This is a genomic window from Flavobacterium anhuiense, assembly GCF_004151235.1.
In the GTDB taxonomy this organism is placed as follows: Bacteria; Bacteroidota; Bacteroidia; order Flavobacteriales; family Flavobacteriaceae; genus Flavobacterium; species Flavobacterium anhuiense_A.
The window spans coordinates 1-57671 of sequence record NZ_JUIV01000023.1; the positions used below are offsets into that span (position 1 = coordinate 1).

General features: G+C 34.1%; 52 protein-coding genes and 2 tRNA genes (1 of these 54 running past the window's edge). 41 read left to right on the forward strand and 13 right to left on the reverse strand.

Translation table 11 applies throughout. The features are described from left to right. Nucleotides 1-163: 163 nt before the first annotated feature. Nucleotides 164-3073, reverse strand: a complete 2910-nt coding sequence (locus NU08_RS20005) for an FAD-binding and (Fe-S)-binding domain-containing protein (RefSeq protein ID WP_129748832.1) — start codon at nt 3071-3073, stop codon at nt 164-166. A 319-nt stretch (nt 3074-3392) separates the two neighbouring features. Here NU08_RS20005 and NU08_RS20010 point away from each other — a divergent pair, with 319 nt between their 5' ends. Further along, on the forward strand, nt 3393-3863 hold the full coding sequence (locus NU08_RS20010; protein ID WP_129748833.1) for a hypothetical protein: 471 nt from the start codon (nt 3393-3395) through the stop codon (nt 3861-3863). Here NU08_RS20010 and NU08_RS20015 read toward each other — a convergent pair. Further along, entirely contained in the window at nt 3860-4300 is a 441-nt protein-coding gene (locus tag NU08_RS20015) for a DUF6896 domain-containing protein (protein ID WP_129748834.1), read from the reverse strand. The genes NU08_RS20010 and NU08_RS20015 overlap by 4 nt on opposite strands. A 70-nt stretch (nt 4301-4370) precedes the next feature. On the opposite strand from NU08_RS20015, the gene NU08_RS20020 reads away from it, so the two are divergent. Next, complete coding sequence (locus NU08_RS20020) at nt 4371-5267, forward strand: hypothetical protein (RefSeq protein ID WP_129748835.1); 897 nt, start codon at nt 4371-4373, stop codon at nt 5265-5267. Between the two features lie 146 nt (nt 5268-5413). Next, the gene (locus NU08_RS20025; protein WP_129748836.1) at nt 5414-5647 is read left to right on the forward strand and encodes a hypothetical protein; all 234 of its coding nucleotides are present in this window, start codon (nt 5414-5416) and stop codon (nt 5645-5647) included. Between the two features lie 51 nt (nt 5648-5698). On the opposite strand, the gene NU08_RS20030 is transcribed toward NU08_RS20025, so the two are convergent. Then, nucleotides 5699-6010 (reverse strand): hypothetical protein, encoded by a 312-nt coding sequence (locus NU08_RS20030; protein WP_129748837.1) that lies wholly within the window; start codon nt 6008-6010, stop codon nt 5699-5701. 176 nt (nt 6011-6186) lie between these two features. Between NU08_RS20030 and NU08_RS20035 the strand changes: the two genes are divergently transcribed. The 19 genes from NU08_RS20035 to NU08_RS20125 all read left to right on the forward strand — a co-directional run bounded on the left by NU08_RS20035 (nt 6187) and on the right by NU08_RS20125 (nt 26466). Further along, complete coding sequence (locus NU08_RS20035) at nt 6187-7395, forward strand: anhydro-N-acetylmuramic acid kinase (RefSeq protein WP_129748838.1); 1209 nt, start codon at nt 6187-6189, stop codon at nt 7393-7395. Nucleotides 7396-7607: 212 nt separating this feature from the next. Further along, entirely contained in the window at nt 7608-9182 is a 1575-nt protein-coding gene (locus tag NU08_RS20040; RefSeq protein WP_129748839.1) for a glycoside hydrolase family 10 protein, read from the forward strand. Further along, complete coding sequence (locus NU08_RS20045) at nt 9169-10440, forward strand: MFS transporter (protein ID WP_129748840.1); 1272 nt, start codon at nt 9169-9171, stop codon at nt 10438-10440. Before NU08_RS20040 ends, NU08_RS20045 begins: the two co-directional genes overlap by 14 nt. A 21-nt stretch (nt 10441-10461) precedes the next feature. Continuing rightward, complete coding sequence (locus tag NU08_RS20050) at nt 10462-10803, forward strand: hypothetical protein (protein ID WP_091131146.1); 342 nt, start codon at nt 10462-10464, stop codon at nt 10801-10803. A gap of 98 nt (nt 10804-10901) precedes the next feature. After that, the gene (locus NU08_RS20055; RefSeq protein WP_129748841.1) at nt 10902-11351 is read left to right on the forward strand and encodes a GNAT family N-acetyltransferase; all 450 of its coding nucleotides are present in this window, start codon (nt 10902-10904) and stop codon (nt 11349-11351) included. A 2-nt stretch (nt 11352-11353) separates the two neighbouring features. Beyond that, a complete protein-coding gene (locus NU08_RS20060) occupies nt 11354-12967 on the forward strand; it encodes a glycoside hydrolase family 3 protein (protein WP_129748842.1) in 1614 nt (537 codons plus the stop codon). Between the two features lie 123 nt (nt 12968-13090). Continuing rightward, nucleotides 13091-13729 (forward strand): peroxiredoxin, encoded by a 639-nt coding sequence (locus NU08_RS20065; RefSeq protein ID WP_012024184.1) that lies wholly within the window; start codon nt 13091-13093, stop codon nt 13727-13729. Nucleotides 13730-13951: 222 nt separating this feature from the next. Then, the gene (locus tag NU08_RS20070; protein WP_007805605.1) at nt 13952-14260 is read left to right on the forward strand and encodes a thioredoxin family protein; all 309 of its coding nucleotides are present in this window, start codon (nt 13952-13954) and stop codon (nt 14258-14260) included. Nucleotides 14261-14367: 107 nt separating this feature from the next. Continuing rightward, nucleotides 14368-14625, forward strand: a complete 258-nt coding sequence (locus NU08_RS20075; RefSeq protein WP_008462029.1) for a DUF6952 family protein — start codon at nt 14368-14370, stop codon at nt 14623-14625. Nucleotides 14626-15001: 376 nt separating this feature from the next. Beyond that, nucleotides 15002-15499 (forward strand): thiol peroxidase, encoded by a 498-nt coding sequence (tpx, locus tag NU08_RS20080; protein ID WP_129748843.1) that lies wholly within the window; start codon nt 15002-15004, stop codon nt 15497-15499. A 13-nt stretch (nt 15500-15512) separates the two neighbouring features. Beyond that, nucleotides 15513-15887: a diacylglycerol kinase family protein gene (locus NU08_RS20085; protein ID WP_129748844.1), complete on the forward strand. Its 375-nt coding sequence runs from the start codon at nt 15513-15515 to the stop codon at nt 15885-15887. An 18-nt stretch (nt 15888-15905) separates the two neighbouring features. Next, nucleotides 15906-18365: a DNA translocase FtsK gene (locus NU08_RS20090; protein ID WP_129748845.1), complete on the forward strand. Its 2460-nt coding sequence runs from the start codon at nt 15906-15908 to the stop codon at nt 18363-18365. A gap of 7 nt (nt 18366-18372) precedes the next feature. Then, nucleotides 18373-19065 (forward strand): LolA family protein, encoded by a 693-nt coding sequence (locus NU08_RS20095; RefSeq protein ID WP_111377989.1) that lies wholly within the window; start codon nt 18373-18375, stop codon nt 19063-19065. 8 nt (nt 19066-19073) lie between these two features. Continuing rightward, on the forward strand, nt 19074-20528 hold the full coding sequence (locus NU08_RS20100; RefSeq protein ID WP_129748846.1) for an LptF/LptG family permease: 1455 nt from the start codon (nt 19074-19076) through the stop codon (nt 20526-20528). A 2-nt stretch (nt 20529-20530) separates the two neighbouring features. Beyond that, entirely contained in the window at nt 20531-21664 is a 1134-nt protein-coding gene (gene ribB, locus NU08_RS20105; RefSeq protein WP_165352491.1) for a 3,4-dihydroxy-2-butanone-4-phosphate synthase, read from the forward strand. A 1-nt stretch (nt 21665) separates the two neighbouring features. Next, a complete protein-coding gene (locus NU08_RS20110) occupies nt 21666-22064 on the forward strand; it encodes an acyl-CoA thioesterase (protein ID WP_095931760.1) in 399 nt (132 codons plus the stop codon). 151 nt (nt 22065-22215) lie between these two features. Continuing rightward, a tRNA-Ser gene (locus NU08_RS20115) sits at nt 22216-22300 on the forward strand. 535 nt (nt 22301-22835) lie between these two features. Further along, nucleotides 22836-25283, forward strand: coding sequence for a TonB-dependent receptor (locus tag NU08_RS20120; RefSeq protein WP_129748848.1), 2448 nt, complete (start codon nt 22836-22838; stop codon nt 25281-25283). A gap of 43 nt (nt 25284-25326) precedes the next feature. Continuing rightward, nucleotides 25327-26466, forward strand: coding sequence for a PepSY-associated TM helix domain-containing protein (locus tag NU08_RS20125; protein ID WP_129748849.1), 1140 nt, complete (start codon nt 25327-25329; stop codon nt 26464-26466). Here NU08_RS20125 and NU08_RS20130 read toward each other — a convergent pair. Continuing rightward, complete coding sequence (locus NU08_RS20130; protein ID WP_129748850.1) at nt 26435-27460, reverse strand: hypothetical protein; 1026 nt, start codon at nt 27458-27460, stop codon at nt 26435-26437. The two genes, NU08_RS20125 and NU08_RS20130, sit on opposite strands and share 32 nt — an antisense overlap. A 197-nt stretch (nt 27461-27657) precedes the next feature. Here NU08_RS20130 and NU08_RS20135 point away from each other — a divergent pair, with 197 nt between their 5' ends. The 10 genes from NU08_RS20135 to NU08_RS20180 all read left to right on the forward strand — a co-directional run bounded on the left by NU08_RS20135 (nt 27658) and on the right by NU08_RS20180 (nt 35361). Beyond that, nucleotides 27658-28173, forward strand: coding sequence for an RNA polymerase sigma factor (locus NU08_RS20135; protein WP_129748851.1), 516 nt, complete (start codon nt 27658-27660; stop codon nt 28171-28173). Between the two features lie 50 nt (nt 28174-28223). Then, nucleotides 28224-29123: a FecR family protein gene (locus tag NU08_RS20140; protein WP_129748852.1), complete on the forward strand. Its 900-nt coding sequence runs from the start codon at nt 28224-28226 to the stop codon at nt 29121-29123. A gap of 84 nt (nt 29124-29207) precedes the next feature. Further along, the gene (locus NU08_RS20145; protein ID WP_242502609.1) at nt 29208-31658 is read left to right on the forward strand and encodes a TonB-dependent receptor; all 2451 of its coding nucleotides are present in this window, start codon (nt 29208-29210) and stop codon (nt 31656-31658) included. A gap of 142 nt (nt 31659-31800) precedes the next feature. Beyond that, the gene (locus NU08_RS20150; protein WP_129748854.1) at nt 31801-32211 is read left to right on the forward strand and encodes a winged helix-turn-helix transcriptional regulator; all 411 of its coding nucleotides are present in this window, start codon (nt 31801-31803) and stop codon (nt 32209-32211) included. Further along, nucleotides 32180-32626: an OB-fold putative lipoprotein gene (locus NU08_RS20155; RefSeq protein WP_242502610.1), complete on the forward strand. Its 447-nt coding sequence runs from the start codon at nt 32180-32182 to the stop codon at nt 32624-32626. Before NU08_RS20150 ends, NU08_RS20155 begins: the two co-directional genes overlap by 32 nt. A 23-nt stretch (nt 32627-32649) precedes the next feature. Beyond that, the gene (locus NU08_RS20160) at nt 32650-33492 is read left to right on the forward strand and encodes a DUF5777 family beta-barrel protein (protein ID WP_129748855.1); all 843 of its coding nucleotides are present in this window, start codon (nt 32650-32652) and stop codon (nt 33490-33492) included. A gap of 19 nt (nt 33493-33511) precedes the next feature. After that, nucleotides 33512-33916, forward strand: coding sequence for a cytochrome c (locus NU08_RS20165; RefSeq protein WP_129748856.1), 405 nt, complete (start codon nt 33512-33514; stop codon nt 33914-33916). A 5-nt stretch (nt 33917-33921) separates the two neighbouring features. Further along, nucleotides 33922-34476, forward strand: coding sequence for a YceI family protein (locus NU08_RS20170; RefSeq protein ID WP_129748857.1), 555 nt, complete (start codon nt 33922-33924; stop codon nt 34474-34476). A gap of 113 nt (nt 34477-34589) precedes the next feature. Further along, nucleotides 34590-34985: a hypothetical protein gene (locus NU08_RS20175; RefSeq protein WP_129748858.1), complete on the forward strand. Its 396-nt coding sequence runs from the start codon at nt 34590-34592 to the stop codon at nt 34983-34985. A 288-nt stretch (nt 34986-35273) separates the two neighbouring features. Beyond that, nucleotides 35274-35361: transfer RNA gene (locus tag NU08_RS20180), tRNA-Ser, on the forward strand. 147 nt (nt 35362-35508) lie between these two features. Here NU08_RS20180 and NU08_RS20185 read toward each other — a convergent pair. The 9 genes from NU08_RS20185 to NU08_RS20225 all read right to left on the reverse strand — a co-directional run bounded on the left by NU08_RS20185 (nt 35509) and on the right by NU08_RS20225 (nt 52134). Further along, nucleotides 35509-36408 carry an ROK family protein gene (locus NU08_RS20185; protein ID WP_129748859.1) on the reverse strand — a complete coding sequence of 300 codons (900 nt, stop codon included), beginning with the start codon at nt 36406-36408 and terminating at the stop codon, nt 35509-35511. 22 nt (nt 36409-36430) lie between these two features. Continuing rightward, nucleotides 36431-37894 carry a glycoside hydrolase family 125 protein gene (locus tag NU08_RS20190; RefSeq protein WP_129748860.1) on the reverse strand — a complete coding sequence of 488 codons (1464 nt, stop codon included), beginning with the start codon at nt 37892-37894 and terminating at the stop codon, nt 36431-36433. 6 nt (nt 37895-37900) lie between these two features. Then, complete coding sequence (locus NU08_RS20195; RefSeq protein WP_129748861.1) at nt 37901-40186, reverse strand: GH92 family glycosyl hydrolase; 2286 nt, start codon at nt 40184-40186, stop codon at nt 37901-37903. 196 nt (nt 40187-40382) lie between these two features. Continuing rightward, nucleotides 40383-42644, reverse strand: a complete 2262-nt coding sequence (locus NU08_RS20200; RefSeq protein ID WP_129748862.1) for a GH92 family glycosyl hydrolase — start codon at nt 42642-42644, stop codon at nt 40383-40385. Nucleotides 42645-42736: 92 nt separating this feature from the next. Then, nucleotides 42737-44725 (reverse strand): beta-mannosidase, encoded by a 1989-nt coding sequence (locus tag NU08_RS20205; RefSeq protein ID WP_242502611.1) that lies wholly within the window; start codon nt 44723-44725, stop codon nt 42737-42739. Nucleotides 44726-45154: 429 nt separating this feature from the next. Then, the gene (locus NU08_RS20210) at nt 45155-46669 is read right to left on the reverse strand and encodes a SusD/RagB family nutrient-binding outer membrane lipoprotein (RefSeq protein WP_129748863.1); all 1515 of its coding nucleotides are present in this window, start codon (nt 46667-46669) and stop codon (nt 45155-45157) included. A gap of 11 nt (nt 46670-46680) precedes the next feature. Then, on the reverse strand, nt 46681-49773 hold the full coding sequence (locus NU08_RS20215) for a SusC/RagA family TonB-linked outer membrane protein (protein ID WP_129748864.1): 3093 nt from the start codon (nt 49771-49773) through the stop codon (nt 46681-46683). A gap of 249 nt (nt 49774-50022) precedes the next feature. Next, a complete protein-coding gene (locus NU08_RS20220) occupies nt 50023-51033 on the reverse strand; it encodes a LacI family DNA-binding transcriptional regulator (protein WP_129748865.1) in 1011 nt (336 codons plus the stop codon). 417 nt (nt 51034-51450) lie between these two features. Further along, nucleotides 51451-52134, reverse strand: coding sequence for a helix-turn-helix transcriptional regulator (locus tag NU08_RS20225; protein ID WP_242502612.1), 684 nt, complete (start codon nt 52132-52134; stop codon nt 51451-51453). Between the two features lie 274 nt (nt 52135-52408). Here NU08_RS20225 and NU08_RS22410 point away from each other — a divergent pair, with 274 nt between their 5' ends. The 9 genes from NU08_RS22410 to NU08_RS20265 form a co-directional block, all read left to right on the forward strand. Then, entirely contained in the window at nt 52409-52546 is a 138-nt protein-coding gene (locus NU08_RS22410) for a hypothetical protein (RefSeq protein ID WP_165352492.1), read from the forward strand. After that, complete coding sequence (locus tag NU08_RS20230; RefSeq protein ID WP_129748866.1) at nt 52539-52814, forward strand: hypothetical protein; 276 nt, start codon at nt 52539-52541, stop codon at nt 52812-52814. Before NU08_RS22410 ends, NU08_RS20230 begins: the two co-directional genes overlap by 8 nt. 12 nt (nt 52815-52826) lie before the next feature. Further along, nucleotides 52827-53543 carry a DUF3164 family protein gene (locus NU08_RS20235; RefSeq protein WP_129748867.1) on the forward strand — a complete coding sequence of 239 codons (717 nt, stop codon included), beginning with the start codon at nt 52827-52829 and terminating at the stop codon, nt 53541-53543. 122 nt (nt 53544-53665) lie between these two features. Beyond that, nucleotides 53666-53866 (forward strand): hypothetical protein, encoded by a 201-nt coding sequence (locus NU08_RS20240; protein WP_129748868.1) that lies wholly within the window; start codon nt 53666-53668, stop codon nt 53864-53866. Between the two features lie 411 nt (nt 53867-54277). After that, a complete protein-coding gene (locus NU08_RS20245) occupies nt 54278-54523 on the forward strand; it encodes a hypothetical protein (RefSeq protein WP_099720049.1) in 246 nt (81 codons plus the stop codon). A 321-nt stretch (nt 54524-54844) separates the two neighbouring features. Then, complete coding sequence (locus NU08_RS20250; RefSeq protein ID WP_095931269.1) at nt 54845-55132, forward strand: methyl-accepting chemotaxis protein; 288 nt, start codon at nt 54845-54847, stop codon at nt 55130-55132. After that, nucleotides 55129-55581 (forward strand): CHAP domain-containing protein, encoded by a 453-nt coding sequence (locus tag NU08_RS20255; protein WP_129748869.1) that lies wholly within the window; start codon nt 55129-55131, stop codon nt 55579-55581. Before NU08_RS20250 ends, NU08_RS20255 begins: the two co-directional genes overlap by 4 nt. Before the next feature lie 28 nt (nt 55582-55609). After that, entirely contained in the window at nt 55610-56110 is a 501-nt protein-coding gene (locus NU08_RS20260; RefSeq protein WP_129748870.1) for a hypothetical protein, read from the forward strand. Nucleotides 56111-56330: 220 nt separating this feature from the next. Next, a protein-coding gene (locus NU08_RS20265; protein WP_129748871.1) for a hypothetical protein crosses the window boundary here: on the forward strand, nt 56331-57671 show its 5' portion. It continues 858 nt past the right edge of the window; the window shows 1341 of its 2199 coding nt (coding positions 1-1341); its start codon is at nt 56331-56333; its stop codon lies beyond the right edge, outside the window.

The following is a 57671-nucleotide window of genomic DNA, read 5'->3' on the forward strand; positions in this document are numbered from 1 at the left end:
AATAAGTAACTTTTACAATTTCGACGAAGGAGAAATCTCCGCAAGTAACTCCGCAACGAGAATCCAATCTTTGTAGAGCTTCTCGCGGAGATTTCTCCTTCGTCGAAATGACAAACTTTGTGAGTTTTACTAAATCTAAAATCTACAGTCTACAATCTAAAATTTAAAATTTAAGACAACTTCTCAAAATACTAACCGGATGCTGTGCTTCACGCTTCGTCCCATCATAAATTTGATGACGACAACTTGTTCCTGCTGCTGCGATTTTTACATTTTCCGCAGTATTACGCACTTTTGGAAAAAGCGTATCCTCGCCCATTTGCATACTCACTTGATAATGTTCTTTTTCATAACCAAAAGAACCCGCCATTCCGCAGCATCCCGAATTGTAAATCGTAACTGTATTGTTTTTAGGAAGATTCAGCATTGCAAAAGTTGCTTCTACTGAACTTAAAGATTTCTGGTGGCAATGTCCGTGGATTTTAATTTCTTTAGTTTCTTCTGAAAAAGAATCTGAAGTAATTTTTCCGTCGATGATTTCTTTTTTGAAAAATTCTTCAATTGTAAATGCATTTCTAGATAACTTTTCTGCAGCTTCTTTGTCATCGGCTAAACGAAGATATTCATCTCTAAAAGTCAAAATTGCCGAAGGTTCAATTCCGATTAAAGGCGCATTTGCTAAAACCAAATCTTTAAAAACATTTACGTTGTGATTAGCTATTTTCTTTGCTTCTTCCAAAAATCCTTTTGAGAGATACGTTCTTCCGCTTTCTTCATGATCCACAACCAAAACCTGATAACCTAATTTTGTCAATAATTCGAAAGCATCGATTCCGATATTTACGTCGTAATAATTCGTGAATTCATCAACAAACAAATACAATCTTCCATTTGGAAAATCTGATGTTACAGGTTTGTTGTTTTGATACCATTTTCTAAAAGTCTTTTTCGCTAATAATGGAACTTGTCTTTCCGGTGCAATTCCCATTGTTTTTTTCACCAATGACTGATTCGAAATAAAATTCGTTATCGACGGGAATTTGCTTCCCATTTTATTCAGTTTGGCATTGTTTGCAAAAATCTTGTTTCTAGTCGAAAATCCGTTTGCTTTTTGGTATTGGTATAAAAATTCTGCTTTAAGAGTTGCAACGTCAACATTGCTCGGACATTCACTAGCACAGGCTTTACAGCTTACGCATAACTCAAAAACTTCGTATAATTCTTTCTGGTCAAATTTATTTTCTTTTTCAGAATACGTCAAATATTCGCGTAAAGCGTTTGCTCTCGCACGAGTTGTTTCTTTCTCATTTCGAGTCGCACGATAACTCGGACACATCGCTCCTCCTGCCGATGGCATTTTTCTACAATCTCCAGAACCGTTGCATTTTTCAGCTGCACGCAAAATTCCCAAACTATCTGAAAAATCCTGAAACGTTTTAATATCCGGTTCTACCCTTCCTGAAATTACTCGATGATTTTCATCCATTTTTAAGGCATTGACAATCTTCCCGATATTTAAAACCGAATTCGGATCAAATGTCAATTTTAATCTTTTCAGCAATTCATAATTCTTATCGCCAATCATAAACGGAATAAACTCTCCGCGCACGATTCCGTCGCCGTGCTCACCACTTAGCGAACCTCTATATTTTTTCACCAAATGCGCTACTTCCGTCGCAATGGTTCTGAATAATTTTAAGTCGGATGTTTTCTTCAAATTCAAAACTGGACGCAAATGCAATTCTCCTGCACCCGCATGCGCATAATAAATCGCCTCCTGTCCGTGACGTAACATCATCGCCGAAAACTCAGCAATATACGCTGGTAAATCGCTTAATTCTACCGCTGTATCTTCAATCGAATCGGCTGCTTTGTCGTCGCCTACAATACTTCCTAAAAGTCCAAGACCTGCTTTTCTCAATTCATTGGCTTTATCAATATCAGCTCCAAATAATTTAACGCTGGCGTATCCAAAATTATGTTTCTCTAAATCGGCAATTAAAGCGTCCGCTTGTTTTTCGGCATCTTCTAAAGTGTGTGAAGCCACTTCAAAAAGCATAATCGCTTTTGGTTCTCCAACCAAAAAGAAACGGTTTTTAATATGTTCGCGATTTGTTTTGGTACAATCCAAAATCGTGTCGTCAATCATTTCGCAAGTGTACAAATGATGTTTCATTGCCACGACAACAGATTCCAAAGATTCCTGAATCGTATGATAATGCGCCACAACCATAATGCTGTGAGGTGGCGGCAAATCGTCAACTTTTAAAGTTACTTCGGTTGTAAAGGCCAAAGTTCCTTCGCTTCCGCAAAGCAGTTTTCCAAGGTTTATTGTAGGTTCAGTTCCGCCAAACAATTCTGATCTTAACAGAATATCAACCGCGTAACCTGTATTTCGTCTGTGAATTTCCGGTTTCGGAAACTCTTTTATAATTTCTTCCTGACTTTCTTTTACCGAAAGTTCGTCGTAAACGCTTTTGTAAATTTTATTTTCTAAAGAATCACCTTTGGTTTTCTCAATAAATTCCGCCGAAGTCAATTCGCCAAAAGCAACTTCCGTTCCGTCACTCAAAATCGCTTTTACCTCAGCAATTTTATCGCGCGTCACACCGTATCGAATCGAAGTTGTTCCAGATGAATTATTTCCCACCATTCCGCCAATCATCGCACGGTTTGAAGTGGATGTAATAGGCGCAAAAAATACACCGTGAGGTTTTAAATATAAATTCAATTCATCGCGAATAACACCTGGCTGAACGGTAACCGTTTTTTTCTCGGCATCATAACCTAATATTTTGGTAAAATGTTTCGAAACATCCACCACAAGGCCGTCGCCAACAGCTTGTCCTGCCAATGAAGTTCCAGCAGTTCTTGGCGTAATCGAAATATTATGTTCTGCCGCAAAGCGAATTAATCTGCTGATATCTGCTGTAGATTTAGGCAAAGCCACCGCATTTGGCCGAATCCGATACACCGATGCATCTGTCGAATAAAGTGTTTTATGAAGATCATCGTATAAAAGTGTGCCTTCGAGTTCGCTGGCTAATTGCTCTAAATCTTTAAGTAGTAACATTCTTGCTTTCTTTTTGAAATACAAAAATAGGGATTTTTTTAGGTTCAAAGGTCCAGAGTTACAAAGTGACAAAGGTTTTCTTTGGAATCGTTTTGGAGTTGGAATTTGGGATTTCCTTTTTTGGAATTCTACTCCTATTGTCACCCTGAGCGAAGTCGAAGGCTTCGGAACTTACATTCATTTGACACCAGTAACGATAGCACGGATTGCAAATCCGCGCTATCGGGATTCACTAGAAGCATTCTTAAATAATTTTCTTAGACTCACTTTTATAATGAATAAGTTTTATATTTTTAACGAAATATTTGAATCATAAAATATGGAAATACAATTTTTAAATAAATTAAAAGATAATCCAATAAATTATGGAGTTTTAATAAATTTAGAAATAGAAGGTGTAAATTTAAATGAAATAGAGTTATTAGAACAAAACTGGAATAATGGAAATCCTTTTCCAAAAGCCCTGAAAGAGTTGTTATTTTTAGCGGGTAATTATTGCTATGTATGTGATTATGGAGCAAATAAAAATCAACAAGAATTACAAGAATCTGTAAGACAAGATTTATTAGATAATGAAAGAACTATTTCGCGTCCCTTTTATGCTATTGATGTATACTCTACATATAGTTTTTTGTTTATTTATTTAGACGAAGGTGATAATCCTACAATTTATCAAGCGTCTCCTTATAGCGAAAAATACAATTGGATTACACTTCTAAGTAATGTCACTATAAAAAGTCTAGTTGATAATAAAGTAGAAAGAGCTAAAAGAGGAGAAAATCCTTTTTAAATTTTATTAGTAAAATACGATTCTTCTACAACTCTATAACATTTAAAGACACATCCAAAAGCTTTTCCTTCAATTCTTTCAAAAGTTAGCCATTCTAAAATTCCTTTAATTATAAATTGATAAAGTTCAAATTCGATATAATCTTCACTATAATTTAATTTTTGATATTCGGGATGAGTTCTAATAAGTTCTGTGAGATCCCATTGCGTGAAAGTAATTTCGTTTATTGAAATATCATAAGTATAAATAACACCATCTTTTTTAGCAGTACAGCCACTTCCATGAAAATAATATTCAATTCCGTCAATCGATCCTATTCTTTCAAAAAAGGTTCGAGAAAACGAACATGGATTTATGTCTTGTTTGTATTTATCTTTTAATAAAGCTTCGAAACTTCTGATAAATTTAATGTAGTCTGTTAAGATTTTTTCGATCATAATTAAAAACAAATATCCAAAACTTTTTATATTTAGCCTGACATTCTTTTAAAATAATTCCAAATATACAATGGCAACAGACGGCGTAAAAATAATCGATGGTGATTTAGCTCGAGATACTTACGAATCAATAATGGATTTATATGACAGCGACGCAACTATAGAAACCATTAAAAAAGAAGTTCCTTTTATTATAGAAGATTACGGCGACAATACCGATTTCTATCACGAAATATTTGTAACCTCTTATGCACTTGCTTTTTGGGAAATTGGTGAATTAACCGAAGAAATTCTTGAAGAAGTAAAGCGAGTAATTGAACTAAAAATTGGCGTAAAAATCTGGACCGAGGAATGCGATGCCAATGAAGGTAAAAAAAGACAAAAAGAACTTGATAAACTTTTAAAGAAGATAAGTCTGCCAAATTTAAAAATTAGGAAAAGAAAAAAATACAGGATTATTAAAAATCTATATTTTCAGCCAAATGATTTGTTAACTTTCCAACTTTCAGACAATAATTATTATGCTGTAATTTGTGCAAAAGTTACACAACAAAGGGGACAGTGTACATATGATTTAGCTACGACAACATACAAGGGCAAAAACAAACCAACCGTTGAAAATTTAAAATCTTGTTTCATTTCTGGCAGAAAAATTCCCTCATCTTATGATTGGAAAACTATTTTAGAACAACAGCCGAATGTAGATGAAATTTGGGAATATGCTAATCAAGATAATTTCTTATTTGGACTTTCCTATCGTTTAGTAACACACAGAGATATTATTTCTTTTAAAGATAAATTTGAAGTTGTTGGTAAACTTAAAATTAAAGAAAGTTTCAAAAAAGATGGAAGCTATGGTTATGAATCTTCTTTTGACAGATTTGAAAACATATTTTCTGATCTTGATAATCATATGAAAATATTTCGCGAAGAAAAATATCCTGTAACTTTACTTTGTGAATTCTAAAAACGTAATCTTTTTCTTATTTTGCAGTATTTTTTGATATCTTTACAGTCCTAAACACAAAGAATAAACTAATATAAACTTGTCCAAAGAAGTGAAATAAGTAAATAATTGCACTTCCTAGGGTTATTATTCTAAAATTTAGGAATATGATTAACAACACTCTTTCCAAAGAAACCGAAATCAAACTTTTGAATTTCTTCAACGACAGAATCGATCCTGTTGAAATGGCAAAAACATTAAGGCAAGTAAATTTTACACTCGCTTTATGTGTTTTGAGCGAACATGAAACATTTCAAAGCGAAATCATCAAATTAAGAGACAGCTTTTACTGGCTCAATGAATTAGCAGAAACTTTAAATCCTTATTTGGAGTTGGAGTAGAATTTAAAATGAAGAACCTCGAGGTTTTAACTCGAGGTTTTTGTTTTTTATTTAGTAATAAACTTTCAAATCACCATTATTTCGCATAAAAATAAAAAACACCACAATTAAAAGAACACAAAAAACAAGAGATCCTGCTTTTAAAAATTTATTCATCTTGTTTAGAATCTCAAAAGTAAGTGCAAACAAATACAGAACAAGTCCGATAAAAAACAAAACAAAAGTTGAGACACCCATAAAAACAATTCCTTCACCTACTGGAGACTGAGCAAGTTTAAAAATCTCTCCTATAATGTAAAAGAAAAAATACACAAACCAAACCCAATACAAAAATTGAAAGAGATAAGTTAAAGTTGCTTTCATAAATATCTTTGCTTTATTCAAATACATTCCAAAGGAATTATAAAATAAAAGGAAAAACAATACAAATTTTAAATTTTCCTTTCAAAAACAAAAATCTCACAATTTTCTAAATTTATATCTGAAATAATCCCATTTTAGCGTTATCAATAAATGACTTCTAAAAAATCTCATTTTAAATGAATAAAAATATAAAAGCTCTCTACGAAATTGCTCAAAAAGAGACTCGAAAAATATTAGGTTTAATGTCAGGAACTTCTCTTGATGGACTCGATTTGGCGCTTTGCGAAGTTTCGGGCGAAGGCGAAAATACGATTGTAAAAATCCAAGAATTTGAAACCGTTGACTACAACGACGATATTAAAACCGAAATCAGGAAGGTATTTGCTCAGAAAACAATCGATTTTCAGCATTTGGTTTTATTAAATGAATGGATTGCAGATTTGCACGCTGGAATGATAAACGATTGTCTTGCTAAATGGAATATTCCCGCATCGGAAGTCGATTTGATTGCTTCGCACGGACAAACGGTTCTGCATGCTCCGAAGTTTTTACATCAGCAGGAAAAATTTCCAAATGCTACTCTGCAAATTGGCGACGGCGATCATATTGCGGTAAAAACTGGAATTATTACACTTTCAGATTTCAGACAAAAACACGTTGCTGCGGGTGGCGAAGGCGCGCCTTTGGCCGTTTACGGAGATTATTTGTTATTCAGCAAAAAGGGCGAAAACCGAATTATGCTCAACATGGGCGGAATTGCCAATTTCACTTATTTGCCTGCTTCACAAAATGCTGAAGAGGTTTTTGTAACTGATACTGGAACAGCCAATACTTTAATCGATATTTTCACTAAACAATTTTTTCCTGAAAAAAGCTTCGATAAAGATGCTGAAATCGCTAAAAGAGGCACTGTAAATCAGGAATTTTTAAGCGAATTAAAAAGTGATGCTTTTTTTAAACAAAGTTTTCCTAAAACCATTGGTCAGGAATTATTTAATCATGATTTTGTGAATTCGGCTTTGGTAAAATTAGGATTACAGAATATTTCGGCACCAGATTTGCTGGCCACTTTAACACGTTTGAGCGCAGAAACGATTGCCGAAGCGGTTTTGTTTGTTGTAGAAAATACTAAAACTCCAATCGAAGAGTTTAAGGTTTATATGTCTGGCGGTGGCGCGAGAAATCCGTTAATGGTGAAGTGGTTGCAGGAATTATTACCCTGCAAATTTGAAAAAAGCGACGTTCTAGGAATTTCAGGCGATGCAAAAGAAGCGGTTTTATTTGCCGTTCTAGCTAATGAAACTGTTGCAGGCGGTAATTATAATTTTGGTTCACAAAAAGGAATTCCGTCCGTAACAATGGGAAAAATTTCTTTTCCAGATTAAAAAATAAGTTTACCATAGATTAAAAGAATTAAAAAGATTAATCCAAATAATCCTTTTAATCTGTGGCTATAAAAATAGCCACGAATTCACGAATTATTTTTTTAATACTTTGTGGAAAATAAAATTCGTGAATTCGTGGCGGAAAAAAACCAGCGTTATTAATTATAATCAGTTAAAAAAACTATTTTTGGTTTTTGTTTAAAAAGATTGAAATGCATAAAAATCAGCACTTATTATACTCTATTATATTTTTATTTTTCTTTGGATGGAAATCTTTTTCACAGGAAAAAACAATGCATCCAAAAAACGAGTTTAGAGGTGTCTGGATTGCAACAGTTGTAAACATTGATTGGCCAAAAACAGCAACAGACAACGTAGAAAAAGAAAAAGCTGATTATCTTGAAATTTTAGAAACGTATAAAAAACTAAATTATAACGCTGTAATTGTCCAAATTAGAAGCGTTGGAGATGCTATTTATCCTTCAGAATTTGCGCCTTGGTCACGATTTTTGACAGGAAAAGAAGGTTTGGCTCCAAATCCTTATTATGATACTTTAGCTTGGATGATTGAACAGGCTCACAACCGCGGATTCGAATTTCACGCTTGGTTAAATCCTTATCGCGCGACTTTCGATTTAAACAAAAATCTTTTAAGTCCGGGACACGATCTTTTTAAACATCCAGAATGGATGATCGAATACGGCGGGAAATATTATTATGATCCTGCTTTGCCAGAAGTTCAGGCGCATTTAACAAAAGTCGTAAAAGAAGTCGTTGACAAATATGATATCGACGCGATTCATTTTGATGACTATTTTTATCCGTATGCTGTTCCAGGAAAAGTTTTTAATGATGCGGCTTCATACAAAAAATATGGTGCAGGTTTAAGCCTTGCAGATTGGCGCCGTGCAAATGTGAGCAACTTTGTGCATTCAATTTCGGTAACTATAAAAGAAAGTAAACCGTGGGTTCAATTCGGAATTAGTCCGTTTGGAGTTTGGCGAAATAAATCTCAAGATCCGAGAGGTTCTGAAACCCAATCTACTTCTAACTACGACGATTTATACGCAGATCCGATGTTATGGATGGACCAGAACTGGATCGATTATATCTTGCCTCAATTGTATTGGAGCATGAACAATACCAGAGCTTCTTATTCTAAACTGGTAAAATGGTGGTCTGAAAACGCTAATCCTAATACTGCTATTTACATCGGACACGCGACATACAAAATTAGAGCCGACGGTGATAAAAGCTGGAATTATATGACAGAAATTCCAACTCAAATTGATTTTCTAAGAACCTTTAAAAATGTTTCTGGAAGCGCTTATTTCAGTTCAAAATGGTTTATGGGCAAAAATTTCGATGTAGTTCGTCATTTAGAAGAAAATCAATATAAATATCCTGCACTTCCTGCAGCGGTTCCTAATTTAAAACATGTTATTATCGATACCCCAAAAGTTTTGGAGTACAGTAAAGACAGCATTAAATATAACTTTACATTCCAAAGCCCGCTAAATACAAAGGTTCGCTATATGGTGGTTTATGGAGGCGAACATGTTTCGAAAATCGATATTAACGATGCTACAAAAATCATCGAAAAAGTTACTGTAAAAGAAGTTGACGGAAAAATCACTTTTGCTATTGCGGCCGGAAAACTAAATCTTTACAAAGCCTGCGCGGTAACTTTTATTGATTATTATGCCAACGAAAGTACCCCAACTGCTATAGACTTAAAAAAAACATTTAAAAACTATACACCAAATCAACCTAATGAAAACAGATAATAAACCTTGGTTCTGGATTCCGCTTCTTAATTTTGCATCTGGATTACCGTATGCCATAATTATTTCGGTTTCGGTAATTATGTACAAAAATCTAGGAATTTCAAATGAAGACATCGGAGTTTATACCAGTTTATTATATCTTCCCTGGGTTGTAAAACCGCTTTGGAGTCCGCTTATTGAATTGATCGGAACCAAAAGAAAATGGTTTTTATTGATGCAGTTAATAATTTCGATTTCCTTTTTGCTGGTCGGATTTGTAATTCCAACAAATGGATTTTTCATCATGTCTTTGGCCATATTTTGGGTTGCCGCTTTCGCTTCGGCATCTAACGATATTGCTACTGACGGCTTTTATTTATTGGTTTTGCCAGAAGACAAACAGTCTTTCTTTATCGGAATCAGAAGCACTTTCTACAGGCTTTCAATGCTCGCAGGAAACGGATTGGTGGTTCTTTTTGCTGGATATTTAGAACATAAATTTGGAGACAATACAAAAGCTTGGTCGTATACCATGATTTGCGTTGGTTTATTGATGACATTTATTACCGCTTACAATTTTATTTTTACGCCAAAAAATGAAATTAATGTTGTAGAGAGCAGTAAAGAAACATCGCATCAAAACTTTGGAACCATATTTATCAATTTCTTCAAGAAAAAACAAATCGGATTAATTCTTGCCTTTGTTTTAGTTTTCAGATTAGGAGAATCACAATTGCTAAAAATGTTAAGTCCTTTTTTATTAGATTCTAAAGAACTTGGAGGAATGGGATTAGACACCGAAGCCGTTGGAATTATTTACGGAACATTTGGAGTTGCCGCATTGACTTTAGGGGGAATTTTGGGAGGAATTGCCATTTCACGACATGGCCTTACCAAATGGATGTTTCCAATGTTTTTAGCGATGCATTTGCCAATTATTGGTTTTATTCTATTAGCATTTTTTCACCCAACATCAATTTATTACATTTATATCGTCGTTATTTTAGAACAATTTGGTTATGGTTTTGGTTTTACGGCATTTATGATGTATTTAATCCATGTTGCCGAAGGAGAATCAAAAACGGCACATTATGCATTGGCAACAGGATTTATGGCAATGGGAATGATGCTGCCAGGAATGTTAAGTGGCTACATTCAAAAATATTTAGGCTACGGAAACTTCTTTATTTGGGTTTTAATAGCTACAATTCCAGGTCTTATTTTATCACGTTTTTTAATATTCCCAAAAGATTTTGGGAAGAAATCAGAAGAAGTTTAATCCCAAATCAAACTTTAACCTATGGAAATCAATGAGAATTTGCAGAACGAACGAAATCTGAAAGGATCAGAGTTCGAAAAAAACGGAAATCTTGAAAAAGCGATTGAGTTGTATGAAGAAAATGTTGCAGAAGGCTTTAAAGGAAATCATCCTTACGATCGATTAGCAACGATCTACAAAAACGAAAACGATCTGGACAATGAAATCCGGGTTTTAGAAAAAGCAATTGTGGTTTACGAAATTATCACAATTGAAGACCGATTGGAAGGATTGCCAAAACTTTTCCGTTTTAAAAACCGATTGGAAAAAGCTATTGAAACCAAAAAACAATTGGCTAAACAGAAAAAGGCAAAATTAAAGTAAATGAATTTAAAGAAAGCTTAATTTTCTTTAACCATATAAGAGATTAAGTAATTTAAGCCAAACTTTATGAACTTCATATCTTAATGGTAAAAAACGAAATGAGTAATTTAAAACGCACTAATTCAGACGATATCGATTTTATAAATCTGGTTATTTTATTAGACCAAGATTTAGCGATTCGAGATGGCGAAGATCATGCGTTTTACAATCAGTTTAATAAAACCGATAAAATAAAACACACAATCGTGTATTATGAAAACGGAATTCCAGTTGGTTGTGGCGCTTTTCGCGAAAAAGAACCAGATACGACAGAAATTAAACGAATGTACGTTCATCCCGATCATAGAAAAAAAGGAATCGCTTCTGCCATTTTAGCAGCACTTGAAATCTGGGCAAAAGAAGTAGGTTATACTTATACTATTTTAGAAACGGGAAAAAATCAGCCAGAAGCGATTAACTTATATCAAAAATTAAATTATACCATAATTCCCAATTATCCGCCTTACGAAAAAATGGATAATAGTGTTTGCATGAAAAAGACTTTATAATAATGAAAATCACAGCCGAAGCATTACGACAAAAAATAGGACAATTTTTCTTTCCAGCAGTATTCATAAACGATACCGAAGAAAATATTCAAGAAACCGAACGCCTTATAAAAGAACATAATATTGGCGGACTGACCTTTTTTCACAGCCGTGCGAGCGCCGCAACGAATTACGAAAGCAAGAAAAAAGTAGTTTTTAACGATGACAGCTATGATAAAATCAAAGCTTTGATCGTGCGTTATCAAAAAGCTGCTTCTACTCCACTTTTAATCAGTATTGATGCAGAATGGGGATTGGCAATGCGCATTGAAAAAACACCGCAATATCCGTATGCTATTACCCTTGGCGCTTTGCCAGAAAACAAAGCCAATTTGGTTTACGAAACTGGAAAACAAATTGGATTGGATTTAAAAGCGGCAGGAATTCAGTACAATTTATCGCCTTTGGCAGACATCAACAATAATCCAAATAATCCTGTTATTGGATACCGTTCTTTTGGTGAAAACAAACAAAAAGTAGCCGATTTTGCTATCGAATATTTAAAAGGAATGTCAGAAGTTGGCGTTTTAGGCTGTCTAAAACACTTCCCTGGACACGGAAATACTAATGTCGATTCGCATTTAGGATTGCCTGTTTTAAAACAAACTTTGGAAGAATTATTAGATAACGAATTATATCCATTCATTAAAGGAATTGAAAACAATGTCGATTCGATCATGATCGGACATTTATCGGTTCCGAGTTTAAATGACGGAAAAGATATCTCAGCAACCTTGTCAAAAGCAGTTATTCAAGATCTTTTACGTGATAAATTAGGTTATGATGGTTTGGTAATTTCTGATGCTCTAAATATGCACAGCGTTTCTAAATTATACGAAACAAAAGGTCAATTAGAATGGGAAGCTTTCAACGCTGGAAATGATATTTTATGTTTCGCCGAAAATGTTCCTGAGGGAATTGAAGCGATTTATAAAAACGCTTCGCCAGACCGTATTTTCGAAAGCTACAACAGAATTATGAAAGCCAAAGAAAAAGTCGGAGTTCTTTCTGGAAACATTTCTGCTTCAGGTGAATTAAATTTCGAAAAAACATCAAAAATAAACTTAGAAATTGCTCAAAATGCGATTACCAAACTTATAGACAACGCAAGTTCAGAATTGGCTTTTGAAGCTCAGAAAAACAACAAATTAGCCAAACTGAGTTTATATAAAAATACTGAAAATACATTCTTCAAAACTTTAAATACAAAACTCGATTCTCCAGAATTCGCTTTTGAAAATTTAGAAGTTTCGGATATTTCGACAATCAAAAAAGAATTAGAAAATTTTGAAACGATTATTATTTCATTGTTTGTTCCAAAAGCAAAACCGCTGAATAATTTCGAAATTGACAACGAAGTTTTAGAATTGCTTTCTGAATTATTGCAGACCAAAAAATGCATTGTTTTTGTTTTCGGAAATCCATACGCATTGCCTTTAATTCCTAACTTGAAAAAAGCTTCAGGATTAATTGAAGCGTATCAGGATTTTGAAGAATTTCAAAAAACAGCGGGAGTTCAATTTTTAGAAAAAAATATTTTCAATGGCGTTTTACCAGTAAATATTGACATTCAATAAGTTAAAACATAAAATAGTCAAAATTTATCAACTTATAAATTTTTATAATCACATCTTATTGTAAGAACCTGTACTTATACCCTACTTTTGCACCAAATAAATTTTTAACGTAAAACGAATATTATGTCTTTAGTAGGAAAAAAATTCCCAAGTATTGCAGTAGATGCTATCTCAGAAATGGGTGACAATTTAAAAATCAACATTTTTGAAGAAGCAGTAAACAACAATAAAAAAGTACTTTTATTTTGGTACCCAAAAGATTTTACTTTTGTATGTCCAACTGAATTACACGCCTTTCAAGCTGCATTACCAGAATTCGAAAAAAGAAATACTATCGTAATTGGTGCTTCTTGCGACACAAACGAAGTTCACTTTGCTTGGTTAAACACTCCAAAAAACAATGGTGGAATCGAAGGTGTTACTTACCCAATCTTAGCTGATACAAACCGTAATTTAGCTAACATTTTAGGTATTCTTGATATCGAATCTACAAGCTACAGTGAAGATACAGACTCAGTTATCATCGAAGGTTCAAACGTAACTTACAGAGCTACTTACCTAATTGACGAAACTGGAAAAATTTTCCACGAAAGCGTAAACGATATGCCATTAGGACGTAACGTAAACGAATACTTAAGAATGGTTGACGCTTACACTCACATCCAAACTAAAGGTGAAGTTTGTCCAGCAAACTGGGAAGCTGGTAAAGAAGCAATGTCTGCTGACAGAATCAGTACTGCTGAATACTTAAGCGCTAATTAAGCTGCTAAGATACTAAGGTTCTAAGTTGCTAAGTTTTTAAACTTAACTTTTGAATCTTAAATACAATTCTACAATAAAAGTCAAGAGATTCTAAGATCAAACTTAGATCTTAGAATCTCAATGACTTAAAAAAATCAAAATAAATCCACACAAAGTTATTCGGTTCTAGAGCAAACTTAGCATCTTAGAACCTTAGCAACTTAGTGTCTAAAAAATAAAATTATGTTAATCGACTTAAACGAAGATACGTTAGCAGATTTAGTTGCTAAAAACGAAAAAGTAGTGGTGCAATATTCAGCTTCATGGTGTGGAAATTGCCGTATTATGAAACCAAAATTCAAAAAATTAGCAACAGAAAATGAAGCTATCACTTTTGTTTTGGTTGATGCAGAAAATTCTCCTGAGTCTAGAAAATTAGCTAATGTGAGTAACTTGCCAACATTTGCAACTTTCGTAAACGGACAATTGGTTGGCGAAACGCAAACTAACAAACAAGAAGTTTTAATCGATCTTGTAAACGCAATTGCATAAATTTAGATATTAGACTGGCTTAGATTTTTAGACTTCTTAGAAGTTGTCTACAAACTAAAAAGGTCTATGAAGTCTAAGAATGTCTAAAAATCTAAGAAGTCTAAATTATGAAATTACCAGTAATTAAGCATTTAACGCAATTCATTGAAGAAAACGATCAGGATTATATCATTGAAACGATCGAAGTTCTAGAAGCGATGACGGAAATTCCTTCTCTAAAAGACGAAGAATTAGATGTAATCGGTGAATTGATTTCAAATATGTACGGTGCCCTTGAAGTACAAAAATTGGTTGCTCAAGGAACAGACAAAAAAGAAGCTCTAAATACGTTTATGAAACGTGTTTTAGGCTCAATCGATAAGTAAATCGGCTTCCTCCCAAGAATAAATAAAAAAACAAAGCTGAGAAAGCGTTTCTAATTTAGGGACGCTTTTTTTTTAGTTTATAGTCTCAGTGGCCGTTTTCAATCTCTCTGTTGACCCCATCTTTGTCAGGCTGAGCGAAGTCGAAGCCCACGTAAAGTAATTCTACAAAGACTAACTATTTATATTGCGCAACTCCGTACTCGGGCTTCGACTCCGCTCAGCCTGACAACAGCAATAAATCTAAAATTATTAGATAAATTCATGAATTCGTGGCCACCCAAAACCAATCTTAATCTCTCCTTAAACCCATAACAAATACTTTTAGATTCAAATATTAATCCTTACTTTTGAGCCTCATTAATTTTAAACAAAAATCATGGCATCTATCACATTAGGAGGAAATCCAGTTCATACATCAGGCGAATTACCAGCAGTTGGATCGCAATTAGCTGACTTCAGTTTAGTACAAAACGATTTATCTGTTGCTACTTTAAGCAATTTCGCTGGTAAAAAATTAGTTTTAAATATTTTCCCAAGTGTTGATACAGGAACTTGTGCAGCATCTGTTAGAAAATTCAATGCAAGTGCAAGCGGATTAGAAAACACTACCGTTTTATGCATTTCTAGAGACTTGCCATTCGCTCAAAAACGTTTCTGTGGTGCTGAAGGTTTAGAAAACGTTGTAAACTTATCTGATTTTCAAGAAGGTGCTTTTGGTAAAGCAAACGGTTTAGAAATTGTTGATGGACCATTAAAAGGTTTACACTCAAGAGCAATCATTGTTGTTGATGCTAACGGAAAAGTTGTTCACACAGAACAAGTTGCAGAAATTGCAAATGAACCAAATTACGAAGCAGCTTTAGCAGCACTATAATATTTTCCTATAAATGGAGTTTCAAAAAGATAATACATTTGTTACAGGCCGTTTAAAGAGCATGACATATGCTTTTAACGGCGCTGTAAAATTAATTAAAACAGAACACAGCATTATGGTTCAATTTTCATTGGGAATCATAATGACTATTTTAGGTTTTTATTTTCATATTTCACAAACCGAATGGCTTTGTCAGACCTTGGCAATCGGTTTAGTTTTAGCAATTGAAGGATTAAATACAGCAGTTGAAAAAATTGCCGATTTTATCCATCCTGATTACAGCAAACGAATCGGATTTATTAAAGATATTGCTGCTGGAGCGGTATTTTTTGCCGCAATGACTGCAATCGCAATAGGCTTGATTATTTATATTCCAAAATTTACTTAGGCAAAGGAAAAAGCAAGAATGGCAAAAAATAAAAAAGAAACTGTAGATAAAAAAAACGATAAACAAGAAGGAAATAAAAGATCATTTAAGATATCCAAACAACAAAAATTTGTTTTAGGATGTCTTTTGGTTCTTTTTTCTATTGCATTATTAGTCGCATTTATTTCTTTTTATGTTAACGGACAATGGCAAAACGACCAAAGTATTGTAAACCAGCTTGGTGATCGTTCTGAAGTGGCAGAGAATTGGCTCGGAAAATTCGGTGCTTATCTTGCCGATCTGATTATCTATAGAGGCTTTGGACTTGCCTCTTTCATTTTCGTACGTTTATTTTTCCTTACCGGGATGTTTTTAGCGCTGGAACTTTCGACTCAAAAGCTTAAAAACACTTGGTTCTGGGATATTTTTGCCATTATAATTGTTTCTGTACTATTTGGTTTCTTTGCTACTTCTGCACCAGAATTAGGAGGGACAATTGGTTACGAATTAAATTTATTCCTTCAAGACTACATCGGAAAAACAGGTACTCTGCTTACATTGCTTTTTGGTTTGATTGTCTATTTGATTTTCAAAATCAAATTATCTCCAGAAAAAATCCAATCGTATTTTGATTCTACTAAAAAAGAATTCAAATCAGAATTTGACACTTTAAAGCCAGCAGCAAACCAGCCTGAAAGCGCTTACAATTTAGAAGAATTTGCCGTCGTAGAAGAAAAACAGGAAGAAGAAGATCCTGAATTGGACAATATCCATATCAAGACTGTTGACACTCAGTTTGAACTTAATAAAGAAGCTTTAAAACCAACCATTTCTCACGCTTCAGAAATTGAATTAAATCCGGTTTTAAAGCCAATTGCTCCAAAACAAGAATTGCCATTAGTTTCTCCTGATGAAGCTTTCGTAATAGAAAAAGCGGAAGAAGAAGATATTCTCGAAGAAAACTTAGCTTCACGCCTAGTTGCCGATTTCGGATTATTTGATCCGACTTTGGATTTATCCAATTATAAATTCCCAACCATCGATTTATTAAAAGAATATTCGACTGGCGGAATTACAATTAATCAGGAAGAATTAGAAGAAAATAAAAACAGAATTGTAGACACACTTCGAAACTACAAAATTGAAATTGCACAGATTAAAGCAACCGTTGGACCATCGGTTACTTTATATGAAATTGTGCCAGAAGCAGGAATCAGAATTTCTAAAATTAAGAGTTTAGAAGACGATATTGCTCTGTCATTATCAGCACTAGGAATTCGTATTATTGCGCCAATTCCAGGAAAAGGTACTATCGGTATTGAGGTTCCAAACAAAAACCCAACTATGGTTTCTATGAAAAGTGTTATTGGAGCGGCAAAGTTCCAAGAAGCTGAAATGGAATTGCCAATTGCATTAGGAAAAACTATTTCTAACGAAACTTTTGTTGTCGATCTTGCCAAAATGCCTCACTTATTGATGGCTGGAGCAACAGGACAAGGAAAATCTGTTGGACTAAATGCCGTTTTAACTTCTCTTTTATACAAAAAACATCCAGCTGAAGTCAAATTTGTTTTGGTCGATCCGAAAAAAGTAGAGCTTACGCTTTTCAATAAAATTGAAAGACATTATCTAGCTAAACTTCCTGACACAGAAGATGCTATTATTACCGATAATGCTAAAGTTGTCAATACTCTGAACTCACTTTGTGTGGAGATGGATAATCGTTATTCTTTACTAAAAGATGCGATGGTTCGTAATATTAAAGAATACAACGAAAAATTTAAGTCTAGAAAATTAAATCCAGAAGCTGGGCACCGATTTTTACCTTACATCGTTTTAGTTGTCGATGAGTTCGCCGATTTGATTATGACTGCAGGAAAAGAAGTTGAAGTTCCGATTGCCCGTTTGGCTCAATTAGCCCGTGCTATTGGTATCCACTTAATTATTGCAACACAAAGACCGTCTGTAAACGTTATAACAGGTTTAATCAAAGCCAATTTCCCTGCCAGAATTGCGTTTAGAGTAACTTCAAAAATTGACTCTAGAACCATTTTGGACACTCAGGGAGCCGATCAGCTGATTGGACGCGGAGATTTATTATACACGAATGGAAACGATGTAATTCGTGTGCAATGTGCTTTCATTGACACTCCTGAGGTAGAAAAAATTACGGATTTTATTGGAGGACAAAAAGCATATGCCACAGCTTATTTGCTTCCAGAGTTTGTTGGAGAAGAAAGTGGCATCAATCTTGATATAGATATTTCCGAAAGAGATACTTTATTTAGAGAAGCGGCAGAGATAATTGTCAATGCACAGCAAGGTTCTGCTTCTTTATTGCAACGAAAATTAAAATTAGGATACAACAGAGCGGGTCGTTTGATCGACCAACTTGAGGCAGCAGGTATTGTTGGTCCGTTTGAAGGCAGTAAAGCACGCAGTGTAAACATCTTAGATTTAAATGCTCTTGATCAATTTTTTAATAATGAACAAAATTAATCCAATCATGAAAGCAAAAATTCAAGAAATCAACAACAATTCTATCACAAACATGACTAAAAAGTGTTTTCAAATGGCAATTATATTGCTTTTGAGCTTCACTTCTATTCAGGCTCAAGATAAAAAAGCGAAAGATTTATTGAACGAAGTAACTTCTAAAATAAAAAGCTACGACAATATTGTTATCGATTTTAAATATTCTTTGAATAATGCCAAAGAAAACATCAATCAAGACAGTAAAGGAAACGTAACAATGAAAGGAAATCAATATGTTTTGAATTTTATGGGCGTTACTAAAATCTTTGACGGCCAGAAAACATACACTATTGTTCCTGAAGACGAAGAAGTTACTATTTCTAAAGTAAACGAGAAAGATGATAATGCAATCACTCCTTCAAAAATGCTTACCTTCTTCAATTCTGGCTACAAATACAACATGGACATTGTTCAGAATGTAAAAGGAAGAAAAATTCAATATATCAAATTAGTTCCAACTAGTGGAAAAGACCAAAGAAAAGAAATTTTGTTAGGTGTTGACGTTCAGACAAAACACATTTACAATTTGATTGAAACAGGAAAAAACGGAACAAAAACAACTTTAACCGTTAATTCTTTTAAAACCAATCAGCCATTATCAAAAAATCAATTTACCTTTGTAGCGAGTAAATACCCGAAATACTACATCAATAAATTAGATTAATCAGAAGGTTGAAAATTCTAGACAAATACTTATTAAAAACATTCTTACTTACATTTACCACGGTATTTGTAATCTTATTTTTCATATTCATACTGCAAACAGTATGGCTATTTATTTCAGAACTAGCAGGTAAAGATCTCGACTTAATATTGGTCGTGAAATTCCTGCTTTTTTCTATGCCACGTATTATTCCGCTTGTACTTCCATTATCGGTTTTACTGGCATCCATTATGACTTTCGGAAATTTGGCAGAAAATTATGAGTTCGCAGCGATGAAATCTTCAGGAATCTCCCTGCAAAGAGCAATGAGAGTACTGATTATTTTTATTTTCGTTTTAAGTATTGTTGCTTTTTGGTTTGCCAACAATGTGATTCCTTATGCCGAATATAAGTTTGTCAACTTTAGAAAAAACATTGCTCAAGCTAAGCCAGCTATGGCTATTGCAGAAGGACAGTTTAACGATGTTGGCACTTACAACATTAAGGTAAACAAAAAAACTGGAGAAAACGGCAATCATTTAACCGGCGTGACAATTCATGAGAAAGCGAATAATATGGGTGAAAACAAAACCGTAATTAAAGCTAAAACTGGTGAACTTGTCAGCAATGAGAAATCTAGCATTTTAAAACTGGTCTTAAATGACGGTTATTACTATCAAGACGTTACTCCAAAAAAATATGAGGATCGCGCCAAAATGCCTTTTATAAAAGGAAAATTTAAAACCCAGATTATCAATATCGATTTATCTGAACTAAACAAAGTTGATGATAGCAAAGAAAGTATTGCAGGAACAAATGGAATGCTGAATGTTAATGAGCTACGCTATACTTTAGATTCATTGAACAAAAATTTAGATAACGAAATTGTTTCTTTTTCTGAGAACATTAATCAGCGAGTTGGAATTAAAAGATTCCCTGGAAATACTCAAAAAAACATCAAGAAGAAACCTATACCAAACGATGTTTTGTCTATTTATTCTAACAAAGATAAAGTTGATATTTTAAAAATGGCTGGAAGCAATATCACCAGCAATATTTATTCTATAGAAACTACGCAGAAAGATTTAAAAGATAAGGAACGAGAAATCAACAAACACTATAATGCCTTATACGAGAAATTCGTTATTGCTTTTGCTTGTTTCTTAATGTTCTTTATTGGAGCTCCACTTGGCGCTATTATTAGAAAAGGAGGACTTGGGCTTCCAATTGTATTTGCCGTTTTAATCTTTATTACTTTCCATTTCATCAATACATTCGGGAAAAGGCTATCTCAAGAAGGCGGTATGACTCCATTTATGGGATCATGGATGTCGTCTTTTGTCCTCTCTCCGCTAGCAGTTTTATTAACCTATCGCGCTACAAACGATAATGGATTAATTAATTTTGATGCGATTACAACTCCTATTTCACAACTAATTCAGAAAATCTCTGAGCGGTTTTTACCTGCTCAAAAGCAAAAATAATTATGTCAACAACAAAAATACAATTGAATACCATTGAGGAAGCTATTGAAGATATTCGTCAAGGTAAAATAATCATTGTAGTCGATGATGAAGATCGTGAAAATGAAGGCGATTTTCTGGCTGCTGCCGAAAAAGTAACACCAGAGATGATTAATTTCATGGCTACTCACGGACGTGGCTTAATTTGTACGCCACTGACAGAAAGCCGATGTAAAGAATTAGATCTTCGCGCAATGGTGACCAACAATACGGATCACATGGAAACTGCTTTTACTGTTTCTGTTGATTTAAAAGGACAAGGCGTTACAACTGGAATTTCTGCTTCTGACAGAGCAAAAACAGTCCAATCATTAGTTGATCCAAATACAAAACCTCACGATTTAGCTCGTCCTGGCCATATTTTCCCTTTAATTGCCAAACAAGGTGGTGTTTTGAGAAGAACTGGACATACTGAAGCTGCGATTGATTTTGCACGTCTAGCTGGATTTAAACCTGCTGGTGTAATCTGCGAAATTTTAAACGAGGATGGAACGATGTCTCGTTTGCCAGAATTGGTTAAAGTGGCTAAAAAATTTGATTTAAAATTAGTTTCTATCGAAGATTTGGTTGCGTATAGAATGCAGCACGATAGCTTAATCGTAAAAAAAGAAGATTTCGACATCGAAACTCGTTTTGGAACTTTCCGTTTAAGAGCCTACGAACAAACTACCAACAAACAAATTCATATCGCTTTAACGAAAGGAACTTGGAATCTCGGCGAACCAATTTTGACCAGAATTCACTCTTCTCAAGTAAATAATGACTTATTAGGCACATTGACTAATAATGCTGAACAGCAATTAGACGATATGTTTAAAGTGATTAATGAAAATGGAAAAGGTGCTGTTATCTTTATCAATCAAGACATGACTGCTGTTAATCTTTTAAACAGAATTTCTGAGCTTAAATCATTACAAGCTAACGGAACTCTAAAAGCGCCGAAAGTTATTATTGACAGTAAAGATTACGGAATTGGAGCTCAAATTCTTCATGATTTGGATATTTCAAAAATCAGATTGGTTTCGAATACAGAGCAAACAAAAAGAGTGGGTATGATTGGATATGGACTTGAAATTACAGAATACGTTAATTACTAATATGGGAACAGTAGAAGAAAGAATTCAAAAATCAGAAACTCGTATTTTTAAAGCCGTTTTTCCTAGCACAACCAATCATTATGATACTTTATTTGGAGGAACCGCGCTTCACTTAATGGATGAAGTTGCTTTTATCTGTGCTACGCGTTTTAGCCGTAAAAAAGTAGTTACGATTTCGACAGGACAAATTGATTTCAAAAAAGCAATTCCTGCGGGAACATTAATCGAATTAGTAGCAAAAGTGGACAGCGTTGGAAGAACTAGCTGTAAAATCCACGTCGATATTTTTATGGAACAAATGTATTCTGAACTTCGCGAAACGGTAGTTTCAGGAACTTTTTCGTTTGTTGCTGTCGACGAACATAAAAAACCAACGCCAATTTTAGACGATTTAGATTAATTTTTTCAAAAACATCTCTTTCGGAAATACTGATAATTAGACACTTGAAAATTATCTCAAAAAACTTCAAAAAAAAGTCCGAAAAAAGTTTTTATAACCGAAAAACCGTCTTATATTTGCACCCGCAATCAGGTAATGAGAGCGACATATTGGAGAAATGGCAGAGCGGTCGAATGCGGCAGTCTTGAAAACTGTTGACTGTAACAGGTCCGGGGGTTCGAATCCCTCTTTCTCCGCTGAGAGCTTTAAATTAGACTTTTAGAAGTTTACAAAATAAAGCCAAAATTTACAGAAAACCCTGCTGATCTAAAGATCTGCAGGGTTTTGTCTTTCAGGTGCATTTTCAATATTTTCAAAACCACGCAGAAGCTTAGCCCCACAATGTTAGCACAGCTTTTTTGAATTGCTACAAAAAAAATTGAAGACTGAAATAATATTTCTAATTTCCAAATTCACTTACTTTTAGGTAACCACTTTAATTTAGTTTTTAAAAACCTACGGTTATAAAATGGAAGAAACCCGTCTTACTAAATAAAAAATCAAAAAAGAAATCCTTCTTCCTAACACCTTGTAAAATACTAAAAACAAAACACTTACAAAACATCTACAGTCTTACTTGCTTAATTTAAAAACAAACGAAATTAAAAAAAGAAGCAACTAGAATTAATTAAGAGAGATTACTTCTTGTTTAAAAAAGGCACACAAATTAAAAAATTATTTGTATTTAGTCTAAATAAGATTAGATTTGCAGCATAAAAATAAATAACCGCCATGAAATTAACTTTCTCTTTATTATTACTGCTTGCCTTTCTACATATTGGTTCGGCGCAAAATGCCAAAATTACCGGAAAAATTATTTCCGAAAATAACGAAGCCGTCTCTTACGCTTCCATATCAATTAAAAGTCCTAAAAAGAATGCCGTTTCTGATGACAAGGGAAATTTTGAAATTGCAAATCTTGCTGCTGGAAACTATACAGTCTATTTCTCTGCGATGGGATTCACAGCAGAACAAAAAAACGTTGAACTGCAAGAAAATGAAAATCTTGAGATTACTGCTATTTTAAAAGAAAACGTAAATACTCTGCAGACTGTGGAAATTACCGGACGCAAAGAAAAATCGTATCGCAACACAAAATCTTTTATCGGCGCTAAAACAGAAATCGCGCTGAAAGATTTACCTCAGGCAGTTTCGTATGCTACTAAAGAATTAATAGCCGATCAGGGAGCAATTCGCGTAGGCGACGTAGTAAAAAATTTCAGTGGTGTAAGCCAGTTTACTTTTTATGATGATATTTCGATTCGAGGTTTTAGAATAAACGGGGGAAGCAATACGCAATTGTTAAATGGTATGCGAACATCTACAGGATTCTGGAAACAGCCTCTGGCAAATTATCTGGAACGTGTCGAAGTTTTAAAAGGACCATCATCGGCTTTGTTTGGAAATGCTTCTCCTGGAGGAGTTCTAAATCGTGTAACCAAAAAACCATTAGATCAGGCTGCCAACAGTGTGAGTTTTTCTACTGGAAGCTTTAATACCTTAAGAGCTTTAGCCGATTTTACGGGACCTTTAACCGAAGATAAATCACTTTTATACCGTCTAAATCTAGGTTATGAGAATGCTAATTCGTTTCGAGATTTACAATATGATAAAAATATTGTTGTAGCTCCTTCCCTATCTTTTCTTCCAAATGATAAAACAAGCGTGAATTTTGATTTAATTTACAGCAGTTCGAATGGAAATCTGGACCGTGGACAATCAACTTATGAAAACAACTTATACTCTACAAAGATTTCAAATTCGTTAAACTCAACAAACGATTATTTAAAAGAGGAAACCTATATCGTTACAACTTCCTTAAATCACCAGTTTTCAGATCGCTTATCCTTTTCAGGATCTTATATCAGAACGGGATATAATGAGGATCTTTTAGAGCATCGCGGTGCCAATAAATATGCTTCTGCCGGAGACGGGTCTACAATTCCAACTGCAATTGAAATGCAGGTTTTTCAACGTAAACGCAAGCGTTATATTGATAATCTTTCTACTTTTTTTAAATATGAAGCTAAAACAGGCGCCTTAGACCATAATCTGATAGCTGGTTTTGATTATGCTCAGGAAGAGGTTCCTTCTGGCGGCTCGCAATTAACTGCAAGCGGTTATCGAAATGCTGCCAACAATGGCTTTATTGCCACTTATAACCCAGCAAATAAATCCAATTATTTGTTGGATTCTAAAGGAAATCCAGTGCCAAACGTAGCTCATTTTGATTTGAGCAATCCGTTTGCATCGCAGCAGTTAAAAGATATGAGCAAATATTTTTATGTGGCCCGCCAGGTTGACCCAACCTATTATTCATTATACGGAATTTATATTCAAGACCATATTAAATTTGGCGCTTTTCAGGCTTTAATTGGTATTCGCTACGATGAATATTCAGATAAAGTAAATTACAAAAAAGCCACAGAAACAAAAGTAAAGCAGCATTCGTTTTTACCACGTTTTGGTCTTACTTATACCCTTAATCCAAATATTAACTTATACGGAACTTATGTTCAGGGTTACAATCCTCAAACAGCATCTACTCTCGCAAATCCAAATGCAGGAGGGCCATTTAATCCGTTAGAAAGTAATATGGTTGAATTTGGAGGAAAATCATCTTGGTTCAACGAAAAACTTTTTGTGACAGTTGCTTTATTCAAAATACAGCAGAAAAATACATTGTATCCTGCAAACGATCCGTCAAATCCAGATTTAATGAGATCTATTGGTGAGGAGGAATCCAAAGGGATTGAAATTGATCTGAATGGAAATATCACCCGTAATTGGAGCATTTCTGCCGCTTACAGTTATAATGAAGCTTTTATTACTGAAAGTCCAATTGAAGTTGAAATTGGAAGACAAAAACCAAATACGCCGCGACAACAGGGTAATATCTGGACTCGCTACAATTTTACAAATGGCGCTTTAAAAGATTTTGGAATCGCAATGGGGTCTAATTTTGCAACAACACGCACCATGAGCCAAACCACTACGGAAACTCTTCCTGGATATACCTTATTCAATGCTGCTTTTTACTATAATATCAATAAGTTTAAAATTCAGCTGAATGCTAATAATATCCTAAACAAAACCTATTGGGTTGGAGGATACGATTATATCCGTTTATTCCCTGGAGCACCTTCAAACTGGCTTTTGACTCTTGGTTATTCTTTCTAAATAGCTTTACTGCATTTAAAAAATATTTTTCTCGCCTATTTACATGAATAAAACATTTAAAAAAAATATTGGCTTTTTACATTTATGGCTCGGACTAGCGTCCGGGCTTATTGTATTTATTGTAGCTCTTACAGGAAGCATTTTGGTTTTTGAAGAAGAAATTGATTCTTTTATAAATCCTGAATTTTATAAAGTTTCGACTATAGGAACAAAAAAAATGCCTATCGATTTTTACCTCGCTTCTATTGAGAAACAATACAGAATTACAGCATTAGACCGAATTCAAACTTATGCAGATCCGGCAAGAACAGTAATTATAACCGGAACAGATATCGATAAAAAAGATCAGATTTTCTCAGTAGACCCCTATAGCGGAAAAGTATTGGCAGCGATTCCTGAAAAAAGCAGGTTTTTCTCTATCATTTTAGATTTGCATCGCCATTTAATTCTGGGAGAAGCCGGAAAATTTATTACAGGCTGCAGCTGTCTTATTTTCGTTTTCATGCTGCTTTCGGGACTAATTTTATGGTGCCCAAAAAAAATAAAAAATATAAAACAGAGATTGACAGTAAAATGGAATGCTTCTTTTAAAAGGGTTAATTGGGACTTTCACTCAAATTTTGGCTTCTACAGTTTTCTATTTCTTCTGATAATCTCTTTGACTGGATTAACGTGGTCTTTTAAATGGTTTGAAAGCGGCATTTATTTATTAGCAGATGGAACAGCAAAAAAACCTTCGGCTAAAGTTGAAAATCCTACAAAAACAGATCCTAAACTGGATAAAGCTTTTTTTTATCAAAACATACTTTCTAAAACAGAAAACATCTATAAATACAAAGGCGATACGCAGATTAGAATCCCATCTGACACCATAAATAGTATTATGGTCATTAAATTGAATCTTGAAAAATCCATTCCCAATATTTCAAGTATGGCTTATTTTGATAAATACACAGGTAAGCTTTTAAAAATACGTCCTTACGAATCCTTCAGCAATGGCGATAAAATAAGAAGGCTTATTTATCCTATTCATACTGGAAGCATTTATGGTTATCCAACAAAAATCGTAGCTTTTTTGGTTTGTTTGTTTGCGGCAACATTACCCATAACAGGATTTCTTATTTGGTTGGGAAGAAAGAAAAAAAGATCCGTTAATTTTTTTTCTGAAAATAAAGATAATTAGTCGTTGCGCCTGCGTCTCGTAATCGTATCTGAGAATTATTAAATTCAAACAGCTTCCAGTTAAAATTTAATTTAGAAAGCACGCCAGTAGCAAAACTTATATTTACTGCTGTAATACCATTTTGGACTGAACTTTCCCACTGTCCAGTTTCTGAAATTCCTGCTTTGCTGGCAACTACAGATTTATCCGCTTTAAATACAAATGAATAATCGCTGTAATTTGAAGTCTTAACAGTGCCATCATAAAAATAGGGTATTTCCCAAGAACCTTTTGTGATGGCTGTTGCAAAATCTAATGGCACAAGGTTATTTTCAGGACAATAGTCTATAGCATATTTTATGGCATTTTCAAACTCCAGATTATTTGAAATCGATTTTATCTGATTATTATAATCCGTAATTGCGATAGGATATTTTAAAGAAATATATTGGCTTTCATTCAAATTTTTAATGAAATTAAAAAAAGCCTGGTCACTTATTATCGATTGAGAACTTGCTGTCTGACTGATGCTATTATAGATATTAATTGTTATGGGATAGCTGATGTTTAATCCGTTGATTTTGGATAAAAGATCTGGATAGAGATTCCAATAATCAATTAAAGAATCGAAATCTGCCTGATTTGGAATTAATTTTTCGATGTAATTATAATACACCATCGTTACAGGAAAATCTATTTTTACAATATCATTATCATAATTGCTGGCGTTGATATTATCCAAAACTTTTTGATAATCGGCAGTAGTATTTACTGCAATCTGCTCATTGTTTACCGTAACCGTATATGGGAGTTTTATAGTGCAATAACTCGATCCGTCAATCATATTATCCTGTACGGTTTTAACCATCGCGACCCTTTGCAGATAAGTCGTAAGCGGAGAAACACTTGTAATTGTTCCCTGCGAATTATTGTTTTCCTCCTCTGTTTCACTTTGACAGGAAAACAGCAAGAATAAGAAAACTGCAATTGATAAATATTTTTTCAAAAGGAACATATTTATGTTTTTACAAAGGTAATAAATTTTAAAACAAACTGTTTTTTAATAAACTAAGACAAAGTTTGATAATCTTATTCTATACTAAATTATCAAAAACCAATAGCATTTTATTCTTCTATAAAACAATCATCTTTACTTTTACCCTACTTAAATTAAAAACAAATACTTTTACGCTGAAAAAATTGAAACTCTAAATGCCAGATCAAAACCAATCTAATACTTGTGATGAAATCATTTTTTCGTCTTTCTTCAAGAGTCATGTAAAAGCTCTTCGAAATTTTCTATTTTACAAATTTGGAAATGCAGAACAAGCAGAAGATATAACTCAGGAAGCATTTGTTAAGCTTTGGCAAAATTGCGCTTCTGTCCCTTTAGAAAAAGCAAAATCATACATTTACACCATTGCTAACAACAGCAGTCTCAACCAGATTGCACACCAAAAAGTGGTTTTGAACTTTGAAAAAAACTTTATTGGTTTGGACAAGACAAATGAAAGTCCGGAATATCTCTTGGAAGAAAAGCAATTTCAGGCAAAACTATTAAAAGCAATCGAAAACTTAAACGAAAAACAGCGCACTGCTTTTTTGATGCATAGAGTTGACGGAAAAAAATACAGCGAAATTGCCGTTGAGCTAGAAATAAGCGTAAAAGCGGTTGAAAAACGCATTCATTTGGCATTGTTAAGCTTGCGCAAAGAAATTGATTTATAAAAAGTAGGGTAAATTTAGTTCTAATTGTTTTAATTAAATAATACGATAAAATGAAAAAAAATCGCTTATTAGCAAAATGGCTCAACGACGATTTATCTCCAGATGAATTAGCTGCTTTTGAGGCAAGTCCCGATTTTGAAAAATATCAAAAAATTAAAAAATATACCGCTCACCTGGATGCTGGTGATTTCGATGAAAATAGTATGCTATCTAACATTTTAAGCCAGAAAAAAGCAGCGCCAAAAGTAGTTCCGCTTTACAAAAAATGGATGCCTAGAGCTGTAGCTATATTTGTTCTTGCTCTTGGAATTACGTTTGCCATGAAAGTTTTTATCCCTCAAACAGAAACTGCTGATTTTGGAAAAAAGACCGTTTTCTCATTACCCGATAATTCTAAAGTGGTTTTAAACTCAGGTTCTGAAATAAACTATAAAAAATGGAATTGGGACAGCAACAGGCATTTGGAACTTAAAGGAGAAGCTTATTTTAAAGTTGCAAAAGGAAGAAAATTTGAAGTGCAGACACGTCTTGGAAAAGTAACGGTTTTAGGAACGCAATTTAACGTTAAAGCCAGAAAAAACAGGTTTGACGTGGTGTGTTACGAAGGCCGTGTAAAAGTAAATTATGGTAACACTGAAATTCTATTAACCCACGGACAAAGCGTTCGTTTTGAAAATGGAAAACAGATAAAAATGACTGTAAGTTCATTACAGCCAGAATGGATGAATGACCAGATATGTTTTTATAAAGAAAACATAAGAACCCTTTTAGATGAAGTTGAAAGGCAATATAATATTAAGATCGATTTAAATACCAAAGACACTATTTCGCTGTTTACAGGAAAATTACCCGCAAAAGATCTAAATACAGCTTTGCAGATTATCAGTACAACGTATCATTTAGAAGCGAGAAAGGTTTCGAACAACAAAATAATTTTTGACGAAAAATAAATGTTCCGCCCCAAACAATTTCATTTTTTGTTTTTTCTCTTCTTTATTGTCCTGAATCTTTTTGCTCAGGATAAAGGAAAAGTCATGCCTTTTAAAAAAATAATAATTGATATTGAAGCACAGCATGACGTTAGTTTTAATTATACCGAAGATAATATTGAAGGGCTAGAATTCAATCCTCCCAAGAAATCGCTTTCATTAGAACAAAAATTGGAGTATTTGAGAAAAAAAACCAATTTATCTTTTGAAAATATAGGAAATAAATTCATCAATATCTATAAAATAGATACTGTCTCAAAAATGGTTTGCGGTTATGTTTTATCTTCAATAGATAAAAAACCTATTGAAAATGCCAATATCATTTTAAATAATAAAAGCCATTTTACTACTGATTCAGAAGGGTATTTTGAGTTTAATGAAGAAAACAGAAATACCTTTGTAATCAGCCATGTCGGTTTTGCATCAAAGAGAACTACGGCAGGAAACACAAATGCCAAAGATTGCATTCAAATCCTACTGGAGCCTGAAATTACAGAATTGCATGAAATTAAAACTAATGCTATTCTGGCTTCTGGCATTTCAAAGAAAACTGACGGATCTCTTGAAATTAAACCTAAAAAATTTGGTATTCTTCCCGGACTTATTGAAGCCGACGCCTTGCAGACCATGCAGCAGATTCCTGGTGTAAACAGTCTCGATGAAAGTGTCTCAAGCATCAATGTTCGTGGCGGTACGCATGATCAGAATTTATTTTTGTGGAATGGAATACGAATGTTTCAAACGGGACATTTTTTTGGTTTAATATCGGTTTTCAATCCAAATCTTGCACATACAATTTCGATCTACAAAAACGGAAGTTCTGCTTTTTATGGAGAAAGCGTTTCAAGCGTAGTTGACATTTCTTCTACTCCCGAAAAAGCAGAAAAAAATTCATTCAGCGCCGGAATCAACATGATTAATGCTGATGTTTACGCCAAATATAATCTTTCAAAAAAAAGTTATATCGAAATTTCGGCGCGTAAATCGATCACTGATTTTGTAGAAACTCCTACTTATAGAGAATATTTCAACAAAGTATTTCAAAATACTACAATAACAGATTTTTCGCAGAGCCAAAATCTTAATTATAAAAGCGATAAAAAATTTGGCTTTTATGACGCTACAATAAAATATGTGCAGAAAATAGGAATCAAAGATCAATTAGTACTTGATTTAATAACCATTAAAGACAATCTGGAAGTCAACAAAAGCGCCACTTCATATAATATAAACAAATCACAAAACAATATTTTACGCCAGCAGAATTATGGTGCAAATTTGTCATGGAAAAGAAACTGGAATAACTTCAACACTACAAAAATTAATGTTTACAACTCTTCGTACGAACTTTTAGCCAATCAATATACAACTTACGAAAACCAAAGAGCAGTTCAGGAAAATACAGTAAACAACAATGGAGCTAATTTGGAAAACAATCATATTTTAAACTCTAAATTTAGCTTCAGTGACGGTTATCAATTTAATGAAATTGGCATTACTAATTTAGAACAGGTAACCAATCCCGATTTCTATCGCAAAGTAAAGGACGTTTTAAGAACTCATGCTTTAATTTTTGAAGGAAAATATAACGATACCGTCTCCCGAGTTTATTTTAAAGGCGGAATGCGTCTTAATTATATTGAAAAATTTAAAAAATATATTGCAGAGCCAAGAATTCAATTTGGTTACGGAATTAGCAAAAGTGTGACTTTAGAATTACTTGGCGAGCTAAAAAGCCAAAACTCCCAACAGATTATTGATCTGCAGAAAGATTATTTCGGCATCGAAAAAAGACGCTGGATTGTTTCGAATAATGGCACAATTCCAATACAAAGAAGCAAACAGCTTTCATTAAACCTATTCTACCAAAAAAACAACTGGCTTCTGGATATCGAAAACTTTTACAAAAAAGCAACAGGAATAACGACCTCTAGTCAAGGTTTTCAAAATCAGCTGGAATTTGTCAGAACTACTGGCGATTATGAAATATGGGGAACAGAAATGCTGATCCAAAAAAAAATAAATCACTTTCTTACGTGGTTAAGTTATACATATAATGAAAACAATTATGATTTTCCTGATTATGAATATCAACGTTTTCCCAATAACTTTGAACTGACCCACACTTTATCATGGGCAGGAATTTATGAGAAAAACAATTTCAAAATTGCTTTAGGAACAAAATGGTCTTCTGGAAGACCCAAAACATCTCCAGACTTATCCCAAATTGATCTTTCTGATCCTGTACTGGTTTATAATAGGCCAAATAACAGTAATCTGCACATATTTTCGCAGGTTAATCTTTCCTCAACTTACAAATGGGAAACCGCACGCGGAATTCAATACAAAATAGGAATCTCTATCCTAAATATCCTAAACAGAAGAAATGAAACTAGCGAATATTACAGAATTAATTCTTTGACCAATTCTATTGAAGAAGTGGACACTTTTTCGTTGCAAAGAACACCAAATCTGAGCTTTAGGGTTTCATTTTAACATCTTTTCGGCAAGAGTTTTTAAAACTTGTATTCTTCATCTTTATTTTTTTTTTCAAAAAATCGCAATTCTTTGGTAGGGTAATCTGCACCAAAGCTGTTTCACTATAGAATCATCATTTGATTTGATACAGTTTTAAAGCATGAATACACCAGAAAACGCCACATCTTATATACAGCAGGTCAGATTTGCATCAAAATGCAAATCTGAAATAGCATCCATTATGGACGCCATTTACATGATCAGCGGAAAATGGAGAATTCCAATATTGCTGGCACTTATGGAAGGCAACAAACGATTTTCTGAAATTCAAAAAGAAGTGCACAAAATTGCTTCCAAAGTTTTGGCCCATGAGCTGAAAGAAATGGAACTAAACGGATTTGTTAAAAAGAAAACAGATTATCAAAGCCGTGCCAAAACCGAATATCAATTAACGGATTACAGTTCATCACTAAAACCTATCATTAAATCATTACGAGATTTTGGCATTCAGCATCGAAAAAAAATGCGGGAAGAAAGCTATGAAACAAAAAACTCGCTGGCCGATTATTAAGCATCAAAAAACAAAACAGAATATGAATAGAAGAAAAACAATAATTGCAACTTCAATAGTGCTGGTAATAATTTCAGCCGGCATCTACTTTTATTACGGAGTCATTTTTAAAGAAGCTCGCAATATAGCATCAGAAACACCAGATTTTAGGATAACGGCCAAAAAACTTATCGAAGATTATACCGCAGATCCTAAAAAAGCAGACTCGTTATACCTCAACAAAACTATAGAAATAACGGGCAAAGCAACCAAAGAAACCGACTCTGCAATTGTACTGGAAAATACGGTTTTCTGCCTCTTCAAAGAAAAATTAAACACAAAAATGATGGATAAAAAAACTACGATTAAAGGCAAATGCATTGGATATGACGAACTATTTCTTGAAGTCAAAATAGATCAGTGCAGTGTTAAATAAACCAAACAAATAATAATTAATTTATGAAGAAAATTCTAGTTCCGTTCTGCCTGTTTTTAGCAACACTGGCCTATTCTCAGGATGATTTACTAAAGAGTCTTGATTCTACTCAGGTAGAAGAAAGCTATTCTACAGCAACCTTTAAAGCTTTACAGCTGGTAACGTTGCAGACCACAAAAATGCCGGCCAAAAAAGAGTTTTATTTTGTGGTTTCACATCGTTTTGGCACTGTAAAAGATGGCTTTGACAGTTTTTTCGGCCTTGATAATGCTACCACAAAACTAGGAGGAATTTATGGCATTACAGATTGGTTGTCAGCGAGCCTTTCCAGACATACTTTAAACAAAATGTATGAAATCGGATTAAAGTATCGAATGGCAAGACAAAACGATAATTTTCCTCTTGACATTGTTGGATATAGTGTCGCAGACATCAATACTTTTTTAGAAAAAGACCAATATCCTGGCTTAGAATTTAAACATCGAATGACGTATGTGCAGCAGCTTCTAATATCCAGAAAAGTAAGTGAAAAATTCTCATTAGAATTAGTGCCATCTTTTTTACACAAAAACCTTTATAATCCTGATATAGAAAGAGATAATCAGCTCTCTTTCGGAGGTGGCGGACGCTATAAAATCACGAAGAGATTGTCTGTAAATTTAGAATACATGCACAATTTTGACAAACCGGACTTTTATAAAAATCCGTTGTCTGTGGGACTTGATATAGAAACTGGCGGACACGTATTTCAATTAATTTTTACCAATTCACAATCTATGAGTGAGAGCGGATACCTTACCAATGCTTCTGGCGATTGGGGTAAGGGAGATTTCTTCTTTGGTTTTAACTTATACAGAGTATTCTAACAATTAAAAACGATAAATCATGAAAAAAACAATCGTACTTACAATTTTGCTGGCTGTATTGGCAAGCTGCAGTGATTCTGACACCATTCAGGATATCGAGACACCGACAAGTCCAACGAACCCGACAAACCCTACAAATCCGACGGATCCCACAAATCCAACAACTGCTGTTACCTACAATAAAGATGTGAAATCTATTATTGATGCCAACTGCATAAGCTGCCACTCAAGCGGAAGATCTGCCGCTTTCAGACCTCTGACAACTTTTGCACAGGTAAAAGCTGCAGTAGAAAACGCTGGCCTATTAGGTCGAATCCAGCTTCAAAACGGTCAGCAAGGTCTTATGCCACAAGGCGGCAGAATGGCTCAAGCTAATATTGACCTAATTGTAAAATGGAATACTGATGGCCTAAAAGAAAACTAATTTTTATGAAAAAATCATATATTATTTTTTTAGCGCTACTGCTTATTATAGCAGCAAATACTCAGGGAACTGCGCAAAAACTAATTACAAAAACAGGCAATATAAAATTTCAGGCATCTATGCCATCTTACGAAGAAGTTGCCGCAGAAAACAAATCAGTATCAGCTGTTCTGGATCAGACAACGGGAGATTTTGCCAGCCTGGTACTTATAAAAGGTTTTCGTTTTAAAGTGGCGCTGATGGAGGAGCACTTTAATGAAAATTATATGGAATCTGAAAAATTTCCAAAAGCCACTTTCAAAGGTAAAATTGAAGATTTTGACAGTTCAAAAATTACAAGTTCGCCTAAAAATTTTACATTAAAAGGAGATCTTACTATTCACGGAAAAACTAGGCCAGTCTCGGTTATTGTAAAAATTTCTAAGGTATCAAATGGTCTTAATGCGGCTGGCGCTTTTGAGGCAAAACCTGAAGATTTTGATATTGAAATACCTAGTCTTGTAAGAAAAAAAATTGCTGACAAAATAAAGATCAATTACAATTTTTTATTAATTAAATAATCCTCTTTAAGAATCAGATCCATTCAGGTTCAAAGAGTATTAAAGATGACTAATATTCTGGAGACCGGTAACGCATTACGCCGGTCTCTTTTTTAACCTTAAATCACAATAAAATGATCTGTAAAAATTATGTTGTTACTGGAGAAGAAGTAAATGATTATATGGTTATGGAAGATATCGCATACATTTCGTATACTGTTCGATTGTTATACCATTTTTTGTTTCATAACGGTTTTTCAAAAGAAAAACTCAATTATATGCATTTAGATTTACAGGAAGGAAATCACGAATTGATCATCCATAAAGACCTGATGTTTACAGAACATTTTTTACTTGAAATGAAGCATTGCTATATTGAAGACAAAATCAATATTAAAAGCTGCTTTTTTAACTCAAAGAACGAATGCTGCGCAGAAGTTACAAAAGAAGTAAAATGGTTTAACTCAATCAGCAGAGAAATTGTTAAAACACCGAAACAAATTCTTGAACATTTTTATCCGAAAATGTAAATCAAATTTTATGATAATACTAATTGTAGATCGGAATTTTCAAGATGCAAAAAATGTATAATGCTTCTGTGGTGGGTTTAATACAAAAAATATTAGAAATGCAATATACAAGCGGGATAAGGACTATAATCTTGATTCCTCTTCATCTTAAATTTAAAACCTTTGACCTTTGTTAAGGTTTTTCTTTTTTATAGTATATTTTTTTAAGAAATAGTTCAAAAAAAATTTTCACAATTCAAAAAACAGCTTATCTTTGCACTCGCAATCAGAAAATGATAGCAAGATACTGGAGAAATGGCAGAGCGGTCGAATGCGGCAGTCTTGAAAACTGTTGACTGTAACAGGTCCGGGGGTTCGAATCCCTCTTTCTCCGCCAGTAGAAGTTTCCCATGAGAAACTTTAAAAATTAAAAGCCTTTAAATGTAAAATTTAAAGGCTTTTTTTATTGTTCTTAATTAAAAATTCTAAATATTATTTAGCATAGAGAAAAAAGGATGAGTTTAAATCTCATCCTTTTTTGTTTTTAATCACAAAGAAAACTAACCGCTCCTAGTAAGGCCGCGATTTCATTGTCATTTGAAATAGAAACCTCAACTTTTAAATCAGATTCTTGAATTGTGTTATTAAATGAAGACAAAAACAAATCGCTTGCATTGGCAATTTTTCCTCCAATAATAATATGATCTGCCGTAAAATTTTTAATCCATGGAATTACAACTTGAGCTAAGTCCTCTCCCATTTCTTCAAATACTTTAATTGCTAACCTATCTCCCTTTTTTGCTAGATTATACAATTCTACTCCATTATTAAGCTCGATACCGTTTAAAGATTTATAATGCGATAAAAGACCTCTTGCAGAAACATAATCTTCTGCAATGCTATCTTTATAAGTAAGATTATATATTTCTCCATCAGCTGGAACAGAATTTCCTGAACTGATTGATGTTCCTTTATCAATAAAACAAGCTCCTAATCCTGTGCCTAATGTTACAGCCATTACTTTTTTAGATAGGTTTTCTTGTTGCTTAAAAACTTCTCCTTTTCCAAAGCAAACGGCATCATTTTCAAAAAGAACTGGAAAATCTGCAGGAAAACCAAGAGTTTCCAAAAGCAATTCCCTTACATTTAGTCCATAAAAATGCTCGTATTTAGATTGATCTTTAATCCAGCAAATTCCCGTTTTATAATCAAATGGTCCAGGCATGCAAATCGCAATTCCCGTGATATCTTTAATTTTAGAGTTTTTAATTGAGGTGATGATTACTTTTTTCCAGATATTCATAACTTGATCTACTGGCAGATTTGAATCGAAAGATTCTTTGCAGAGTGAAAAATCAAGCACTTTCATTTCTGTTTTATCAATAACCGCAGCTGTAATATGCGTTCCGCCTATATCTAGCCCAATGGCGTGTGATGTATTCATTTCTATTTTTTAAGCTTTAGTACTAGATATTTTTATCTTTTAAAATTTGAGGATAATGAATACTGGTGTGCACAATCATTTCGCCAAATAATGTATTCGCCCAAGCAAACCATTTACGGGTAAATTTATTCACGTCGTCTTTATGGAAAGATTCGTGCATAAATCCTGTGTCGGCATTGGTTTTAATCAAATTACTGATACAAGCTTTTATTTCTTTTTCGTCTACACTTGTAATCGCTCTCAAAACAATACTCATTGGCCAAATAGTATCAACTCCTGTGTGCGGGCCTCCAATTCCTTCTCCTGCTTTTCCTTTATAGAAAAATGGATTATTTTCTGACAATACCACCTTTCTTGTATTAAGATATAAAGGATCATTTGGAGCAATCGCACCTAAATAAGGTAATGACAATAAAGACGGTACATTGGCATCGTCCATCATGTGGAAACTACCGTATCCGTTTACTTCAAAAGCTATAATTTTTCCAAATTTTGGGTGATTGATGATGCCGTGTTCATTAAGTCCATTTTGAACCTCATCTCTTAATTTTGTGGCTTTTGCAACTAAATCATTGTCTTTTAAAGCTGGTAGAGAGAAAATTTCAATTAAATATCCTAATATTTCAATAGCAAACATATTACTCGGAATCAGGTAACCGAATAAAGTAGAATCGTCGCTTGGTCGGAAAGTCGAAACGATTAATCCGCAAGGTTTTACTGGATAACCGTAACCGCCTAACGGAACTCCATCTGTCGCCCAAGCCGTCTGACGCTGAAAACTATAAGGACCGCCCTTGCCATCCATTCGCTGCTGTTCTTTAAAAGTTTGAAGCACTAAAAGCATGGCTTCTTTCCATTTGGCATCAAATAAACTGATATCTCCCGTTTCTTTCCAGTATCCGTGGGCTAATCTAACTGGATAGCACAAACTGTCAATTTCCCATTTTCTTTCATGAATTCCGGGTTGCATCTTGGTAAGATCGTTTTTCCACTCACTTTCCTTAGTGAAATCTTTATAAAAAGCATTCGCATATGGATCCAGCAGAATACATTTCGCTTGACGATTAATAACACCTTTTACCAATTCTGCCAGTTTTGGATCTTCTTTTACAAACGGAATATAAGGCCAGATCTGAGCTGTACTGTCTCTAAGCCACATGGCATCAATGTCTCCTGTAATTACATACGTATCTGGTTTTCCGTCAATAATTTCAAAATCTACTGTTGTATCTAGTGTATTAGGAAAACAATTTTCGAATATCCATGCCAATTCTGGATTGGCAATTTGTTTTTTAATGCGTACGATCGCAGCTTCAATTGCTTTACTTGTAAATTTTCTTTCGCCAACAGGAGGTCTTTTAGAAATAAAATCTTTTAGCGGAAAGGGAAAAGCATCTGAATTAAATCCGAAAGCTTCTGTTTGAAGTGCCAATAACCCTGCGGAAAAAATGCCTGCGTTTTTTATAAATTTTCTACGTGACTGCATATCTTTTTATTTTGAAGTTGAATAAGAATATGGGTATGCCTCTTTTGTTGTGCCTCTTTTTAAATTCGGAGAACTTGTCATATCGAAATTTAGTTCACCTCCTTTTAATACATCAAAATGGTTGATGTAATTTTTAGAATGAGAAGCATTATCCCATTTCAATTCGTTTACATATTTGTTGGTTTCTGAATTATTCGGTGCATTGATAATAAGCTGTTTTCCGTTTTCTAACTGTAAAGTTGTTTTCTTAAACAAAGGCGCTCCCAAAACATATTCGTCTGTCGCTGGACAAACTGGATAAAATCCCATTGCTGAGAAAATATACCATGCAGAAGTTTGTCCGTTATCTTCGTCTCCGCAATAACCATCTGGAGTTGGTTTGTACAAACGGTTCATCACTTCTCTTGACCAATATTGCGTTTTCCAAGGCTCGCCTGCATAATTATACAAATAAATCATGTGTTGAATCGGCTGATTCCCGTGGGCATATTGTCCCATGTTCATAATCTGCATTTCACGGATCTCATGAATAACAGATCCATAATAACTATCGTCAAAAACTGGAGGCGTTGTAAATACAGCGTCTAATTTTGCCGTGAAATTCTTCTCTCCTCCCATTAAATCGATTAAACCTTGAATGTCGTGAAAAACGCTCCAACTGTAATGCCAGCTGTTACCTTCTGTAAAAGCGTCTCCCCATTTGAACGGATTAAAATTTGCTGGAAAACTGCCGTCTTTATTTCGTCCGCTCATTAATCCAACAGAAGGATTATAGAGATTTTTATAATTCATCATTCGCTTTTCAAGCAAATTGATTTCTTTTTTAGGACGATCTAAAGCTTTTGCCAATTTCCAGATTGCAAAATCATCATAAGCATATTCTAATGTTCTCGCTGCGTTTTCATTTATTCTGACGTCATAAGGAATGTACCCTAAAGTGTTGTAGTACTTAACTCCTTTCCTTCCTACAGCATCCATTGGTCCTTCATTATTGGCTCCGTGCTGTAAAGCTTCGTACAAAGTATTGATATCATAACCGCGTAATCCTTTCATGTAAGCATCTGAAACTACAGAAGCAGAATTATTTCCAACCATGACATTTCTAAAACCTGGACTTGACCATTCTGGCAGAAATCCGCCCTCTTTATAATCGTTTATTAATCCTTCTTGCATTTCTTTATTTATCGAAGGATAAACCAGATTTAATAAGGGATATAAAGCACGGAAAGTATCCCAAAATCCAGTTCCTGCATACATATAACCTGATAGAACTTTTCCATTATATGGGCTGTAATGTACTATATCGCCGTCTTTATTGATTTCATATTGTTTTTGAGGAAAACAAACCGTACGGTACAAACAAGAATAAAATGTTTTCAACTGCTCTTCATTTGTATCTTCTACAACAATTTTTCCTAGAACTTTGTTCCATTCATTTTTAGACTGTTCTAAAGTTTCTTCGAATGAAGCATTTCCTAGTTCATTTTTTAAGTTTAATTCAGCTTGTTCAAAACTTATAAAAGATGATGCTATTTTTACATTTACTTTTTCGCCTTTTTTAGTTTTAAAACCGACTACTGCTCCAGCATGACCAGCCGTTAATTCTAATTTTCCTTTTTCTAAAGTTTTATCGTTAAAGGTGGAATTTGCCGTAAATGGCTTATCAAAATAGAGTACAAAATAATTTTTGAAATTATCTGGAACACCACCGCTATTACGGGTTGTGTATCCTATAATTTTATTTTCTGATGGGATAATTTTAATGTATGATCCTTTATTAAAAGCGTCAACTACAATATAAGAGTGTTCGTTTTCTGGAAATGTGATCTGAAAATGAGCCGCTCTATCTGTTGTAGTAATTTCGGTCGTAACATCATGATCTGCCAGATAAACGCTGTAATAATAGGGTTTTGAAACTTCTGCTTTATGACTGAACCAGCTTGCGCGTTCATCTTCGGCGAAAGCCAACTTCCCCGTAACTGGCATAATCGAAAACTGTCCGTAATCGTTCATCCATGGCGAAGGCTGATGCGTCTGTTTAAATCCTCTGATTTTTTCTGCCGTATAGGTATAAGCCCATCCATCTCCCATTTTTCCAGTTTGCGGTGTCCAGAAATTCATTCCCCACGGTCTGCAAATTGCGGGATAAGTATTTCCATTTGAAAGATTATGCAAAGACTGCGTTCCCATTAACGGGTTTACATATTCAACAGGATCTAAAGCTTTTACCTGTGCATTTAGAAAAAGACAGGACTGTACTATTCCTAAAAAAATTAAACTTTTTATTTTCATATTCTGTGTTGCTATCCTAACAGGTTTAAAAACTTGTTAGGTATTTATTTTTTTATAAAATGCCAATTTCTATTATCCAAGCTTTGTCAAAGTTTTAAACTTTGACAAAGCGACCATAAATCTTAAACTTAAATCATACCTAACAGATTTCAAAAACCTGTTAGGAAATCTAAAATCAGAACTCTTAAATCTTAAATTATTGAGGTCTATCTTCTTTCTTAATTCCAAATGTTGCTGACGGCTTATTTCCCATATATAATTTCAGTTCTCCGCCTTTTACAATCATTTCATGTGTGATATATGATTTTGTATAGGGTTTTCCATTATATTCTGCTTTTTGAATATAAATATTTGAAGCACTATTATTAATGGCATTTATAGTAAATGAAATTCCTTTTTTATAATGAATGACAGCATTGCTTACTAACGGACTTCCTAAAACATAAATTCCGTTTGCTGGATTAACTGAATAGAATCCCATAGAAGATAAAACGTACCACGCCGACATTTGTCCTAAATCTTCATTACCGCATAATCCATCAGGTTTTGTTGAATAGAATTTCTCATCGATTTCTCGAATTAATTTTGCTGTTTTCCAAGGTTGTCCCACATAAGCATATAAATACGGAATATGATGATTTGGCTCGTTTCCATGAGCGTATTGGCCAATTAAACCGCTAATATCTGGCGAAACATCCTCGCCTTCTACTTTGTCAGTCAGCAAGAATAGTGAATCCAATTTTGCAATAAATTTATCTTCGCTTCCAAATAAATCAATTAATCCGTAAGGATCTTGCGGAACCAGCCAAGTATACTGCCACGCATTTCCTTCTACATAATCGTCTTTACGGTGAGCAGATGAAAGCGGATTAAATGGCGTTCTCCAATTTCCATTGGCCAATCTACCACGCATAAAAGTGGTTTCTTTGTCAAAATACTGTTTGTATAAATTGGCTCTTTTCGTAAAATAATTATAATCGTCAGTTTTGTTTAAAGCTTTTGCCATTAAAGCGATGCAGTAATCATCAATAGCATATTCTAAAGCATTTCCAACAGATTCTAATAATTTATCGGCAGGAATATATTCTAGTTTCTGAACGTAATCCATTCCGTCACGGGTTTGCATTGCCGTTTTTTTGATCGCTTCATATGCTAAATTGGTATCATAATCACGGTATCCTTTTAAATACGCATCAACAATGACCGCTATAGAATGATTTCCGTTCATTGTATTGGTTTCGTTACCCATCAAATGCCAAACCGGTAATCTTCCTTGCTGCTGATAAATCGCTAAAAACGATTTTACAATATCATTGATTTTTTCAGGCTGTGTAATAGTGTATAATGGATGCAGTCCGCGGTACGTATCCCAAAGTGAAAAAGTAGTGTAATTGGTAAAATTGGCTTTTTCGTAAACCTTTTTATCCGTTCCTAAGTAATCTCCATTCGCATCATTAAAAATGGAAGGCGCAAACATGGTGTGATACAATGAAGTATAGAAAACTTTCATTGTTTTTTCGTCTGCTTTTATCTGAACTTTATTCAGCTCTTTGTTCCATTTTGAATCTGCTAATTTTACAATTGCTTCAAAATCCCAGTTCGGAATTTCTGCTTTTATATTGGCAGACGCATTTTCTGTACTAACTGGAGAAATTCCGACTTTTACCAGAATCTGTTTGTTTTTTAAGGTTTTAAAATCTAAAACCGCTTTTATTTTTAAGCCTTCACCTTCTGTTCCTTTTACTGTAGCTGTACTATCATAAACCATCATATTTGTAATCGGCTCCGAGAATTCCATTGCAAAATAAATGCGCTGGTCTGCTGCCCATCCTGCAGAACATCGATAGCCTTCAATTTTGGTTTCGCTTACTTTTTTAATGAACGTTTTTACCGGTCTGTCCCAACCGATTCCGTCAGCAAGATCAATTAAAATGTGCGAATCATTAGTGTTTTCAAAAGTATATTTATGAAAACCAACTCTTTCACTTGCCGTTAATTCAGCTTTGATTTTATATTTATCCAATAAAACACTGTAATATCCTGGTTTTACCACTTCGTTTTTATGAGAGAAATACGAACCGTAACCGTTTACCATATCTTCTTTTGTTCCTTTGGTCAAACCCACTTTTCCGCTGACTGGAAGCACCAAAATATCGTTTAAATCACCAATTCCTGTCCCGCTTAAATGTGTGTGCGTGAAACCTAAAATCGTATTGCTCGAATAATTATAGCCGCTGCACCAGTCCCAGCCTTCGAAAATATTTACCGGTCCCAACTGTACAGCTCCAAAAGGAACATTTGCACCCACAAATACGTGGCCATGCCCCGCCGAACCAATTAGCGGATCTACATATTGCGTATAATTTACATCTGTTTGTTTTGTCTTTTTTTGCTGTGAAATTATCGGATTGGCAAAAAGTAAACTTAAAGCCAAAAAGCCGCTAAATACTATTCTCATATATTTTAATTTTTAAATTCTGTGGGTGAGACGCACTGAAGTGCGTCTCTACGAAAAACCTTTGTCCCTTTGCAACTTAGAACCTCAGCACCTTAGTACCTCTTTAAAACCTCATACAAGGAATAAATCTTAATCTCAGGTTTTGCTATTTTCCCTTCAAACGAAATTGTTTTTTCTTCTCCTGCTTTTAGATCAAAATAATTATCGCTCCATTTTCCGTTATAGCCTTTTATCGAAATGCAAACGTATTTTGCCATTTTCTGAGCTTTTACAACTACGTTATTTCCTTTTATTTCCCAACTGATTTTTGGGTCTTCTAATGGCAAATCTTTCGGATGCGTAAAATCAATTTCTGGTTTTATGTCGTCTCTGTATGCTTCTTTTATGGCATACCAAGCAGCTTTTGGCTGTCGATTATTGTAATCTGTAATGCTCCAACTTGCAACAGGCCAACAGTCATTTAACTGCCAAACTAAAGTTCCCATATTGTAAGGCGCTTTAGCACGATGGATGCCGACAATATTTTTTATCGAATAATAATGCAGACACTGACTTAAGTATGCATAATCTTCCAGATTCATCTTTTTTATTTTAGAAGCATCAATAAAATATCTGGCGAGATAAGAATCTAATTTTTCAAAACCTTTCCCTGCTTTTAAATGTACTTTTAGTATATCTGAATATAATTGTCGATCTTCTGCTGAAGTAAAACTTTCAATTGAATTATAATTTGGTAAAGACAGCATTCCATATTCGCTCACAAAACGTCCTGTCTTTTTCTGAACGGCTTCAATATCTTCTAATCCCCACCAAATTCCCCAATAATGACTATCTCCTTCGGTTATGCTTTTTGCTTTTGACCAATGATATAATGGTGAAGAGCTTAAATACGGACGTTTGCCATCGACTTCTTTTACCCATTTTGGAATACTGTCGTGGAATAAACGCGTATAGTCTTTCCACAAACGGATTGAATCTTGTTTTGAAATTTTAAAACTTTTCATCCAGCCCCAATTTTTAAAAGCTTCGTCTGATTCATTATTTCCACACCATAAAACAATGCTTGGATGATGACGAAGTCTCTTTACCTGATACTGAACTTCTTTTTTAACATTATCAAAAAAAGCATCGTCTCCAGGAACCATTGTGCCTGCAAACATAAAATCCTGCCAAACATTTATGCCGTATTTATCGCATAAATCGTAGAAATAATCGTCTTCATAAATACCTCCGCCCCAAACACGAAGCATATTCATATTGGCTTCTTTGGCAGATAAAACTATTTTTTCATATTCTTTTTTGGTCACTCTCGAAAGAAAAGCATCTGATGGAATATAATTTGCACCTTTCATATAAACCGGCTTTCCGTCAATTTTAAAATAAAAAGAGCGGCCAAGACTGTCTTTGTCTTGTATTAATTCAATTTTTCGATTTAAAACATACGGTTTCTCAGGTTCTTTTTCATCATAAGCTTCAAATCTTGGCGTTTTCCAGATTCCGCAAGTGGTGAATTTTGGTCCCCAATCCCAGCCAAAATGGTATTGCGCTTTACGAACATAGGCGCGCGGATTGTCTGGAATTACAAATGGATAATCTTTTTTAGCTAGTGAATCGACTACATTTTGGGCCGATTGAAATACGATTCGCAAATCATTATTTCCTGATTTCAAGACTTTTTTAACGTCAACACGCCATTGACGAAACATATTATCAGCTTTTAAAACCAGCTTATCGTTTACATAAACTGATGCATAAGTATCTAATCCGTCAAAAACTAATTCTGTATTTTTCTTTTTCAGCATATTTGCTGAAACCTGAAAAGCAGTTTTATATTCCCAGTTTTTGCGTTCAATCCATTGCAGTTTTTTCTCGTTATCTCTGTAAAATGGATCTAGTATGAATTTGCTGTTTAGCAAATCGGTATGAATTTCTCCTGGTACAGTAGCCGAATACCATTTTTGTGTTTTTTCTTCACGATACTTCCAATTGTTTTTTAAATCAATTTTCTGCGAAAAGGAAATTGACGTAAAACCAGCCAGAAATAAGGACATTATCCAATGAAGTTGTTTTTGATAATTCATTTACAGAGTACTATTTTAATACCTTCTAAAATTACTAAAAAAGGTAAGTAATTTGGCAGTTTTAGAGAAGGAAAGACTGACCGCGCTATTCCTTCTCTTGAAAATTTATTCTTTGTTAGTAACTCTAAAATACAACTAGAAATATTTTCTTTACCACTGCCTTATGTTTGATTTTGATATGGATTGTTTTTTTAAATTCAAATAATTGAAATAAACTTTAAGTATACTATTTTGAAATTTTTAAAATCCAGAAAATAAAATCCATCTTTTTCAGCAGAATCGTATTTGCTTGCTGCGAAAAAAAAGCATTTAAATCTGTACAATAATTTTTCAATTCCTTACTATCAGATCAATCAATTAAACAATTTTAAAAATAAGCCGGGTATGCTCAGTACCCGACTTATCTTAACTAACCAACCAATTTAAAAATTATTTATCCCACCAGATTCTTGTGGTCATTAAATCTAAACCTTGGCGTTGAATTGCTTCTTTATAATTCGCCTCGTTTGTAATAAGTTCTGACTGATCGTAAATTAATCTTCTCGGAATTGTTCCTTGTGTTTCTCCAGTTGGATCATTAACAGGAACTAAAACTGGGTATCCTGTTCTTCTGTATTCTGAGAATGCTTCAAAACCGTTGAATAACAATACAATCCATTTTTGAGTGATAATCTGTTCGATTTTTTGCGCTTCTGTTCCTGCAGATTTAAATGGATAGGTTGTAATGTAAGTGTTGTATTCTGCAGGAGTAACCGCAGGCACTTTATCTCCAAAAATGGTTAAAATATTCATCGCCGCTCTTACTCCGTTTTCATAATAAGTCTGAGCCGATCCGCCTACATTCCATCCTTTTACCGCTGCTTCTGCCAATAAAAACTGTACCTCAGCATAAGACATAATTAATGTTGGAGCATCTAAACGCAATACTGTAGAAGTATTTGGGTCTGAGAACAGTTTTTTGTCTCCTCCTGGAAATTCTTTTGCATCATTTGCCAAACCTTGCTGACTTGCTGGATTATTATCTCCTGTAGCTTCTAGTTTTGCATAAATTCTTAAACGTGGATCGTTTGTGTTTTTCAACATATCGATAAACGTTTTACTAAATTTAATGTTAGATTCTCCTCCATTCAAATCGTTTCTAACCCAAGAAGATGTAATTGGATTGGTTTTAACACCTGCAGGACCTGCATCGTGTTTTAAAACCAAACTGTCATCATTTGAAGTAAAAACTCCTTTTGCATAAGCTTTTTCTACAAATTCTTTTGCTTTTGCCGGATTTACTTTAGATAAACGCATTGCAACTCTCAGCATTAAAGAGTTTGCTAGTTTTTTCCATCTTGCAACATCACTTTGGTAGTACAAATCGGCACTTCCGACAAATGGTTTACCTGCATCAAGTGCTGTTCCTGCTTCGTCTAATTCTTTTAAAAGATCATTGTAAATCGCTTCTTGCGTATCATACTTTGGAGAAAACACGTTTCCGTTATATCCTTTTCCAGCTTCAAAATAAGGAACTTCACCGTAAGTATCTGTCAATTTTTGGAACAAGAAAACTTTCATGATTCTTAATGCCTGAATCATATTGGTATTTTCTGGCGTATTTTCTACTACAGATAATAATTGGAAAATCTGATTTAATCCTTTTCCGTACGTTTCACCAAAAAGAGCGGCAGAATACTCAGAAGAATACGTGTATTTTGAACCCGGCCCTCCAAGTGAAGAAAACTGCTGTACGATTTGTGCAGCGTATAAATTGTTTCCTCTTGTGTTAGAAAAATCTTGTCCGTCTACATAAATCTCAGCAAGCGTAAACATAGATTTTACAGCTGGATCTGTTAAGGCATTTGGATTCTTATTCATTTCTTCGAATCCTTTATCGCATGAAGCTAATGTCAAAGCACCAACAATTGCGACACAAAATATTTTGATATATCTATTTTTCATCTTTTTTAGAATTAGAATTTGACATTAAGTGCAAAACCATAGTTTCTTGTCAATGGCATAGAAGCTCTCTCCATACCTTGAGCATTACTATTTGAGTAATTTGACTCAGGATCGATGTTTGGAACTTTGTCATAAATAGTCCATAAATTATGAGCTGAAAATGCTAAACTAACAGACTGGAATGGTGTTTTTTGCAAGTATGCTTTTGGGAAATTGTAAGCAAATGAGATTGCTCTAAGCTTAACAAAATCAGCATCGTAAACAAAGTTTGATGTTACATCACTGTAACTTCTCCAGTAATTATAAGCAGAAACGTTTGTATTAACTGGATTTCCGTTTACATCTGTTCCGCTTACTTGAACACCATTTTCACGGCCTGGAAGCGTAATTTCAGATAATCCGTAACGTGTTCCTAACTGGTTTGTTGCAGAGTAGATTTCTCCTCCAAATTTAGCATCAACAAAAACTGAAAGTGTGAAATTTTTATATGAGAAATCATTTGAAAGCCCCATTGAAGTTGGCGCAACACCTTGTCCTGCAATGATTAAATTTCCTCTTAAGAATTTTCCATCCGTGCCAAGCACTATATTTCCATTAGCATCTCTTAAATAATCATAAGCTTTGATCACTCCAAAAGGCTGTCCTTTTTCTAAAACTACATTAGCTCTTCCATCTCTGTTTCCTTCTAATGTTTTCGTCGTAATTTTATCCGAAAGATTCAAAACTTCACTATCATTGTATGCAAAATTATAAGCTACGTTCCAAGAAAAACTTGGCGTCTTAATAGCTTTTACATTAACAGCAAACTCCACCCCTTTGTTCAAGATTTCTCCAACATTGATTTTTGTTGTTCTATAACCAGAAGCCTGAGAAACGTCAGCATCTGTAATATCGTTTGTAGTTTTTTTGCTGTAGAAAGTCAAATCTGTACTTACTCTGTTATTGAAGAATGTATTTTCGAAACCAAACTCAATTGTACTTACATTATAAGGTTTTAAAGTTCTGTTTGGAATTGTTTCTCCATTTACACCCAAAATTGGCTGTCCTAACGAATCTGTCTGTCCGTCTGGCGTAGTGTAAGTCAATGCTAAAGCATAAGCTTCTGGCAATGCTCCTCCAACATTACCCCAACCTACTCTAACCTTACCATATGACATCCACTCAGGAAGACCGATAACTTCAGAATAAATGAAACTTGAACTTACAGAAGGATAGAAAGTACTGTTGTTTGCAGGGTCTAATGTTGAAAACCAATCTTCACGACCTGTTAAACTCAAGAATAAGAAATCTTTATACCCGATATCGGCAGAATAAAAAAGAGAGTTTACTTCGCTTTCTGAGAATAATTTTTCTGTTTTATCAGGCTGTGTATTTCCGTAGAAATATTCGAATGGAACGATAAAGTTATTTCCTTTCATTTTGATACCACTGTATCTGTTATGCTGGCGGTTTGCTCCGATAAAAGCGTCTAATGAAATATCTTTAGCAATATCTCCTTTGTATCCTAAGAAACCAGAAGCATTTACTTCAGAACGCGTTTCGATTCTGTTTTCGATAGATCCTCCTGGGTTGTAATTTATTCCAGTAGGCTCAATCTCAGTATACTCATAATTAACATCGTCAATACCAATAACAGCTTTAGCATAAATTTTGTCTGTAATGTTATAATTCACTTTTGCAGAACCAATAAAACGCTTTCTAAGGTCATCGTTTAAAGGAGATTTAGTAGCAAAATATGGATTTGTATGATATACGTTTGCTCCTAAAAAGTCTTCCTCTCCGCCATTTGCATCATAAGGATTGCTTAACCATCTGATATCTGAACTTGTAGTCATAAAAGTAGTCGGGAAAGACGGGTTTCTTGGCGAGTCATTCAAATATGGACGGTTGTGGCTTTTCTCAGAAATGTACTGAGCGTTAGTCTCTATGCTGATTTTTTTATTTGGGGCAGAGTTTAAACTCAAGGCCACGTTGTTTCTTCCAAAAGTAGTTCCTGGCATGATCGATTCGTCTTTAGTGTTTCCAAAAGACAATCTGAAATTTGTTGATTCATTTCCTCCAGAAATTGCTAAAGTATTACTGAAAGAATATCCGGTTCTGTAGAAATTCTCCACATTATCTTTTCCGTAAGGCTGATAAGGTCTTGTCTTACCATCAAGAGACAAAGATGGTGTTCCGTCATATTTATCTCCCCATGAAAAATAATATGAATCTCTAAGTTCCTGTAAATTATTAAATCTAGTTGGCACACCATTCGCATTTGGAGCTCCAGCACCATACTGATCTTGCCACTTTAAAAGGCTTGCAGGCGTATTAAAAGAAGAATTTGTACTAAAATCTACTCCTATTCCTGTTCCGTTTTTACCTTTTTTAGTTGTAATTAAGATAACACCATTTGATCCTCTGTACCCATAAAGAGCAGAAGCGGCACTACCTTTAAGAACTGACATAGAAGCAATATCGTCTGGGTTAAAAGATGACATACCATCTCCCTTGTCGGCACCACCCCACATTCCTGCATTTCCTTGCTGTGTATTGTCAATCGGAATTCCGTCTACAACATACAGCGGCTGATTCAATCCTGAAGCAGAAGTTGCTCCACGAATTACCACACGGCTAGAACCTGAAGGTCCAGTAACTGGTGCCGAAACGTTTACTCCGGCAATTTTACCTTGAAGCGCGTTTCCTAAGTTAATTTCTTTATTTTTTGTCAGGTCTTCGCCTTTTAGTTCTCCAACTGCGTAACCTAAACTTTTCTTTTGTTTTTTAACTCCAAATGAAGTTACAACAACATCTTTTAATTCTTGTGTAGTTTCTACTAACGTAACTGCAACTCTTGTATCTTTTTCTTGAACTGCCACAGATTGTGACTGAAACCCCATAGAAGATACTTTAAGGATAACTTTTCCTTCAGGAACATTCATTCTAAATCGGCCTTCGGCGTCTGAAATAGCACTAAATGGTTTACCCTGAACTTCGATTGATGCACCGACAATTCCCTTGTTCTCTGCATCTGTAACTATACCGGTTATTAATCGATTTTGCGCGGCAGCACTCAAACTGCTAAGCAATATCACTCCTAACACTGCTAATATTCGTCTCATAAGCGTTTTTTTGGTTATTGGTTTTGATTTGTTTTGTTTTGTGTTTTGTTGTTTGTTTTTAAATAATTAATAAAAATTTGTACTCTATTTTCAGTATTACAGCTCGAATAACAAGTAATCTCCATAGCTGTTTTTATTTTTTATGATTTACCAAAATCCAGAAAAAATCTTACTAAATCGTTTTAGTGAAATGATTAAAAAAAAGTCACACTTTTTAATTTCTAATTTCCGTTTTTAATTTTCGATTGGTTAAACAGATTCTCTTATTATCAAAGTCCCTTTCTTGAGAACCTTTTCTATTTTGAAATCTTCCAAATTTGTCATCTGACTCATTAGCAGCTGTATCGATTTGACGGCAATTTCTTCAATAGGTTGTGCAATAACTGAGATCGTGGGCGTATGCAATTTGAAGCTGTCATGATCGTCAAAACTTATAACAGAAATGTCTTCGGGAATTTTGTATTTAAGCGCTCTAAAAGCCTGAAGTCCTGCTAGTCCGAGATAGTTGGCGGAAAAAAGAACCGCATCTATCTCTTTATTTTCCTTGAAGAAATTTACAATGGCTTCAATTCTGCTTTGTTCGCTTGAGTGATAATCCAAATGCAGTGTATACTTTTCATTATAAATTCCTTCTTCTTTTAAGGCTTCTACATATCCTTTCTCTCTTAATTTCATCTGAATCATTCCAGATTCATTATTCACAACGGCGATATTCTTTTTTCCTTTGCCGATTAAAAATTTAGTGGCCGAATAAGATGCTTCGTAATTGTCCATTAAAACATGACTTACTTTTTGGTTGGCAAAATATCGGTCAATCAAAACAACAGGTTTTTGCAATTTTAAAAGCTGTCCGATTGTTTTCTCTAAATTTCGAGTCGGAGTTATAATAAAACCTTCAACATTGGCTTGCAAAAGACTTTGCACTAATTCTTCTGAACGGTTATTATCATCGCCTGTACTACAATAAAAAACTCTGTAATTTATATTCTTTGCTTCGTCTTCAATTACTCTAGCCAAATCTGCAAAAAACTGATTGGATATATCTTCTACAATAAGTCCGATTGATCTTGTTTTTCCTGTTCTCAAACTACTCGCAATCATACTTGGTTTGTATTGCAGTTTTTGCGCTACATCCTGAACCTTTTTGATTACCGTTGGGCTAATTGCCATTTTTTCGCCCTTTCCATTAATCACAAAAGACACAGTAGAAATAGAAACTTCTGCCTGTTTCGCAATATCTCTAATTGTAATCTTTTTCATCGGACAAAAAATTTATTGTTGAATATTTTAGTACATCGCAAATATATGCAAGTGAAACTTACAAAAACGTTTTAGTAAAATTTTTTTTCAATAAATCGTTTTTTTAAAGCCAAAATAAAACGAAAAATTCAGCAAATGCTAGATTTCAATAAGTTATTGTCATTTTGACTTTTAATATCTATTTTATGTTTTCTATGTCTATTTAAGTGGATTTTGAGGAAATTTTTAATGATTTTTGGGATTTATTTTTTGACAAAAAGTTTAAAAAATGCTTTTTTTTGGCTTTACAGAAAATAAGCTTTTTCTAATAAACTATCTAAATTTGATGCTTTTGTTCTCCTGATGAAGTTCAAAATTGAAATAAAAAAAGCCTTTAAACTTTGGTATTTAAAGGCTTTATTCTAAAATCGAAATAATTTACATCATCGTATTTATTCTAATACTGGCTTTTATAAGTGCCAATGCTGATATTTTTGAAATATGGATATCTTTTGGCTGATGATGCGAATTCTGGCTCACCAATTTTACATATTCTTGTCCTTGATCAGATTTCTGTACATATTTTACCGTAATATATTCCTCCCAATCATTTAGCTTTACACTCAAAAGATACATTTCTCCAAAAAAGATATTTTCAAATTCAGTTTCTTTATACAAAACAATGTCTCCCGATTTCAACAACGGATACATACTGTCTCCCGTAACCGAAATTGCACCATCGCATTTAGGCAAGTTTGGAATCTTTATGGTATCCAAAACTCTTTGAGGTTCGCCACTATTAAATAACTCTCTTAATCCAGCAACAGCTTCTAAATCATATAATGGAATTTCTTGATTTACATGAATGGCATCAGCGGTTTTCCTGTCGTTTTTCATGATCATTACACTCGTGTTATCCTCTTTAATCATAGGTCCATTTCCTGTTAAAAGCCATTCGGAATTTATTTCTGGATAGTAGTGTAAAATTTTACACGCTTTATCTGTTCCCATATTACTGCTATTATCTAAAAATTTATTAGAAAAGCCTAAATCATTGCAGAACTTATATTTACTTATCCCTTTATAATCAAGGTATTCGCGCATTCTTTCAGTTGACCCCATAAAAAGACGTATTTTTTTACGTTAAAAATTTGTTTTAATGTATTATTTTACATTATATTTGCAAAGTAAAGAAAAATAAATTTTAAAAACAACAGAAATTTTAACAATTTTATGAATCAAGCTTTTGAACAACAAATCACAAAATAAAACAAAAACATTGATTAACAAAAAATTACAACCTTTTTAAGTAGTAAAAAATAGCCACTACGAGTAATAGGAACAAAACTACGATTAAAATGTAATATTAATCATCAAAACAAAAAAACTATAAAATATGGAAACAAATCAAATCAAGGAAAAAATTCGGGAATTGGAAAATTGGCTAATCGAAAATCCTAACAGTTCCGAAAGGAATTTAATAGAATCTGACATTAAAAAATTAAAAAATCAATTAGAAAAAAATTATGAATAAAACACAAATCGAAGATCGTATCGCATTATTATATCTGGCACTTCAATATTGTTCAGAAAGAAGCAAAACTTTTACAGCTGGAGAAAGAATCTGTATCAATCAGGAACGTTTTCAATGGATGCATATTCTGGATGATGAAACTGCTTCTCCACGCCCTGTTCCGTCAAATATTGAAAGTAAAATAAAAGAGGTTTTGAAACTTGCTTTACATCATAATTTCAAACCTTATTATGCAGATCCATTTAAAGAAGAAATATTAATTTACTAAAAGCCAATTATTATGAACACTACAACTGCAAACCATTTGAAACCTGTTATGGATTTAACTCAATTTTCTGCTCAACAATTAAAAGAAGCGCTTCAGAGAGTTGAAAACAAGAAAAATGAAGAAAGAGGTGCCTATAAAAAACTAGTTGCTGAAACGATCCCAAAAGCACTTTCCAGATTACACGAAACGTCTGAAATGATGCGAAATGCAAAAACAGAAACATTCAGACTGTTTGAAACTATTCTGGATTTAAAAAATCAGGTTTATGGTTTTAAGGAAAAACAAATGTCACACACTTTTTCTAATGACAAAGAAGAAATCACGATTGGCTATCGCATTAATGAAGGTTGGGATGATACTGTAACAATTGGAATTGAAAAAGTCCAAAACTATATTTCGTCGCTTTCTACCAGTAAAGAAACTGCTTCATTGGTTAAAATTGTTTTCAATCTTCTAAAAAAAGATGCCAAAGGAAATTTGAAAGGTTCTAGAGTTTTAGAGCTTCAAAAACTGACAAAGGAGTTTAATAATGAAGAATTTACCGATGGTGTAGAAATTATCGCTTCTGCTTTTAAACCTGTTCGCTCAAGCTGGTTTATTGAGGCATGCCGCATTGACAAAAATGGTGTAAGAACCAATATTCCGCTATCGATGTCTTCTGTTGATTTTTTACAGGGGTATGCTTTTGATTTTTTTAACCAGCAAAATGACCAAAACCATGCAGCTTAATCACGACATCTATCTTTCGTTGTTATTAACTATTTTGTTAATTCTGACCAATTTAAAGCCTATTCTTTTATTTAGAGAATGGTTTTATTTCAAATTAAAGACAACTTTTAAACAATATTTAAATGAGCGTAAAAATAAAGCCAATTACAGATCATGAAAGCTACAAAGTAAACGAACATACCATCTTTAAAGACGGTCTCGGAAACTGGAACTGCAACAATGACTTATCTCACAAAGAGCGTCTGGCTTTTAATCAGTACGAAAGTATTGTGATCAAAAATCCGAGATTTAAAAAACACACAACAGCCACTTACAAAGGCTAAAACGACCTCCAAACTGCAACCGAAAAAGCAGCTAAATAAAAATGGTTCCTGTTTCTTCTTCTTTATGAAGAGAATCAGGAACCGATAAACGGGCGATTTCTGCCCTTATAATAAACAGCCAAAACTCATTCTTTCTATTGGAATCCAAACCTAAAAGGTTTTGGAAACAGGATTGTCATGCGGAGTTTGCTGACCAAAATTGTTAAATAAACCTTTAACAAATACAACCTCAGAACGAGGTTCAATATAAAAATGGCATCGGGAAGTAAAAACCATTTATTGAATATGATCAAATGGTTTGGCTGTCTTAAATATCATGTCATTGTAAAAATTCAACTTATTGGTAACTCTTTTAAAACTTCGTTCTTCTCAAAACTTTTCTTTTTTCTATCATTCAAAATATTATCTCTCATGCCTATATCTTCAAACAGAAGTCTCGGAATTCAAAAAAATAAATTAATGCGTTACAAACTCATTAAAGAACTGTATCAAAAACACAAAACGGAAGATATTCCGACCACTGTTGTGTGGCGTAAATATGTCTATCCGGTTTACCCGATTTCGAGAACTACTTTGTATGAAATTCTATGTACACCTATCACTTCTGAACTAAAAAAAATCGAAGAACTTATGAGCAATCAAAAAAGACCTTCTTAATACTTATAAAAGAAAAATCATTCTTTTTTAAATCTTCAAAAGCATCCTTTTTGTGATGCAAAGATGTAACATTTACATCATCTAAATCGACTTCTGTTCGCTTTCCTTACAACTCTGTAAAGCCCTAGAATACAAATGTTCGCAGACCTTGCATTCATTTTTTTTAGGGCTTTTTTCACCCAATCTTTGCAATCTCAAAAGGAAACAAATGAGCCCCGAAACTGGAAAAAGTCCAGATAGACTTCCTTTCTAAAAACAACTCTCAAGTTGTCTTTCAAAAAACAATTTTTAAACCCAACATTTCAACTTTAAACACATTCAATGGAACAGTTTTTATACCCCACTTTAACCGCATTTTTTGCCGCTTTTATTACTTGGTTCTTTTCGATGCGAAAATCACTCGCAGAAGACCGTGCAGCCGAACTTGACAATGCCGTAAGCGCCGTAAAATATTACCGAGATCTTCTAGACGATATTACGGCAAGACTTACCGCAGCTACAGAAACCATAAAAAAAATGGAAATACAGCACAAAGAACTCATGCTGATCAACCAGCAATTGGTTGACGAACTACAAAAATTTAAACAATTAAACGGAAAAAGCTCATGACACTAGCTCAAAAAACGATCGCAATCGCAACGGCACAAATTGGTGTCGAAGAAATACCAAGAAATAGCAACTCAGGCCCTGAAGTCGAAATTTATCTACGAAGCGTGGGACTTGGTAAAGGATACGCCTGGTGCATGGCTTTTATTTATTGGTGCACACAGAACGCCGCCGCCCAAATGAACGCTAAAAATCCTTTAAAGAAAACGGGAGGCGTTCTGGATCAATACAACTCAAGACCGCTTTTGGTAAAAAAGACACCTCAGCCTGGAGATGTTTTCATTTTAGACTTTAATAACGGCACAGGTCACGCTGGATTTGTCGAAAAGATTGCCGGAAATACGATTTATACCATCGAAGGAAACACCAATGATTCTGGCGGACGCGAAGGCTATAAAGTAGCCAGAAGAAAACGTGACATAAAAACCGTTAAAGGCTTTTTACGCCTCTAAAACCAAAACTTAAAAACCAATTTTAATTATGACAAAAAAACTAAAATATCTTGTTTTTTCTCTTTTCATTATCCTGATCATGATTTCGTGCCGAAGTCCGAAACCAGTGCAAAATGAGAACAAGATTCAGACTATAACCATTACAGAAACTCTACACGATACCATCTTTAAAATCGCAAAAGACAGCAGCTCCTACAATGCATTATTAGAATGCCTTAACGGAAAAGTAATTCTTAAAAATGTTATTCAGGCCGAACCAGGGCGTACATTAAAAAGCCCAAGGGTTCGACTTGATAACAATAAACTTCAAGTAGACTGCAACCTGAAAGAACAAGAACTCTATGCGCAATGGAAATCGAAACAGGTTAAAGATGTTCAAGAGAAAACGATCACGATTACCAAGTTTGTCAACTATCTCACTTTCTGGCAGAAAGCTCAGATTTGGCTAGGAAGATTTCTACTTCTTATTCTGCTTTTTTTGATTGGAAGATTCGTTTACAAAATCTATAACCCAGAATGGTTTAGATAAAAGATTCCATTACTAATTCCGCATTAGAAATAACTTATTTTTTTAAACACATAGGAACATAGTTTCTCTAAAATAAATTAAAGAATACTACAGAGAAATATATTTCTTCCACATAGCTAATGATTGCTTAAAAACAAGTGAAACGCCTTTTTAGATCACTCTGAATCTATGTTACTATGTGTTAAACATAATTATCCCAACGAACAAATAATACTTAAATATGTCCGCAAAATCCCATTTTTTTATAGAGTCGGGAGGTTTTCCCGCACAGCTGTCAGGTCAGGGCTTTGGACCTCAATCTGAAACTGTTTTCAATCTCACTTCTAGATTTTCTTTAGACGCGCCCAAAAAAGCCTTTTCGATCTGCAAAGGAGTTGTTTTGATTCAGCCTCAAACTGGTAATCCTAATAAAGTGAATCTAATTCTTCGTCCTTATAACCAGCCTTTTCCTGGATTAAACATCAAATATTTTATTTACAGAGGTTTGCAGAAAAGTGACTTTTTTACTGATGATGCAGAGCCTTTAGTTAAGAAGAATGAAGGATCGTATTCAGACTTTATTGACAAGATAAACATCGATTTCAACGCTTTTCATGAAGGGCGTGTAAAAAAAGAAGGCGAAACAACAACACCTATTCCTGTTCCTCCTTTCACTGCTAAATTTATTGGCTATGAGAAAGAAAAAGAGGATGATGCCACTAATGGAACCTTAGCAATCCCGCTTTCTGACTTCTTTTTTAAAGAATCAAAATTTGTCGCAGCTGGCGATACTTTTGATGAAAAAGACGATTTCGAATTGCCTTTAATTGGTATTGGAAAATCATTAGGAAATTTTGCTGAAGGTTTATGCGGAATTGATGTCGTTCTAAATTATGGCGATTACAAAATTGACGATGCTCATGAATTTGCTTTCAATTTAGAATATGCCCGCAAACCTTTTGCAGAAATTACAGTAGATGGTTCAACAGATTTCATTAAAAAAATACAACGTGAGCAAAGCACTCAATTTATTGATATTGCTGCTTTTTATGGATCTCATGCTGAAAATGGAATTGTTACAGCAACTGCTTCTGGAGAAAAAACAGAGAAAAAAGGAGCTGCTATTTACAATGATCTGCTTAATAAGTTTTCGACGAAAAACAATTGGTACGTTTATATTCAAAGCGATCGTACACGTAGTTATGATTTTTATGGAAACTATAAAATTGGTGAAGGCTCTGAAAACCTAAAAACAGGATTGTTGAAAGATACAGAAACCAATGAAGTACCTATGACAGCCGTAACTTATGGCACTTCTGGATGGCCTGTTTTAATTAATACACAAGAACAGGCTAATACGGTCGCGACAAATAATCTGTACTTGCAATTTCCAACCGACAACAATAACAACACTGCTTTTTATGGGCAAATGGGTAAAGTTGCCAATGCACAAAAAGATACTTTTATCAATGCTGACGGACTACGATTACCACCTGATGAAGAAGGAAATTATAGCGAGTTAACCTCTACAGTACAATTGAAAACTCCTGCTGTTGAAGGTAAAAACATTGCTGCATTAAGT

What these genes read in the sequence shown, in the direction of transcription:
- NU08_RS20045 (WP_129748840.1), top strand. Translation starts at nt 9,169, where the DNA reads ATGAAAACAGATAATAAACCTTGGTTCTGGATTCCGCTTCTTAATTTT.
- NU08_RS20060 (WP_129748842.1), top strand. Translation starts at nt 11,354, where the DNA reads ATGAAAATCACAGCCGAAGCATTACGACAAAAAATAGGACAATTTTTC.
- NU08_RS20165 (WP_129748856.1), top strand. Translation starts at nt 33,512, where the DNA reads ATGAAAAAAACAATCGTACTTACAATTTTGCTGGCTGTATTGGCAAGC.
- NU08_RS20245 (WP_099720049.1), top strand. Translation starts at nt 54,278, where the DNA reads ATGCCTATATCTTCAAACAGAAGTCTCGGAATTCAAAAAAATAAATTA.
- NU08_RS20110 (WP_095931760.1), top strand. Translation starts at nt 21,666, where the DNA reads ATGGGAACAGTAGAAGAAAGAATTCAAAAATCAGAAACTCGTATTTTT.
- NU08_RS20130 (WP_129748850.1), bottom strand. Translation starts at nt 27,460, where the DNA reads ATGTTCCTTTTGAAAAAATATTTATCAATTGCAGTTTTCTTATTCTTG.
- NU08_RS20150 (WP_129748854.1), top strand. Translation starts at nt 31,801, where the DNA reads ATGAATACACCAGAAAACGCCACATCTTATATACAGCAGGTCAGATTT.
- NU08_RS20240 (WP_129748868.1), top strand. Translation starts at nt 53,666, where the DNA reads ATGAGCGTAAAAATAAAGCCAATTACAGATCATGAAAGCTACAAAGTA.
- NU08_RS20070 (WP_007805605.1), top strand. Translation starts at nt 13,952, where the DNA reads ATGTTAATCGACTTAAACGAAGATACGTTAGCAGATTTAGTTGCTAAA.
- NU08_RS20065 (WP_012024184.1), top strand. Translation starts at nt 13,091, where the DNA reads ATGTCTTTAGTAGGAAAAAAATTCCCAAGTATTGCAGTAGATGCTATC.
- NU08_RS20140 (WP_129748852.1), top strand. Translation starts at nt 28,224, where the DNA reads ATGAAAAAAAATCGCTTATTAGCAAAATGGCTCAACGACGATTTATCT.
- NU08_RS20040 (WP_129748839.1), top strand. Translation starts at nt 7,608, where the DNA reads ATGCATAAAAATCAGCACTTATTATACTCTATTATATTTTTATTTTTC.
- NU08_RS20255 (WP_129748869.1), top strand. Translation starts at nt 55,129, where the DNA reads ATGACACTAGCTCAAAAAACGATCGCAATCGCAACGGCACAAATTGGT.
- NU08_RS20145 (WP_242502609.1), top strand. Translation starts at nt 29,208, where the DNA reads ATGCCTTTTAAAAAAATAATAATTGATATTGAAGCACAGCATGACGTT.
- NU08_RS20010 (WP_129748833.1), top strand. Translation starts at nt 3,393, where the DNA reads ATGGAAATACAATTTTTAAATAAATTAAAAGATAATCCAATAAATTAT.
- NU08_RS20015 (WP_129748834.1), bottom strand. Translation starts at nt 4,300, where the DNA reads ATGATCGAAAAAATCTTAACAGACTACATTAAATTTATCAGAAGTTTC.
- ribB (WP_165352491.1), top strand. Translation starts at nt 20,531, where the DNA reads ATGTCAACAACAAAAATACAATTGAATACCATTGAGGAAGCTATTGAA.
- NU08_RS20195 (WP_129748861.1), bottom strand. Translation starts at nt 40,186, where the DNA reads ATGAAAATAAAAAGTTTAATTTTTTTAGGAATAGTACAGTCCTGTCTT.
- NU08_RS20200 (WP_129748862.1), bottom strand. Translation starts at nt 42,644, where the DNA reads ATGAGAATAGTATTTAGCGGCTTTTTGGCTTTAAGTTTACTTTTTGCC.
- tpx (WP_129748843.1), top strand. Translation starts at nt 15,002, where the DNA reads ATGGCATCTATCACATTAGGAGGAAATCCAGTTCATACATCAGGCGAA.
- NU08_RS20120 (WP_129748848.1), top strand. Translation starts at nt 22,836, where the DNA reads ATGAAATTAACTTTCTCTTTATTATTACTGCTTGCCTTTCTACATATT.
- NU08_RS20220 (WP_129748865.1), bottom strand. Translation starts at nt 51,033, where the DNA reads ATGAAAAAGATTACAATTAGAGATATTGCGAAACAGGCAGAAGTTTCT.
- NU08_RS20250 (WP_095931269.1), top strand. Translation starts at nt 54,845, where the DNA reads ATGGAACAGTTTTTATACCCCACTTTAACCGCATTTTTTGCCGCTTTT.
- NU08_RS20210 (WP_129748863.1), bottom strand. Translation starts at nt 46,669, where the DNA reads ATGAAAAATAGATATATCAAAATATTTTGTGTCGCAATTGTTGGTGCT.
- NU08_RS20260 (WP_129748870.1), top strand. Translation starts at nt 55,610, where the DNA reads ATGACAAAAAAACTAAAATATCTTGTTTTTTCTCTTTTCATTATCCTG.
- NU08_RS20005 (WP_129748832.1), bottom strand. Translation starts at nt 3,073, where the DNA reads ATGTTACTACTTAAAGATTTAGAGCAATTAGCCAGCGAACTCGAAGGC.
- NU08_RS20085 (WP_129748844.1), top strand. Translation starts at nt 15,513, where the DNA reads ATGGAGTTTCAAAAAGATAATACATTTGTTACAGGCCGTTTAAAGAGC.
- NU08_RS20170 (WP_129748857.1), top strand. Translation starts at nt 33,922, where the DNA reads ATGAAAAAATCATATATTATTTTTTTAGCGCTACTGCTTATTATAGCA.
- NU08_RS20075 (WP_008462029.1), top strand. Translation starts at nt 14,368, where the DNA reads ATGAAATTACCAGTAATTAAGCATTTAACGCAATTCATTGAAGAAAAC.
- NU08_RS20050 (WP_091131146.1), top strand. Translation starts at nt 10,462, where the DNA reads ATGGAAATCAATGAGAATTTGCAGAACGAACGAAATCTGAAAGGATCA.
- NU08_RS20155 (WP_242502610.1), top strand. Translation starts at nt 32,180, where the DNA reads ATGAAACAAAAAACTCGCTGGCCGATTATTAAGCATCAAAAAACAAAA.
- NU08_RS20230 (WP_129748866.1), top strand. Translation starts at nt 52,539, where the DNA reads ATGAATAAAACACAAATCGAAGATCGTATCGCATTATTATATCTGGCA.
- NU08_RS20090 (WP_129748845.1), top strand. Translation starts at nt 15,906, where the DNA reads ATGGCAAAAAATAAAAAAGAAACTGTAGATAAAAAAAACGATAAACAA.
- NU08_RS20185 (WP_129748859.1), bottom strand. Translation starts at nt 36,408, where the DNA reads ATGAATACATCACACGCCATTGGGCTAGATATAGGCGGAACGCATATT.
- NU08_RS20125 (WP_129748849.1), top strand. Translation starts at nt 25,327, where the DNA reads ATGAATAAAACATTTAAAAAAAATATTGGCTTTTTACATTTATGGCTC.
- NU08_RS20235 (WP_129748867.1), top strand. Translation starts at nt 52,827, where the DNA reads ATGAACACTACAACTGCAAACCATTTGAAACCTGTTATGGATTTAACT.
- NU08_RS20025 (WP_129748836.1), top strand. Translation starts at nt 5,414, where the DNA reads ATGATTAACAACACTCTTTCCAAAGAAACCGAAATCAAACTTTTGAAT.
- NU08_RS20020 (WP_129748835.1), top strand. Translation starts at nt 4,371, where the DNA reads ATGGCAACAGACGGCGTAAAAATAATCGATGGTGATTTAGCTCGAGAT.
- NU08_RS20175 (WP_129748858.1), top strand. Translation starts at nt 34,590, where the DNA reads ATGATCTGTAAAAATTATGTTGTTACTGGAGAAGAAGTAAATGATTAT.
- NU08_RS20030 (WP_129748837.1), bottom strand. Translation starts at nt 6,010, where the DNA reads ATGAAAGCAACTTTAACTTATCTCTTTCAATTTTTGTATTGGGTTTGG.
- NU08_RS20055 (WP_129748841.1), top strand. Translation starts at nt 10,902, where the DNA reads ATGAGTAATTTAAAACGCACTAATTCAGACGATATCGATTTTATAAAT.
- NU08_RS20225 (WP_242502612.1), bottom strand. Translation starts at nt 52,134, where the DNA reads ATGGGGTCAACTGAAAGAATGCGCGAATACCTTGATTATAAAGGGATA.
- NU08_RS20215 (WP_129748864.1), bottom strand. Translation starts at nt 49,773, where the DNA reads ATGAGACGAATATTAGCAGTGTTAGGAGTGATATTGCTTAGCAGTTTG.
- NU08_RS20095 (WP_111377989.1), top strand. Translation starts at nt 18,373, where the DNA reads ATGAAAGCAAAAATTCAAGAAATCAACAACAATTCTATCACAAACATG.
- NU08_RS20135 (WP_129748851.1), top strand. Translation starts at nt 27,658, where the DNA reads ATGCCAGATCAAAACCAATCTAATACTTGTGATGAAATCATTTTTTCG.
- NU08_RS22410 (WP_165352492.1), top strand. Translation starts at nt 52,409, where the DNA reads ATGGAAACAAATCAAATCAAGGAAAAAATTCGGGAATTGGAAAATTGG.
- NU08_RS20205 (WP_242502611.1), bottom strand. Translation starts at nt 44,725, where the DNA reads ATGAATTATCAAAAACAACTTCATTGGATAATGTCCTTATTTCTGGCT.
- NU08_RS20035 (WP_129748838.1), top strand. Translation starts at nt 6,187, where the DNA reads ATGAATAAAAATATAAAAGCTCTCTACGAAATTGCTCAAAAAGAGACT.
- NU08_RS20190 (WP_129748860.1), bottom strand. Translation starts at nt 37,894, where the DNA reads ATGCAGTCACGTAGAAAATTTATAAAAAACGCAGGCATTTTTTCCGCA.
- NU08_RS20160 (WP_129748855.1), top strand. Translation starts at nt 32,650, where the DNA reads ATGAAGAAAATTCTAGTTCCGTTCTGCCTGTTTTTAGCAACACTGGCC.